The organism is Serratia sp. NPDC078593, from assembly GCF_050268245.1.
In the GTDB taxonomy this organism is placed as follows: Bacteria; Pseudomonadota; Gammaproteobacteria; order Enterobacterales; family Enterobacteriaceae; genus JBNNGK01.
The window spans coordinates 57,672-115,342 of record NZ_JBNNGK010000003.1 but is presented as its reverse complement, the minus strand read 5'-3'; the positions used below and the strand labels follow the sequence as shown (position 1 = coordinate 115,342).

Annotated in this window: 47 protein-coding genes, 2 tRNA genes and 1 pseudogene (2 of these 50 cut by a window edge); 16 read left to right on the top strand and 34 right to left on the bottom strand. The window is 50.7% G+C overall.

Features of this window, described 5'->3' with window-relative positions; genetic code table 11:
- Positions 1-694: the 5' portion of a colicin E3/pyocin S6 family cytotoxin gene (locus ACQKDS_RS04615; RefSeq protein WP_399666801.1), read on the bottom strand. 878 nt of this gene lie to the left of the window's left edge; only the first 694 of its 1,572 coding nucleotides appear in the window; its start codon is at positions 692-694; its stop codon lies beyond the left edge, outside the window.
- 536 nt (positions 695-1,230) lie between these two features.
- Here ACQKDS_RS04615 and ACQKDS_RS04610 point away from each other — a divergent pair.
- Positions 1,231-2,061, top strand: coding sequence for an undecaprenyl-diphosphate phosphatase (locus ACQKDS_RS04610; RefSeq protein ID WP_399666804.1), 831 nt, complete (start codon positions 1,231-1,233; stop codon positions 2,059-2,061).
- 212 nt (positions 2,062-2,273) lie between these two features.
- On the opposite strand, the gene ACQKDS_RS04605 is transcribed toward ACQKDS_RS04610, so the two are convergent.
- Entirely contained in the window at positions 2,274-2,903 is a 630-nt protein-coding gene (locus tag ACQKDS_RS04605) for an alanyl-tRNA editing protein (protein WP_399666806.1), read from the bottom strand.
- Positions 2,904-3,028: 125 nt separating this feature from the next.
- Between ACQKDS_RS04605 and ACQKDS_RS04600 the strand changes: the two genes are divergently transcribed.
- The gene (locus ACQKDS_RS04600) at positions 3,029-3,928 is read left to right on the top strand and encodes a LysR family transcriptional regulator (protein ID WP_427673874.1); all 900 of its coding nucleotides are present in this window, start codon (positions 3,029-3,031) and stop codon (positions 3,926-3,928) included.
- Here the strand turns inward: ACQKDS_RS04600 and alkB are convergent.
- The 10 genes from alkB to citC form a co-directional block, all read right to left on the bottom strand.
- Positions 3,911-4,558 carry a DNA oxidative demethylase AlkB gene (gene alkB, locus ACQKDS_RS04595; RefSeq protein WP_399666811.1) on the bottom strand — a complete coding sequence of 216 codons (648 nt, stop codon included), beginning with the start codon at positions 4,556-4,558 and terminating at the stop codon, positions 3,911-3,913. The two genes, ACQKDS_RS04600 and alkB, sit on opposite strands and share 18 nt — an antisense overlap.
- A 100-nt stretch (positions 4,559-4,658) precedes the next feature.
- Complete coding sequence (locus ACQKDS_RS04590) at positions 4,659-5,354, bottom strand: 4'-phosphopantetheinyl transferase (RefSeq protein ID WP_399666814.1); 696 nt, start codon at positions 5,352-5,354, stop codon at positions 4,659-4,661.
- A gap of 75 nt (positions 5,355-5,429) precedes the next feature.
- Positions 5,430-6,659, bottom strand: coding sequence for a bifunctional glucose-1-phosphatase/inositol phosphatase (agp, locus tag ACQKDS_RS04585; RefSeq protein ID WP_399666817.1), 1,230 nt, complete (start codon positions 6,657-6,659; stop codon positions 5,430-5,432).
- A 285-nt stretch (positions 6,660-6,944) separates the two neighbouring features.
- The gene (locus ACQKDS_RS04580; RefSeq protein WP_399666820.1) at positions 6,945-8,408 is read right to left on the bottom strand and encodes an anion permease; all 1,464 of its coding nucleotides are present in this window, start codon (positions 8,406-8,408) and stop codon (positions 6,945-6,947) included.
- A gap of 26 nt (positions 8,409-8,434) precedes the next feature.
- Complete coding sequence (gene citG / locus ACQKDS_RS04575; protein ID WP_399666823.1) at positions 8,435-9,337, bottom strand: triphosphoribosyl-dephospho-CoA synthase CitG; 903 nt, start codon at positions 9,335-9,337, stop codon at positions 8,435-8,437.
- Positions 9,315-9,863, bottom strand: a complete 549-nt coding sequence (citX, locus tag ACQKDS_RS04570) for a citrate lyase holo-[acyl-carrier protein] synthase (RefSeq protein ID WP_399666826.1) — start codon at positions 9,861-9,863, stop codon at positions 9,315-9,317. Before citX ends, citG begins: the two co-directional genes overlap by 23 nt.
- 4 nt (positions 9,864-9,867) lie before the next feature.
- A complete protein-coding gene (gene citF, locus ACQKDS_RS04565) occupies positions 9,868-11,373 on the bottom strand; it encodes a citrate lyase subunit alpha (protein ID WP_399666829.1) in 1,506 nt (501 codons plus the stop codon).
- Entirely contained in the window at positions 11,370-12,293 is a 924-nt protein-coding gene (locus tag ACQKDS_RS04560; protein WP_399666831.1) for an aldolase/citrate lyase family protein, read from the bottom strand. Before ACQKDS_RS04560 ends, citF begins: the two co-directional genes overlap by 4 nt.
- Positions 12,277-12,585, bottom strand: coding sequence for a citrate lyase acyl carrier protein (gene citD / locus ACQKDS_RS04555; RefSeq protein ID WP_399667092.1), 309 nt, complete (start codon positions 12,583-12,585; stop codon positions 12,277-12,279). Before citD ends, ACQKDS_RS04560 begins: the two co-directional genes overlap by 17 nt.
- Positions 12,585-13,655, bottom strand: a complete 1,071-nt coding sequence (gene citC, locus ACQKDS_RS04550; protein ID WP_399666834.1) for a [citrate (pro-3S)-lyase] ligase — start codon at positions 13,653-13,655, stop codon at positions 12,585-12,587. The genes citD and citC overlap by 1 nt, the downstream gene beginning before the upstream one ends.
- Before the next feature lie 323 nt (positions 13,656-13,978).
- On the opposite strand from citC, the gene dpiA reads away from it, so the two are divergent.
- Both dpiA and ACQKDS_RS04540 read left to right on the top strand, forming a co-directional pair.
- A complete protein-coding gene (dpiA, locus tag ACQKDS_RS04545) occupies positions 13,979-14,665 on the top strand; it encodes a two-component response regulator DpiA (RefSeq protein WP_399666837.1) in 687 nt (228 codons plus the stop codon).
- Positions 14,666-15,148: 483 nt separating this feature from the next.
- Positions 15,149-15,224 (top strand) — tRNA-Asn (locus ACQKDS_RS04540).
- A gap of 346 nt (positions 15,225-15,570) precedes the next feature.
- On the opposite strand, the gene ACQKDS_RS04535 is transcribed toward ACQKDS_RS04540, so the two are convergent.
- From ACQKDS_RS04535 to ACQKDS_RS04515, 5 genes are all read right to left on the bottom strand, one after another.
- Complete coding sequence (locus tag ACQKDS_RS04535; RefSeq protein WP_399666840.1) at positions 15,571-15,816, bottom strand: colicin E3-like toxin immunity protein; 246 nt, start codon at positions 15,814-15,816, stop codon at positions 15,571-15,573.
- A gap of 8 nt (positions 15,817-15,824) precedes the next feature.
- Positions 15,825-17,429 carry an S-type pyocin domain-containing protein gene (locus ACQKDS_RS04530; RefSeq protein WP_399666843.1) on the bottom strand — a complete coding sequence of 535 codons (1,605 nt, stop codon included), beginning with the start codon at positions 17,427-17,429 and terminating at the stop codon, positions 15,825-15,827.
- Complete coding sequence (locus ACQKDS_RS04525; protein ID WP_427673873.1) at positions 17,429-17,605, bottom strand: hypothetical protein; 177 nt, start codon at positions 17,603-17,605, stop codon at positions 17,429-17,431. Before ACQKDS_RS04525 ends, ACQKDS_RS04530 begins: the two co-directional genes overlap by 1 nt.
- Positions 17,606-17,646: 41 nt before the next feature.
- Entirely contained in the window at positions 17,647-17,916 is a 270-nt protein-coding gene (locus ACQKDS_RS04520) for a hypothetical protein (protein WP_399666846.1), read from the bottom strand.
- Between the two features lie 126 nt (positions 17,917-18,042).
- Complete coding sequence (locus ACQKDS_RS04515) at positions 18,043-18,258, bottom strand: hypothetical protein (RefSeq protein WP_399666849.1); 216 nt, start codon at positions 18,256-18,258, stop codon at positions 18,043-18,045.
- Positions 18,259-18,963: 705 nt separating this feature from the next.
- Between ACQKDS_RS04515 and ACQKDS_RS04510 the strand changes: the two are divergent.
- Positions 18,964-19,662: pseudogene (locus ACQKDS_RS04510) on the top strand (hypothetical protein).
- A gap of 577 nt (positions 19,663-20,239) precedes the next feature.
- On the opposite strand, the gene ACQKDS_RS04505 reads toward ACQKDS_RS04510, so the two are convergent.
- The 6 genes from ACQKDS_RS04505 to ACQKDS_RS04480 form a co-directional block, all read right to left on the bottom strand.
- On the bottom strand, positions 20,240-20,725 hold the full coding sequence (locus tag ACQKDS_RS04505) for a MarR family transcriptional regulator (RefSeq protein ID WP_399666852.1): 486 nt from the start codon (positions 20,723-20,725) through the stop codon (positions 20,240-20,242).
- A gap of 191 nt (positions 20,726-20,916) precedes the next feature.
- Positions 20,917-21,294, bottom strand: a complete 378-nt coding sequence (locus ACQKDS_RS04500) for a nuclear transport factor 2 family protein (protein WP_399666854.1) — start codon at positions 21,292-21,294, stop codon at positions 20,917-20,919.
- Positions 21,295-21,371: 77 nt separating this feature from the next.
- Entirely contained in the window at positions 21,372-23,624 is a 2,253-nt protein-coding gene (locus tag ACQKDS_RS04495) for an ATP-binding cassette domain-containing protein (protein WP_399667098.1), read from the bottom strand.
- On the bottom strand, positions 23,617-24,867 hold the full coding sequence (locus ACQKDS_RS04490; protein WP_399666857.1) for a multidrug effflux MFS transporter: 1,251 nt from the start codon (positions 24,865-24,867) through the stop codon (positions 23,617-23,619). Before ACQKDS_RS04490 ends, ACQKDS_RS04495 begins: the two co-directional genes overlap by 8 nt.
- A gap of 751 nt (positions 24,868-25,618) precedes the next feature.
- Entirely contained in the window at positions 25,619-26,881 is a 1,263-nt protein-coding gene (locus ACQKDS_RS04485) for a DUF2254 domain-containing protein (protein ID WP_399667101.1), read from the bottom strand.
- Positions 26,882-27,016: 135 nt separating this feature from the next.
- A complete protein-coding gene (locus tag ACQKDS_RS04480; RefSeq protein WP_399666860.1) occupies positions 27,017-27,619 on the bottom strand; it encodes a hypothetical protein in 603 nt (200 codons plus the stop codon).
- Between the two features lie 132 nt (positions 27,620-27,751).
- On the opposite strand from ACQKDS_RS04480, the gene ACQKDS_RS04475 reads away from it, so the two are divergent.
- Positions 27,752-28,645, top strand: coding sequence for a LysR substrate-binding domain-containing protein (locus tag ACQKDS_RS04475; RefSeq protein WP_399666863.1), 894 nt, complete (start codon positions 27,752-27,754; stop codon positions 28,643-28,645).
- Between the two features lie 248 nt (positions 28,646-28,893).
- Positions 28,894-30,354 carry an AMP nucleosidase gene (locus tag ACQKDS_RS04470; RefSeq protein ID WP_399666866.1) on the top strand — a complete coding sequence of 487 codons (1,461 nt, stop codon included), beginning with the start codon at positions 28,894-28,896 and terminating at the stop codon, positions 30,352-30,354.
- A gap of 62 nt (positions 30,355-30,416) precedes the next feature.
- Here ACQKDS_RS04470 and ACQKDS_RS04465 read toward each other — a convergent pair whose 3' ends face one another.
- Together ACQKDS_RS04465 and ACQKDS_RS04460 are read right to left on the bottom strand one after the other, a co-directional pair.
- Positions 30,417-31,604: a sugar transporter gene (locus tag ACQKDS_RS04465; protein ID WP_399666869.1), complete on the bottom strand. Its 1,188-nt coding sequence runs from the start codon at positions 31,602-31,604 to the stop codon at positions 30,417-30,419.
- Between the two features lie 313 nt (positions 31,605-31,917).
- The gene (locus ACQKDS_RS04460) at positions 31,918-32,325 is read right to left on the bottom strand and encodes a hypothetical protein (protein WP_399666872.1); all 408 of its coding nucleotides are present in this window, start codon (positions 32,323-32,325) and stop codon (positions 31,918-31,920) included.
- A gap of 415 nt (positions 32,326-32,740) precedes the next feature.
- On the opposite strand from ACQKDS_RS04460, the gene ACQKDS_RS04455 reads away from it, so the two are divergent.
- Positions 32,741-32,816 (top strand) — tRNA-Asn (locus ACQKDS_RS04455).
- Between the two features lie 104 nt (positions 32,817-32,920).
- On the opposite strand, the gene tmaR is transcribed toward ACQKDS_RS04455, so the two are convergent.
- Together tmaR and ACQKDS_RS04445 are read right to left on the bottom strand one after the other, a co-directional pair.
- Positions 32,921-33,238, bottom strand: coding sequence for a PTS system regulator TmaR (gene tmaR / locus ACQKDS_RS04450; RefSeq protein WP_399666875.1), 318 nt, complete (start codon positions 33,236-33,238; stop codon positions 32,921-32,923).
- A 173-nt stretch (positions 33,239-33,411) separates the two neighbouring features.
- Entirely contained in the window at positions 33,412-34,179 is a 768-nt protein-coding gene (locus ACQKDS_RS04445) for an N-acetylmuramoyl-L-alanine amidase (protein ID WP_399666878.1), read from the bottom strand.
- 176 nt (positions 34,180-34,355) lie between these two features.
- Here ACQKDS_RS04445 and ACQKDS_RS04440 point away from each other — a divergent pair, with 176 nt between their 5' ends.
- On the top strand, positions 34,356-35,102 hold the full coding sequence (locus ACQKDS_RS04440; protein WP_399666881.1) for a helix-turn-helix transcriptional regulator: 747 nt from the start codon (positions 34,356-34,358) through the stop codon (positions 35,100-35,102).
- 5 nt (positions 35,103-35,107) lie between these two features.
- On the opposite strand, the gene ACQKDS_RS04435 is transcribed toward ACQKDS_RS04440, so the two are convergent.
- The gene (locus ACQKDS_RS04435; RefSeq protein WP_399666884.1) at positions 35,108-36,217 is read right to left on the bottom strand and encodes an SDR family oxidoreductase; all 1,110 of its coding nucleotides are present in this window, start codon (positions 36,215-36,217) and stop codon (positions 35,108-35,110) included.
- Positions 36,218-36,464: 247 nt separating this feature from the next.
- On the opposite strand from ACQKDS_RS04435, the gene ACQKDS_RS04430 reads away from it, so the two are divergent.
- A complete protein-coding gene (locus tag ACQKDS_RS04430; protein ID WP_399666887.1) occupies positions 36,465-36,635 on the top strand; it encodes a hypothetical protein in 171 nt (56 codons plus the stop codon).
- A gap of 106 nt (positions 36,636-36,741) precedes the next feature.
- On the top strand, positions 36,742-38,169 hold the full coding sequence (gene sbcB, locus ACQKDS_RS04425) for an exodeoxyribonuclease I (protein ID WP_399666890.1): 1,428 nt from the start codon (positions 36,742-36,744) through the stop codon (positions 38,167-38,169).
- A 1,519-nt stretch (positions 38,170-39,688) separates the two neighbouring features.
- Here sbcB and ACQKDS_RS04420 read toward each other — a convergent pair.
- Complete coding sequence (locus tag ACQKDS_RS04420) at positions 39,689-41,065, bottom strand: APC family permease (protein ID WP_399666893.1); 1,377 nt, start codon at positions 41,063-41,065, stop codon at positions 39,689-39,691.
- Between the two features lie 958 nt (positions 41,066-42,023).
- Here ACQKDS_RS04420 and puuR point away from each other — a divergent pair.
- The 4 genes from puuR (at position 42,024) to nifJ (ending at position 50,907) form a co-directional block, all read left to right on the top strand.
- Positions 42,024-42,581 (top strand): HTH-type transcriptional regulator PuuR, encoded by a 558-nt coding sequence (gene puuR / locus ACQKDS_RS04415; protein WP_399666896.1) that lies wholly within the window; start codon positions 42,024-42,026, stop codon positions 42,579-42,581.
- A 496-nt stretch (positions 42,582-43,077) separates the two neighbouring features.
- Positions 43,078-45,075 (top strand): ligand-gated channel protein, encoded by a 1,998-nt coding sequence (locus tag ACQKDS_RS04410; RefSeq protein ID WP_399666899.1) that lies wholly within the window; start codon positions 43,078-43,080, stop codon positions 45,073-45,075.
- 595 nt (positions 45,076-45,670) lie between these two features.
- Positions 45,671-47,323 carry an NAD(P)-binding protein gene (locus ACQKDS_RS04405; RefSeq protein ID WP_399667104.1) on the top strand — a complete coding sequence of 551 codons (1,653 nt, stop codon included), beginning with the start codon at positions 45,671-45,673 and terminating at the stop codon, positions 47,321-47,323.
- Positions 47,324-47,340: 17 nt separating this feature from the next.
- Positions 47,341-50,907, top strand: a complete 3,567-nt coding sequence (nifJ, locus tag ACQKDS_RS04400; protein ID WP_399667107.1) for a pyruvate:ferredoxin (flavodoxin) oxidoreductase — start codon at positions 47,341-47,343, stop codon at positions 50,905-50,907.
- 201 nt (positions 50,908-51,108) lie between these two features.
- Here the strand turns inward: nifJ and ACQKDS_RS04395 are convergent, their stop codons facing one another.
- The 5 genes from ACQKDS_RS04395 to yieE form a co-directional block, all read right to left on the bottom strand.
- Positions 51,109-52,281 carry a M20 family metallopeptidase gene (locus tag ACQKDS_RS04395; RefSeq protein WP_399666902.1) on the bottom strand — a complete coding sequence of 391 codons (1,173 nt, stop codon included), beginning with the start codon at positions 52,279-52,281 and terminating at the stop codon, positions 51,109-51,111.
- 178 nt (positions 52,282-52,459) lie between these two features.
- Complete coding sequence (locus ACQKDS_RS04390) at positions 52,460-53,248, bottom strand: ABC transporter ATP-binding protein (RefSeq protein ID WP_399666905.1); 789 nt, start codon at positions 53,246-53,248, stop codon at positions 52,460-52,462.
- On the bottom strand, positions 53,248-54,330 hold the full coding sequence (locus ACQKDS_RS04385) for a FecCD family ABC transporter permease (protein WP_399666908.1): 1,083 nt from the start codon (positions 54,328-54,330) through the stop codon (positions 53,248-53,250). The genes ACQKDS_RS04390 and ACQKDS_RS04385 overlap by 1 nt, the downstream gene beginning before the upstream one ends.
- A gap of 346 nt (positions 54,331-54,676) precedes the next feature.
- Positions 54,677-56,155 (bottom strand): amino acid permease, encoded by a 1,479-nt coding sequence (locus ACQKDS_RS04380; RefSeq protein WP_399666911.1) that lies wholly within the window; start codon positions 56,153-56,155, stop codon positions 54,677-54,679.
- Positions 56,156-56,329: 174 nt separating this feature from the next.
- Positions 56,330-57,202, bottom strand: coding sequence for a DNA-binding transcriptional regulator YeiE (gene yieE, locus ACQKDS_RS04375; protein ID WP_399666914.1), 873 nt, complete (start codon positions 57,200-57,202; stop codon positions 56,330-56,332).
- Positions 57,203-57,471: 269 nt separating this feature from the next.
- Here yieE and ACQKDS_RS04370 point away from each other — a divergent pair, with 269 nt between their 5' ends.
- On the top strand, positions 57,472-57,671 hold the 5' portion of the coding sequence (locus tag ACQKDS_RS04370; RefSeq protein WP_399666917.1) for a YeiH family protein. Its footprint extends 877 nt past the window's final position; the window shows 200 of its 1,077 coding nt (coding positions 1-200); its start codon is at positions 57,472-57,474; the stop codon falls past the right edge of the window.

The window sequence follows — 57,671 nt, the reverse complement described above, 5'->3', positions numbered from 1 at the left end:
CCGTCTGGGCGTTAGCAGCACTTGTAGCTGCGGCTTTTGCCCGCTGGTATTCGACTTCCTCATGATTACCAAACCACCATTTATACAGAGCGCTTCGTTTTTTCGGCTTAGGGAGCGCTTCTGCAGGTTTCTTCTTTTTGGCGGCTTGCGCGTGTTGGGGAACGTCATTATCTGATGCCGGATCGGCTGGAGGTACGGCCTGATAAAATGCCATCTCCGCAAAATTGGTGTGCGGTTCCGGCTGTTCCCCCGCCTCGTTACAACCCTCACCACGCAGGCAGGATTTGGCGAATACCCGGTTTCGCTCCCGCTCTTCAGCCAGCCATTTTTCCTCAGCTTTCTGCAGCTCCTGCCTTTCTCGCTGAGTGACAAGAGCAAGCAATCGCGTCTTTTCTGCCTGCTCTTCGGCCGTATCATTCCTGATATAGCTATCCGGAATAGACGGGATAAATTTTGCGCTACAGGGACAAGAACTTACACTCTCCAACGTTCCCGCCAATCTTCGCCCCTCGTCCCAGGTATCGGACGTCCCACCCAGTATTTTATATACGCCCGGATGCTGACCACAGGTTACTTCATCACCTTCCCGTGCCCCCGCAACACCATACCAACTTAGCGTTTCATCCCCGGTCAGTATCTTGCCCCCGCAGGTCGTCTGATCGCCTACCCGCAGATAAAACCCCATCGCGCCCATTAGTCTACTCCTTTGTCCTTAAAGGCGTTACCTACCAAAATTTTCGATGCCAGTTCATTAGTGTATTGACGATCCATTCCATTTCCCTCGTCATCTTTATGGGTAAGCTGGTGCAATACTAACCGATTATGATTTAACTTTGATGTGGGGTTTGTCATGTATGAAGACGAAATGAACATAAAGTGGGGGATTCAATCTGGGGTAATAATGGCTTTATCGTTTCTTCATTCATATAACTATGTCATCACGTACCACCATTTTGTGCCGCACGCCCAAGGCCTCCATACGCTCTGATAAATGATCGCTGCTATGCCCTGGCGTCAGGAGCGGCACAAGGTTACCGGTAAGTTTAACGCAGCATTAGAGTAACTTAAGGCAAATACTGTATCATGCCCAATCTTGCCCGCACTCTGGCATATGCCGAGATGGGTATCCGTGTGGCTGGGTCAATACTGCAGATAGCGGCAGCCATTGCTGAGTCATAGACCTTGTAAATCGAGCCAAATGCAGGCTCAAATTGAATACAGAGGTAGACGTTGTCGCTTTACTACGTTCTTTTTCTTGCGATTGTTCAAGGTATTACTGAGTTTTTACCGGTAAGTTCTTCTGCCCACCTCATTCTGGGGCGCGATTTGGCAACAGCGATTGGCTTACCGCTGAGTGAACAAGATGCTGCGGATCAACTCGCTTTTGATATCGCATTGCACGTCGGTTCGCTGGGCGCGGTGGTGCTCTATTTCCGGCGGGATATCGGCGAAATGATGATGGGTGCCTTGGATTGTCTTCGGGGACGCAAAGGACCGCGCTTTCATCTGTTTCTGATCACCGTTGTCGCCACTCTGCCGATTATTATCATCGGCTTTCTCGCGAAAGATGTGGTGACCAACCTGCTGCGCTCAACTGAGATTATCGCATGGATGACCATCCTATTTGGTATTGCACTTTGGTGGGCCGACCGAAGCAACGTCACACGCCGTGAGCCCACCGAAATTACGACGAAGCAAGCCTGCCTGGTTGGCTTAATGCAATGTCTGGCGATCATCCCGGGGGTTAGCCGCTCGGGGATCACCATGACAGCAGGCCGATTACTGGGTTTCGATCGCCCATTATCTGCGCGTTTCGCTCTGCTTTTATCATTACCTACCATTCTGGGCGCAGGCCTGATGGCGACGTATGATCTCTATCAAAGTGGCGACGCGCGCCTGACTGCCGACGCGATATTGGGCGGTGGCTTTGCCTTTCTGGCCGCTTGGGCGGCGGTGGTATTGATGATGCGTTGGCTCAACCGCGCCAGCTATCTCCCCTTCGTAATTTACCGTATCGCCTTGGGATTACTGTTACTTGGGCTGATTTACGGTACCTCATAAACCACCAACGCCCACCTGTTAGCATTACGCCGGTTCATCATCATTTTGGCTGATGAACCGGTTAAAAAGGGGATGTTGAGTCCCAATGCCAACTGCGGTTACGATGCCACCGAGACACCCCACCTAGCCCATACCGCAACGGCGACAGTTCCCCACCCCGATTCTGCACCCTACTGCGCAATGCCGAACCAACCCGATAATACGCGGGTGTTTCAGAGCACCTCATACTGCACGATCAACTGGCCCTTCTTCATTTTCACCGCATTTATTTGCACCTGGCCCACTTCAGCCAGCGAACCGACGTGAGTACCGCCGCAACCATAGGCGGGTAAGTCGCCAAAACCGACTTTACGCAGGCCATTATCAAGGTGTTGCACGCGGGGTAAGTCTGCGGCAATCAACTTCATCAACTCGGTTTGTAACCCGCTTGGATCCAGGGTTTTTGCTTCAGCCCCCGCAACAAAGGTAATACGCCCTTCCCCCGGCCAGTGATGCGCCTTAACCGGTTGCCATCCTTGTCGTTCACCGAGATAACCGATCATATGTCCGGCAGAGTGCCAGCGGGCATGTAGCGCACGCACCGCGGGATCGATCACGACGTTAACGGCGCCCAGCGGCAGCGGCTCAGCGACAATATGCTGTATCGCATTATCCTGTTGTAGCACTCGCATTACCGGCACACCATTCAGGCTCCCCTTATCCGCCGGTTGCCCGCCCCCTTGCGGATGAAAAATCGTCGTATTAAGCTCGACGGCGTAAAGAGCGTCGTCAAATGGCGTACACGCCACCACCTCAGCACTGAGTTGCAGATCATCATTGTCGTAATAACGTCGCTCGGTCATCAGATATTCCTCCTTACTCTCGAAGTACTGATTATATTCGTGTCATAATGAACTGATAATCCGTTGCTAACAGAATGGACTTGTGCGCTGTGATCACAAATCAAGCTTCTTCACTCTTGGCCGAAATGGCGATCTTTGTCCAGGTCGTGGAAAGTGGCAGCTTCTCCGCCACCGCACGTCAACTGGGCGCGTCGCCCTCAGCCATTAGCCGTAATATCAGTAAATTGGAACACGCGTTGTCTGTGCGTTTACTGCATCGCACTACGCGAAAATTACGTCTCAGCGAACAAGGTGAAGCGGTTTATCAACATTGTCGCCAAATGTTGGACGCCGCCAATGCCGCGATGGTGGTGAGCGGGCAAGGCAACGCCGAGCCGCAAGGATTGGTCAGTGTCAGCGTACCCAAGGCAATCGGTCACTTGGTGCTGCACCCGCACATCCCCGCTTTTTTGCAGCGCTATCCCAAGGTTGACGTACGCCTTCGGCTGGAAGATCGCTATATGGATCTCATTGACGATCACATTGATTTAGCACTACGTATTACCGAACGCCCCGCGCCGGGATTGATTGGTCGTCAACTGATGACCATCGATCACCTGCTGTGCGCCACTCCGCACTATTTATCACGCCACGGCGTGCCGCAGCACCCACAGGATTTAATCCAGCATAGCTGTATTTATTTAGGGGAGACGCCAAACGATGCACGCTGGAAGTTCCGTCAGGCGGGCAAAACGGTCACGGTGAACGTACGCGGCCGCTATGCCGCTAACCATACCGGCGTACGATTAGATGCCGTGCGCCAGCATATCGGCATCGGCAGTTTGCCGTACTTTACCGCACGCCAGGCGTTGGAGAATGGCGAGATAGTACCAGTGCTGCCTGAGTGGGATTTCATCAGTAATTATCACGGCGGACTTTGGTTACTGTATGCCCCGAGCCAGCATCTGCCCGCCAGGCTGCGGGTATTTATCGATTACCTCGTCACTTGTCTCGGACAAGCCCCTCACTCAAAGCGCCTTGCGTAAGGTGATATTGATACGGTGTGGCCCCACCAGCGAATGATACCCCTCTTTGACGGGCATAATGCCATGAAAGCGCAGGCGTGAAGGCCCGCCCCACACCACCACATCGCCGTGCACCAATGGAATACGCTGCGTTTTATCGCTGCGCTGCATACCGCCAAACTGGAACACCGCCGGTAAGCCTAACGAAACAGAGACAATCGGTGCGGTAAAGTCTCGTTCATCTTTATCTTGATGTAACGACAGTTTACTGCCGGGATCGTAACGATTTATCAGGCAAGAATCCGGTACATAGTGACCAAAACCCGCCTGCACGGCAGCCTCATCGGCCAGTGCCAGCAATATGTCAGGAATTGGCGGCCAGCGTTTGCCACTGCCTGCGTCGCGGGCGGAATAGCGATAACCTCGGCCATCACTGCCCCAACCGTTACCGCACCAACTCATCGCTACCGACATGGTAAAGCCACCGGGGGTGGTCAAATGCCGCCACGGCACCTGTGCCAACACGCTGTACACCGCGGCCAGCAGTTCGCGCCCGTGCTCACGGACAAAACCGTGCAAGACCACTGCACCGGGTGCGATTTCTTCACGCCAAGGTGGCGGGAGTTCATCTTCAAAAAGATCGAGCGTCATCGAACAAGCCTGTTGATATATACAGTAAATATTTTAACCACAAATACCGGCTTGTCCAGTGCGCTCACTCCGGGAAGCAAATAATCACTATTTATCTGAACTATAAGTGAATTATAGTTGTGACATTGTCACCATCACGCAGAAACTGTCCGCGAAAACGCCGACCGGCCGGGCAATCGGCAGTCAGCGCGTTGAGTAACTCAAGTTCGAAAGTTTGCGCTTGCCAATCAATCGCTATGGCGCGCGCATCGAGAAAATCAAAATAGCGTTGTACCTGAGGATACAGCGCCTTAAATAAACTTTCTTTGGCGGAAAAAGCCAGCGTCAGCAACAGATTAAAAGCGCCCGATTGCTGCTGTAGCCAAACATATTCATCGGCCGTGACAATCGCTTCCCACAGTTGCGCGGCGCGCTCCTCCGCCATTATCGTTTCTACATCCAGCCCAACGCCCCCCGCCTGCGTTGTGTGCTGTACCGCACACAGCACCGTATCCGCATTGTGACTCAATGCACCCGCGACCCCTGTAGGCCAGATGGGCGCGCGATCCTCTCCCCGTTGTACAATAAATCCTGGGTGCCCTAACGACGCCAATGCCTGCCGCGCCACTATTCGCCCTGCCAAATACTCCGCCCGTCGCTTCGGCACCGACGGGGTTAAATGCGGCGGAAACGGGATTTCAGCTTGGCTGAATAAGGCATCATGATAATGGACGGTGTGAAATCGGCTACGAATCACTCGGCCGGAAAAACCGCCGAAGGTCAGCCATTGCGTATCGATGAGAAAAGCGGCAAGCACGTGCGTTCCATAATGAAGTGAGTGATAAAACCAGTGTAAAGCCCCCCTCACACCGGCGAAAGGGGCAGCGTACGATTACAGCATTTCTTTCATCGCTTTTTCAAAATCACGCCAGGCGCAGAACCCCTGTTTATCGATCGGGCAATCTTGCAACGCCAGCGTGACGCGCTGCGGCGGATTGTCTAGCGTCAGTTTATCGGCATTACGCAACTGCGCGGTAGATTGGTACACATACTCGATTTTTAACCAATCACGATCTTGTTTCGCGTCATGCCAACGCTGAAACACCAATTTGCCGCCGATCGGCGTTTTCTCATATTGATTTGGTAACTGATAAGGTTTGAACTTCATCGCCGAAAGCAAAGAGGCAATGTTGGAATCGTGCCCCACCAATACGGTTAACTTAGGCGACGTGGCATTATTTGCGCCATTGAGTGCCGAATTGATATACGTCAGCAACGGTTTAGCGACGTTCTGCGCCACCACGGTCGAGGTAAACAGTGAATCTTGATAACCGTCTTTCAACTGCGCGAGTTGCTGCCACTGCGCCGGCGTGGTGACCTTGCCCCATGCCACCTTTTGCAGCGGGAAACCTTCGTAATACTGCAACATGAAGGCATCAACCAGCGAGTTGCCCACTTTTAATGGCCCGGTAACCCCCGGCTCTTTACCCGCTACTGCGCTCATTTTGCTCGGTTCAGCGGTGAGATCGCACTGTTTGTCGGCCTTGCAGGCGCGAGAATCCGCATAATCGGTGATGGCGGCCAGCTGTTGATACGCCGCATTCAACGACAATGAATCCAACTTGGCATTCATCGCTGCAAGTGCCTGCTGTTTAAAGTGTTCGCTGTTGTCGGTGATAATCGGGTTAAAGGTCGGATCCATCTCCCCCATTTTCTCTTGATGATGCACCGTCACATCGCAGCCGGGAAATGCGCCATTGGTAAAGAACTGCGCGGTTGCCACCGTGCGTTGTAGGCTATTCGCGTAAACATATACGCTGTCGTTGGCCGGACACCCTGCCTGCGGTAACAAACCCGCTTGCTTAAGCCACGCATTAAAATAATGGCCCATGTACACTTCCAGCACGCCGCCTTTCGTGGTCAGCAAACCACCCGGCGTATCCCATTGCGGCCATGCATGCGGCGTCGCATTCGCCAGCACGCTGCCGTTATCGGCCAACGGCGCGCGCAGGTTATGACGGCTCATCACCAAAACTTGCTCCAACTGATAATCGTGGGTTTCAGCCAGCGCAGAGGCAGTCAACAGCATGGGTAAACACAGCAATAACGCTTTTCTTTTCATTCGCAAATTTCCCTATCACCTATTTATTCATGCGTTAGCATCAGCGGGGTATCATGGCGGGGAAGAGAAAGGAAAGGTGTGATAACCATCACGATGAGGGAAAAGCACGCGGATAAATAGCGCAAATGCCGCACAGACAGCTGACACCGCGTGTTATCCGGAAAAACGAGCCAGAGGGGGCGTAGTGGCTTGCCGTCGAAGCGACTGCCCCGAATATTTCGGGCTCAAAGGCAACGTTGTCATCTACTTCAGCGGCTCCCGCAGGAGCCGCAATCATTGATATTATCAGTACCAAAGGTTGAGGATTGGCCAACCAATCAATAACAAGGCGCTAATGTACACCACGCCCAAAATCCCCCCCAGACGCCAGTAATCTTTTGATTTCACATAACCACAGCCGTAAATGATGACGCCAGGGCCGGTCGCATACGGCGTCAGCACGCCCATCAAACCAATCGACAACACCAGCAGTATAGACAGTTGCTCCATCGGCACGCCGGGTAAGCCTTTACCCACCGCCAAAATAACGGGCAGCATGGTGGCGGTATGCGCCGACAGGCTGGCAAACAGGTAATGGGCAAAATAGAACACCAACACGAGCGCGATCACCGTCGCATTAGGCGAAAAACCATCAAGATGAGTGCTCATAGTGGTGGCGAACCAGTCGATAAAGCCTGAGCGCGTCAATCCATTCGCCATTACCACTAACGTTGCCAGGTTTACCAAGGTATTCCACGCGCTGGAATACTTGGTGATCTCTTTCCACGACACCACGTGGAAGGCTAACATCAATGATACCGCCAACAGACAGACCGCCGTTGCATTCACCACTTTTCCGCCGAATACCCACAGGCACAGGCTCAGCAACACTAAGCCAATCAGCGTCATCTCTTTGCGTGTCAGTTTCCCCATCTCTACCAGCGCGGTGTTAGCCCAACTCGCGACTTCACTACTGTGGGTGACCCCCGGCTTATACAGATAATAAGAAATCAGCGGAGCAATGATTAATAACAACAAGCCTACCGGCAGAAATGCCAGGAACCACTGCATCCAACTGATATGCACACCGGCAATTTTACTGACAAACTCAATGCCCAAGACGTTAGGGGCCGCGCCGGTAACAAACATCGAAGAACTAATGCTGGTACCGACCACCATCATCCACATCAGATAACCGCCGATTCGGCGTGATGAGGGATCGTTCGGGAATGAATCGAACAGCGGCGGGAGGTTTTTCACCACCGGGAATACTGTGCCACCGGTTCGCGCGGTGTTGGACGGAGTAAACGGTGCCAGCAGAATATCGATGATCACCACCGCATAGCCCAGCGTTAAGGTACGCTTACCCATAAACTTGACTAAAAACAGCGCAATACGCCGCCCCAAGCCGGTGGCTTCGTAACCCAGTGCAAAGATAAATGCGCCAAATACTAACCAAACGGTGGTGCTGGAGAACCCGGCCAGCCCCCACCTCAACGCCTCTTTACTGGCTTTGAATCCCGGCTCGGCCATTTCTTGCGCACCAAACAGCACCCAAGGCGCGCTCAACACACTGACGGTCACGGCGATAAAGCTGATGGCCGTTGCTGGAATGGGTTCCAAAATCATGCCGACGATCATCGCCACAAAAATGGCGAAGTAGTGCCAAGCCTGCGGCGGCATTCCGTCGGGTACCGGTATCAACAACAGGATTGCCAACACCGCTAATGGCGCGATTGCTTTCCCTATTTTCTCTCGAGCTTCAGACATAAGACTCTCCTAAAATCACTGCGTTATTATTCTTGGCCATCCGATGGCGATAACTGAGCCAACAACCAGGTGACAATCAATAAATCGGCACTCCCGCCGGGGCTAAGATGACGCGCGATACACTCAGCATCAAACTGCTGCAATCGCGCTATGCCCGCCGCGCCCTGTGCCCCCCCTTGCTTGAGCAGTTGCGCCGCCCGGCGTTGTAACCACTGCAATCCCTCAATGCCGCCGCGTGAGGCGACGTTGGTATCGCCGTTGTGAGCCATTAACCACAACAGGCAATCCGACAATGCGCTCTGTTGATCGCCCCCATGCCGTAAGCGCTGCTGATACAGCGGCAATGCGCCATGCAAGACCAACGGAAAACCGCCCTCGGCCTCCCCGCGCGCACCGCTCAAACCGTAAGCCGTAAACAGCCGCTGCCCGGCGGTCTGCCCTAAGTTGTTGCGGCATAGCTCACGCGCGACCAATCCGTGACACATCGCCGCGACCTCACCGCATAGCGTGGCAGGGGTAATCCGCCGCCGCTGCTGTTGCAAACGACCAAAACTGCTGCACAGTAAAGCGAGGGTAAACACGCTGCCTTTATGGGTATTAACGCCGCCGGTAGCGCGGAACATGTGGTTTTCGCAGGCCATGCCCAAAGGGCGCAGCCGAGCCAACAACGATGCTGTCGGTTGCCCCGCCTGCTCAATGCCATGACGGATGAATCGCGGTAGCCAAACGCCGATTGCACGTGAGCTCCGGTAAAAATGACCGATATGCATATCATGATGTGCGCCACTATTGTGGCGATCGACTAACCCAGGCTTCGGCGTCAGATTGACTTCGCTCAGCAAAGCGCGATAGGCATCACGCGCAAAAGCCTGACTGGCACTGACAGGCCGCCCCGGTTGCGGCAACTTAGTGGACGTGACATGCCGCATTCAGCACTCTCTCCATTTCAGCCAGCAGTTGTTCTGGGCTATGGCGACGCAATCGTGCGCAAACGTTAGCCGCTTGCGCACACAGCAGGCAGCGACGCGGCGGCAGGCCAACGTCACTGCGTGATAAAATGCGGCCTTGCGCATCCAACACATCGATGTCCCACAGCCGACCAATCGACTGTTTTACCTCCAACTGCATGGCAAAGTCTTTCACCAAGCGGGCATCGGCATGCAATGCCAGATACCCTTCGCAGCCCGTCGGTAATGCCAACACTTCGTTTTGCAGACACTGCCAGCCCGGCTCAACCATCAAGGGCTGCAACGCCTGCCAACCGAGGTTAAAAATACGGCGCGTCAGTGGGCTGTCTTTCACCGCACCGGGCACCACCAGCGTCAGCACCAGCAACGTGGTGTGATGGCGAGCCAGCCACGCTTGCTGCCGAGCCTGACGGCTTTCACGGCTGGTAAGCAGCTCCGGTAGCGTAACCGCACGATTGGCCGCTAATTCTGGGACGACGGCATGCATGGCGTTACTCCGCAACCTGATGTACGACATCAATCACCGTGCCGTCGCGATAACGCACCACCGCCACCACGTTGTCGGTATAGGCGATCGGCTGTGGTTCACCGGTGAGGGTTAACGCACGCTCACGCAACCACTCAATAGTCACGACTTGTAAACCAGCGTCACGCAAGCGTTGCGCCAACTCCGGGCGTGCCGGATTGACAGCAATGCCGTGATCGGTAACCAAAATATCGATGCTGGAGCCCGGCGTGACGCACGTGGTCACCTGCTCCACCAGCGTCGGAATACGCCCGCGCACCAACGGTGCGACGATGATCGCCAACCGCGCCGCCGCGGCGGTATCACAGTGACCACCGGACGCCCCGCGGATCACGCCGTCTGAACCGGTCAACACGTTCACGTTGAAACCGGCATCAATTTCCAGCGCGCTGAGCACCACCACATCCAACCGATCGACCGATGCACCTTTTGAGCTAAAATTGGCGTATTGGTTAGCACTAATTTCGATATGGTTCGGGTTACGCCCCAGCGATGTCGCCGCCGCACGGTCAAAACTCTGCACATCGAGCAATTTGCCGATCAGCCCTTTTTCATGCAGTTCCACCATGGTTGACGTGATGCCCCCCAACGCGAAACTGGCACGAATACCACGCGCGCGCATTTTATCTTCCAAGAAACGCGTCACCGCCAGCGAAGCCCCGCCGGTGCCGGTTTGCAGTGAAAAACCTTCGGTGAAATAACCGGAAGCGGCGATCACCTCGGCCGCACGACGCGCGATCAGCAATTCTCGTGGATTTGACGTCATTCGGGTGGCATCTGCGCCAATTTTGTCGGCATCGCCTACCCTCTCCAACTCAACAATCAGATCGACCTGATCCTGTGCCAGGCTGGCCGGATGGTGCGGATAGGGCACTACTGCCTCGGTGAGCAACACCACGGTTTTTGCGCTTTGCGCATCCACCTTGGCGTAGCCAAGTGAACCGCAGCACGCTTCGCCGCTGTAACCATTGGCGTTGCCGAACTCATCACACGACGGCACGCCAAGAAACGCCACATCAATACTCAGCTCACCGGATTCGATCAGATTGACCCGGCCACCGTGTGAATGAATCTGCACCGGCTCTTTTAGCTCCCCGCGGGAGATGGCATCAGCCAACGGGCCACGCAGACCAGAGGTATAAATACGACTGACCACTCCGTGGCGGATATGGCCGACCAATGGGGCATGGCAATCGCTCAGTGAACTGGATGCCAGCGTCAAATTGCGATAGCCCATCGCCGCTAACGTTTCCATTACCTGATTCAGCGTCAAGTCACCACCGCGAAAAGCGTGGTGGAAAGAGATGGTCATGCCGTCTTGCAAACCACTGCGGCGCACGGCTTCTTGTAATGAGTCACAACGTTTCATATCGCGCGGCTTACGCGCCTGCTGATTCGCCTTTGAGACATCCTGATAAGGTGCCAGGCCAGCGTGATTGTTCCAGTTCATCAAGCGTTGTTGACGTTTCATTGAGCTGCCTCGCTAGGGTTAACTTCTTCACGAATGCCGGATAACGCGGCACGTGCTAACACCAAACGCGCACGCTCTATCACCGGGCTATCAACCATTTTGCCGTTAAGCGACACCACACCGCGCCCTTCCCGCTCCGCTGCCTGCGCGGCATCCACCACCCGTTCGGCGTGTGCGACTTCTTTCGCGGTAGGCGCATAAAGGTTGTGCAGCAGCTCGATTTGCCTCGGGTTAATCAAGGATTTACCGTCAAAGCCTAATTGTTTAATCAGTGCCGCTTCCCGCAGGAACCCCGCCTCGTTATTGGCGTCGGAATACACTGTATCAAAGGCCTGAATGCCTGCGGCACGTGCCGCCTGTAAAATAGAACAACGGGCAAACAACAGTTCGATCCCCTCTGGCGAACGCTCGGTACGCAGGTTACGCACGTAGTCTTCTGCCCCCAGCGCGATACCGATCAACCGTGGCGAGGCCTGCGCGATCGCCACGGCGTTAGTGATACCGGTGGCGGATTCAATAGCCGCCAGCAGACCCGTACTGCCAACCGGGCGACCACATGCTTGCTCGATCGCACTGATTTCACGATCCATATCGAGGACGTCTTGGGCGTTATCCGTTTTCGGCAAGCGCACAATATCCGCCCCGCCGCGCACCACCGCTTGCAGATCCGCCAATCCATAGGCGGAGTCCAAGGCGTTAACCCGCACGATGGTTTCTACTTCTTCCTGATACAGCGGGTGTTGCAGCGCGTGGAATACCAGCCGTCGCGCCGCATCCTTTTCCCGCAAAATCACCGAATCTTCCAAATCGAACATCAACGCATCGGCTTGATAGATAAAAGCATTACTGACCATCGCCGCGTTGGCACCCGGCACGAACAGCATGCTGCGGCGCATACGTTGTTTATTCAGCGTTTTCATCGGTTCCCCCCCACGGCAGCGTCTGACCGTCACTGGCGCGCATCAGCGCGGTTTCTAGGCGGGCGCGCAACACGCAGTCCAATGCCCCTTTGTCATCAACGATCACCTGTACCGGTTCGACGTGATAATCGGCCAACACCTGCAATAACGTGCTACGAATAGCAGCACCGAACTGTTTTTCTACGCTGCTGGCGATCAGCAGATCGTGTTCCGGGCCATCGGTTGGCGCGACACGCACCATGACATCGCTGGATTCCAGCGTACCGGCCATTGCTTCTCGGAGTATTTTCATCATTCACCTGATTGTGCGGACTCAAATTCTTGCGTGACCGGTTTACTCCGGCGCTGCGCCTGCATATCTTGCAGGTAGTAGAGGGTATCTTTCGGCACCAGCGGGGCAGCGGCGTGAAAATCCCCCGCGGCCAGTAGCTTGCGTACCCAAGAGGCGGAGATGGCCGTGCCCTGATATTGCAGCCGCTCGATCTCCACCAAGTGGATTGGCGGGCTAGGCAGCGCTGGCGTTTCCAGCCAGTAACGCATATCGCGATTGTATTTCGCCGTGACGGCGCAAAAGGGTTCATTGCCGACAAAGCGGTGGGTGACACCCAACGCCGGAGCCAAATATTGACGGAAGATTTTCAGATCGATTTCGGTGTAACAGTCGTCGGCAATCCCTTGATCTTTAATGAAGTAACATGGGAAGGTGGCGCGTGAAATGACATACTGCGATCCTTCGTGAACGGTTAAGTTAGTGATGTCATGCGTACCCTGCATCACTAATTGACGACGATCCTCGTAGGGAAAACGTGACGTGTTCTCGCGCACCAAAAACAGATGTAACCAATCGCATTGGGCGGCAGCCTGCCGTATCAAATACTGATGACCACGGGTAAATGGATTGGCATTCATCACGATACTGCCTATTTTGTCGCCGGGTTGGCGGCTGCTTGCCAATTGCGCCGCGTAACGCTTCAGACGACATGGGCTGTTCTCCATCAGCACAACGATGCCCGGCACGGTGGCTATCGGATAAAAACCGCACTGGCGAAACAGGTGTTCATTCTGCACCTTGGTGTAAATGAACAATTGGGTGTGATGCCGCTCATAGGCCAAATTAACCAGCTCAGTAGCCAACGACAGCGCCAGCCCTGCCCCGCGCATCTGCGGGCTAATAGCGACACATTTGATAATATTGCCCGCGATCCCTCCGCATGCGACCAGTTTTTCGTTTTGCGTAACGGTAATAAATATTTCGACGGTGGTATCAATATTTAAGTCGTTAGATCGTAAAAACGATTTAATTTCCGAAATATTCTTATGGTCCGATCGTTTCACCCGGTTAAATACGGCATCGCCCAACATAAATTTCTCTCTGGAATTACAATAAAACAACAATCAATACACAAACCAACCTTCACAATTAACATTGAGCTACAAACAATCCAATACAAAACATTACGTTACAATCAATCTAACAATAAAGGAGTAGTCAATGGCGATAGAGTAAACAGAAAAAAGTCGATGATTATTGACCTATTTCACAAACACTATGCAGTTAATAAGTTATTTAATGGTTTTTATTTACTTAATTATTTTTATCGTGTTTATTAACGTCATGATATTTATTTAAACTGATAATTAAATTACATTGCGTTAATCGGTCGTTTTTTCCCACGGGAGGAACAATGGAATGGCTTAATATCTTAATTGTTGAAGATGAAACACCGCTGGCAGAGATGCATGCCGAGTTCATTAAGCAAAACGGCGGTTGCCGCCAGATTTGGCTGGCGGGGGATCTCTCACAGGCGCGGATGATGACCACACGCTTTAAACCCGACCTGATCCTGCTGGATAACTTTTTGCCTGACGGCCGCGGTATTGAACTGTTGCGTGAACTGACGCTGCAAGGTTATCCCGGTGGGATTGTCTTTATTACCGCTGCCAGCGACATGGACACCGTGGCCGAAGCGCTACGCTATGGCGTATTCGACTACTTAATTAAACCGCTAGCCTATGATCGCCTGACACAAACTCTCCAACGTTTCAGCCAACGCCGCAAAGCGTTAAAAGATAATGCCCGCGTAAACCAGCGTCGCATTGATGAGATGTTCAATACCTATGCACGTAGTGAACAACAGGCTTCGTTACCCGTCGGTATTGATGAGTTAACCTTGCGTAAAGTGCGTGAGCTGTTTAGCGATGCTGGCGCACGCCATACCGCCGAAAGCGTGGCGCAACAGATTGGCCTAAGCCGCACCACCGCACGCCGCTATTTGGAGTTCTGTACTACGCATCAGCAATTGATCGCCGAGATTATTTACGGCAAAGTCGGCCGGCCGCAGCGAACCTATCGCGCACCGATCGAGGAATAACCCCTCATTTGATCGATTCTGCATCGTGGCACGCAAGTACTTACGTTTCGTGATTGTGGTCAGCTGATTATATTCATCCGGCTTGCGGCGATACCTTGGTGGCATGCTTCCCTTCGCCACATTAAAAATGAGTGATGGCCGCACTCGGGCACATCGGGTGATGTTCCTCACCATGCCATATGACAACAGGTAAGTTGATATTGACATGGGCTGGTATCCCCCAAGCGCGTAAGAAAAGCTTGGTTGTGTACATCTGGCCAATTGCCAATAGGAAAAGGACGCACGCAGACTGGGCATCTATCACGGATATTTATTGCATGCCGGGCAATATCGTTGTCGACCGCACTTAAAGTGTACAAAACACAGATAAATCTGTAAAAAACTCAAGCAATTGCACATTCTATAAGCAAACAATCACAGAATGCATAAACGCCCTTTGACATGCCAACGACAGGCCGTTATGATTCTTCCCGTTCACACGATTCCTCTGTAGTTCAGTCGGTAGAACGGTGGACTGTTAATCCGTATGTCACTGGTTCGAGTCCAGTCAGAGGAGCCAAATTTAGAAAACCCGCTTAAGGCAACTTAAGCGGGTTTTTGCATTCAGTCTGTTTTGACGGCCGATTGTGTGGAAGAGGCTGTTTGTGATGTTATCCACGCGAGGGGTAGCTTAGGCAAGGCTCTGGTTTTCATACTGCCCTGAATTACTGATCCACTACAGTGCGAAAAGTGATTTATCTGGCGATCGAGTCGGCATCGAAGAGGTGGTGTATTGCCAATTCAGAATTGGCGGCGAGACTGTAATTTAAATTATGTAATTGCCTGTCCCTGTTGTTGGAGTGAACACATCAAAAAAAAGCAATTACACAATCTCGTTTACAGTCTCGAAAACGTATATTGTTTTATTAATCTCGTTTAAATACTAGCTGGTAGTCATATTTATCGAAATCAATGTGGTGTGAAAATAATGGTTGTAAATCTTTCTTCCACGAACTTAATACATCGAATCCACCGTCATATATTCTTCCATCAAATGGCAAATTAAATTTTTTGATTAGAGTTCCATCCTGACCTAAATCTGCAGAGGTCTCTTTATTGATCAAGATTTCATCTATTTTATCAAACCATTCTAATGTTAATTTCAGTCCCATCTTTCACCTCAAAGGTATCTTTTAATATTTCGGCCTTTAACTGCAGGTTTTAACTGCTCACCTGTTTTATAATCTACAGACCCTAAATGCTCACCATCACTTGCCCTGTATTCCTCAAGCTCACCGTGCTGAGAATCCCATTCGTAAATCCTCCTACCTTTAGCATCAACCCAGCGCTCTCTAAGTCCACCGCCACCTTGCTTAGGTGTTTTTTTCTTAGCCTGTCTGAGACCTGAAATACCAATTTCACTAGTTTCCGGGGCTGGATGATAATCATGATCTTTATCAGGAATACCTGAACGTCCCTGACTAAGATATACATAAATCGGCGGAATATCCGATATTGGCAGAACAAGAATATAATCCGCAAAATTTTTTTCTTCCGGTGCCGGAGTGGTTGTAGCCTCAATACTGGTATCTTCCGGCAACGGATCAACAACTACCGGGTTCGGTATCCTTACAGGATTCTGGTTACCTGTATTTGAAGGAACATTGACACCTGAACTGTCGGGCGTCCAGATAATGGTAATACGCGGATCTTCCTCTGTAGTGAACGTATACGCTTTTCGGCTGCTGTCCCACTCCATTTTGCGCACACGCACCATATCTTTACCCGGTGGAGTGTGCCAGCCATGAGCAACCGGATTACCCTTATCGTCCTGCTCCCATGTATAACGCACACGGCTTGGCGCTTCACGCATCTGTTCCAGACGCATCCGGTCAATAAAGTCCTGCTCACCGTCATTGAGTCTTCCGGGCATCATTCCCATTACGACTGCGGCGATGGGAGCACCGGGACCGCTGGCGGCTATTCTTCCGAGTCCGGTTGCCATTTCCCCAAGTTTTACCGCCCATGTTCCTGATGTGATGGCACTTCCACCTACCAACCCAAGAACGCTGGCACCTTCAACAGCCGTCTGGGCGTTAGCAGCACTTGTAGCTGCGGCTGTTGCCCGCTGGTATTCGACTTCCTCATGATTACCAAACCACCATTTATACAGGACGCTTCGTTTTTTCGGTTTTGGGATCGCTTCTGCAGGTTTCTTTTTCTTGGCAGTCTGAGCGTACTGGACCACATCATTATCCGATGCAGGGTCGGCAGGTTGAACGGCATGATAAAATGCCATTGAAGCAAAATTGGTGTGGGGTTCCTGCTCTTCCCCGGCATCATTACAGCCCTCACCACGAAGGCAGGATTTGGCAAAGACACGATTACGATCACGTTCTTCAGCCAGTTGTTTAGTTCTTACTTCTTCTGCGACCTTACGTTCAGCAACCAATGCCGCAAGGGCTGCAATAGAAGGATCCGGGCCTCTGCCAACCCATTGTCCTGCTGGCGCAATAATCCAGTTAGACCATGACGGACAGGCACAGCGCACGATTGAACCATCAACCGCCGCTATTTTTCCATTATTAGTATCACGGGGTTCACCGGATACGATAACCCCTGCCTCACCACATTTAGGGCATGGGGTTGTTTTATCCCCAACACGAACAACTCTTCGCCCATGTTCAGTATCATTAGACATTGAGGCGATACATTCAGCACCCGTGGTTGTTTTATCACCCTTCAGTGCTGTCCCTCGTCCATAACAATCAGATCGATGACCCATTACCCCACCTCACAGGATGACAGGAAATCCTCCGGCATCTTTTCTCCTTCACGACCTACAATCATCGGACCATTGCACAGAGTGCTAATAATCTCATCTCCGTTATCCAGACGACTGTTGACCAGCGCTACACCGCGACCATTTACCTCACTCATTTTACCCGTACCTGTTACAATTTTCGACGTTCTCCCATCAGGGTAAACAACGTCATCACCGACTAAAGCAACATTAACTTTCCTGCCGTCTGAAAGTTCGATTTCTTTCCGTTGTATGCTGCACGAACTGTTCCACCCTCTCTGGTAAAGCTGCCATCCACTACAATACGGTATATGGCATTAACAGGATGCTGGCGGCAATATTCCTGCTGGTCAGAGATGAGCGATCGCGTTTCATCATTCATTCCTACCAGTTGTTCCGCCGTAAACGGTGATTGATCCATTGTTGCCAGCAGTTCCGGGGTCAGTTCATTGTTGTATTGACGATACATTTCCTTTTCCTTGTCATTTTTGTGGTTAAGTTGATGCAATACTAACCGATTTGTAATTTGACTTAAAAGAGATGTTTATCATTCGGTTACAAAAACAAGCCCCGGAACAATGATGGCGTATTCTGATCAGGGCAGTAATGATTTTACTGTTTCTTCGCTCAGTTGTCCGAGTTCGGAAGCTAACCTTCTGTAGCTGTTTACCATTCGTTCCCTGTCCAAATCGTCTGTGGTCTCGTGCAGGAAATAATAGCCGTAATCTTTAATACAGATATTTTCACCATTTTCAAGAATAAGTTTTATTCCATTTTCATTTTCTTCCATATTGGTGATTAAACAAGCCATAAAGGGAATGTTTTCTTTTGCTTTAAAGATTATTATTTTTTTATAGTTTTCATTGCATGTTTCTCCTTGTTTTTATATAGATAAATACCATTTCCTGTTTAAGAAAATAAAATTTAACTTACTTTTCAGAACCGGTTTATTTTCTGTTTATCATTATTTTTTGAATAATACTTTTATCTTATGAGCTAACGCTCATGTGCTGCCGCATGGCTACGCCCTGACGCTGATCTCAAATGGGATTTAATGACTAACGCATTTTCCATTACTTAATTATAAATGCGAAAATAATCTTTTCTCTGATTACAATATCCTTCTTTCTACATATAGCATTTATTCTTAAATTTATAGGAAAACAATATCTACAGCAGCACTTAGTGATTGTCGAAAACAATCACTTGCTGTCTATAATATAAAGTAAAAATACAACAGGAAATCAAACAGTGTCATTTAATCAGCACATTCCCCGTTAAGGTTATTAAACATACTATAGCATACAGGAAGCGTAACTTTTTATATTTAAAATAGATTTCACGGAAAAAATTCCCTGTACAGAAATTAAAATTTCTTCTATGGAGACTTTTGACAGTTAAAACCATCGCTAAGAAGTGGACACTATTTCGCAAAAATTTATTATTTCTCTTTTTCATATTTATTTTCATACTGCATTAAATATAAGGAAAGCAACAATAATAAAAAGGAAAAACCATAAGCATTGATTACAATACAATAATAACCTCCAGCAGTGAAGAAGTGGGGTTATATAAACAGAAATCATTTCACAGATAAACGGAAACTGGAAATTTACAGTTTTTATAACAGAAACCAAAAAGGTAAAATAACAGTAAATATTAAAAAAGAACGTAGTTCTGACATACAGCCGGGTATCGCCTATGTTCATGCCTTTGTCGATAATCTTGAAAAGCTCGGAAAGAATATGTCTGGTGCTGAATACACAATAATGATCCGTTTATGTAAACTCATGCAGCATGGGAATCTGATAGCCAGTATATCTCAATCGGCTCTCGCCGAAGAGCTTGGTATGAGTAAATCTAACGTATGTAAATGCTGGAAGAAATTTATCAATAAAAGTATTCTGATTCAAGAAGGGAAACATACCATGATAAACGCCAATCTTTTCCCGAAAGGCCAGTACAGAACATTAAATGAAACACGGAAGGAATATGTTAAAAAGTCACTAAGGACTTCCAGCGAGGGCACAGAGGACATATTTGTCACCGTTTATAAAGATACGATATGTACAAACAACAAGGAAAAAACAATCGATAAGAAGATGACAAATCTTTCCTTTCTGCGCCCAATAAAGATATTGACTGGGGCTCTGTTTCAGAAGACAGCTTGTTTATTGATTATCCTGAAGAAATTGATGAAGAAAAAAGCATTTAGTTTTCACCCACAGATTACTATTTTTAATACCTTACCCTGTTTACAATTACGCTATATCTCGCAATATAAATATCTCCACTATTTTATTTATAAGGTATATATGAGGAAAGTAAAAACAGATAACAGTGATTTGGTTTGTGATATTATCCGCACGTGGCACAGCTTAGGAAAAGTGGTCCCAGCCCCCTAATTTTGCGATCCATTAAACAGCTGACTCACTGCGCAAAGTGATTTATCTGGCGATCCAGACTACGTCGAAAAAATAGAATACACCAATCCAGCACTGGCAGTTAGAATGAGTCGTTTTATTATCGAATTCGATGACAGTCTAAACGATGGTCTTTAATAGGTTGGCAGTTACACAGAATAATTTACAAGCTCTTGGGTGCTGTTAATCCTATGCATTACATTACCTAATCTTGGTTTCCAAAACCAGATACTTGCACTATAAAATTATATTAATCTTGGAAAAAAAACAGCAACTGCAATGTAAAACCACGCATTACCAGACTCTTAATAAGGTTTAACTTATTGTGAGTATCGCTGATACACTATTGTTCATTAAATGCTCTATGGATTATTTCTCTTTACCATCCTTAATGTCTTGGTCCAGGACGTGAGCCGCTTTCATGCATAACTCGGTAAATATCGCAATTTCCCCTGGTGACATACACGAAGCAACCTGCCTAGCCATTGAGTGCCGAGCAGACTCAGCTTCATTCAAAAAATTAACGCCTTTTTCTGTCAGCTTTGTCAGCATCTCACGCTTATCGTTTTCGCCAGACATTTGTTCAACGAACCCGGTATCTTTTAATGCTCTTAGAATTTTCGACATCTTACTACGAGCAAAACCCAACTTATCACCAATGGCACTAGGCGTCATTGGCTGCAACTGATGCAAGATATACAGCGTGTCGTATTGAGGCCAGGTAACCCCATCGGGGTTCATCAGTGTTCGCCGTGCGACAAGCACACACTGTAAGTTGCCTAGCGCATCTTCGAAATGCTTGTGCCATGACATTTCTTTATTTTGTGTATCTTCCGTTGTTTTATTTATTCCCATATTTTCCCCTGATGACCTCGACAACGCTAAAATAAAGATGATAATTAATAAAAATACATCAAGACAAATAATTTAATGCGTGAATAAATTACTATAAAACAAAAAATTTAGCAATAGCACCAGTATTGAATTTTATATACCCTCTAAAGCCCTGAAATTACCCATATCAAATAGATAAGAAAAGATAAGCATCAGGAAGAAAAAATCGCCTCTCTATTTAAAACATCCTCATAGTCTATTAACTCAATAATTTCACCTTTATCGCCTCTAATGACATTAATATATGATAAAACAAACTTCTTTTGTTCGGGTAATGTCTGACCATGTAACCGATACTCAACCACTGCAACATGGATGCTTTTAGTATAATGAAAACAGACCTCATCTATTGAAGTAAAACGTAATGGTGCAACGCTGAAACCGCTGGCGTAATGCTGATAAATATTTTCACGCCCTACGATAACGTCTCTACTGCGACGAAAAGGCAATACCAACTGCCCTTTTTCGTCAAACAGTGACGACAACGCTTCAGCTGACTTGTCCATCACAGCAGAAATATAACGGGACAATCCGAAAGGATAATAATGCCATGCATCACATTATTGCCAGCCCAGGCTGGCTGTCCTGCCCTCTGTTATTCCGACTGTCATTGGCAATGTTTGCGCAGCCATTCCGCCGTCAGTGAATCCTGGCAGGAAAGCATTGAGGCCGGCGTGCCGCTAAACAGCAGTTTCCCCCCATCTCGCCCCGCATAAGGACCGATATCGATAACCCAGTCGGCTTGAGCAATCAACTCCATATTGTGTTCAATAATGATCACCGAATTGCCTTGATCAACCAACCGATTGAATACCTTAAGCAGAGAGGCGACATCGCTTGGGTGCAGGCCAGTCGTTGGCTCATCGAAAATATAGACAGTGCTGCCATTATTCAGGTGTGATGCCAATTTGAGCCGTTGGCATTCACCACCAGAAAGATGATTAAGCGACTCTCCTAAGCGCAAATATCCCAAACCAACATCTACCAGACTGGTAAAAATAGGTATCAACTGCGGTTCCCCGCTGAGAAAATCGGCAGCCTCTTTGATTGGCATACATAAAACGTCGGCAATACTTTTTCCATGAAACCGATATTGCAACGCTTTAGGGTTATAGCGCAGCCCCCGACAGGCGTCGCACGGCAGTGTGACGGTATCCATAAAAGCCAGATCGGTTTGAATCACCCCCAACCCCTTGCATTCAGGACAAGCACCTTTTGCATTAGCGCTAAACCAAGAAGCGTTCACATGATTTGCATGCGCAAACAGCTCGCGAATAATAGCGAACGCACCACTCCAGGAAGCGATATGTGAACGAATTGAGGTATGTATCGGTTTTTGATCGATGACAATCGCATTGGGGAAACGTGGGGCCAAGACGCCCATCACCAAAGAGCTTTTTCCGGATCCTGCCACCCCCGTGACGGCGACCATTACATTTAGCGGTACATCAACGGATAAATCCTGCAAATTATGCAACGTGGCATGTTTAATGGAGATATGGCCTTTCGGCTTTCTCGGATGAGAATTGATCTGCGCCCGACAAGAAAAATATTTTCCCGTTACGGTGTTTGACTTCTTCAGAGCGACTAAATCACCTTGAAAAACGATATTCCCCCCTTCGGTGCCAGCACCAGGGCCTAAATCGATAACGTGCTCGGCTATCGCGATCATATCCGGATCGTGCTCCACCATCAGTATGGTATTGCCTTTGTCACGTAATTTTTTTATCAATGAATTCAGCCTAGCAATATCTGCCGGATGCAACCCAGTACTGGGTTCATCAATAATATAAGATATCCCGGTCAGGCTGCTGCCAAGGTGCCTGACCATTTTTAACCGTTGCGATTCGCCGCCGGACAAACTTGGGGTGGCGCGATTTAAGTCAAGATATCCCAATCCTACAGCACACATCGCGTCCAACCGTTCCCCCAGCGCGACAAGCAACGGCTTTACCGAAGGGAAAGAGAGTTTTTCAAGCAATACCTTCAATTCATTGATAGGCATCATTACGCATTCGCCGATGCTTTTACCCTCTATTTTACAAGAAAGTATTTTGGCATTCAGGCGCATACCATGGCACTCTGGGCAGGTTTTCATTGTGACAACCTGTTTAAATTCATCGCTCTTCAGCTCTTTACTTTCTTGTTTCAGGTAACTTCGCGTGAAACGCGTAATCACACCTTCAAATTTTGCACTCTTGGGCCAATTAGGTGAAGGCGAGCGTGGGGTGATGTTATTGGCGTAGAGCAGTAACTCTTTCTCTTTATCGGTATAGTCGGCTATTTTTTTATCGGGGTTGAAAAGTCCCGAATAAACATAACGTTTCCATCGCCAGGTTCCCGGCGAAAAGGTCGAATAACAAATAGCCCCTTCATTAAGCGAACGGTTTTGATCAATCAATTTGTCGAGATCGATTGCGCTGGCCATACCTATTCCATCGCAGCTTGGGCACATTCCCAAGGGGTGATTGAACGAAAATATATTGGAGTACCCCACGAACGGCTTTCCTACGCGTGAAAATAAAAGCCGCAGCAAAGTATAAATGTCTGACGCCGTTCCCACGGTGGAACGTGCGTTACCCCCTATCCGTTTTTGGTCAATGATAATCGCAACCGAGAGATTAGCTATTTCATCAACGTCAGGCTGACCGTAGTGAGGCAAGCGGTGGCGAATAAAAGGCGGAAAAGTATCATTTAGCTGGCGCTGGGATTCAGCCGCAATGGTGCCAAACACCAATGAGCTTTTTCCAGAGCCGGAAACACCCGTAAAAACCGTTATCTTTCTTTTAGGCACGTCGATACTGAGATTATTTTTCCGCGCACCAATAATTTTTATTTTTTCATCCCGGCCTTCACTCATCACGCACTCCTTTCTTTACGCCAGTCAATAATAACGCCAGCACCGCAAGCAAAGAGCATCCCGTTAATACCGCTGACATCGGAAATAATGACATGGAGCTCCCAAGCCCTACCAATGGAGGCGTAATAGCAGCAGCCCCGAACTGCATCGCCCCCATAACCGCAGAACCGGTTCCTCTTAAAGAAGAGGCCGACGACAATGCCAAGCTTGCCGCATTACCAAAAACAAAAGCCATGGTAAACATCAAACCAAACACTAAAACAAGTGTCATATCACGCTGAAACTGAGGAACAAAACTTGCGCAAAGCAATAGCAGCGAAATCACCAACGTTCCAATAACCCCCATTTGCACAAGGCGCTTCGCCCCAAACCTCATCACATATTTGGCACTCACTATGCTGCTAACCATCATAATGGCGGCATTAATTGAAAAGATGACTGAAAACTCTTTCGCCGAAAAACCGAAAAGCGATTGATAAATAAATGGCGATGCGGATATATAAGCAAACAGCGCGCCGAACTGTGCTGCAAATATCATTGTATAGCTAATATAAGATCGGTTTCTCATCAAGGAAGAGAACTGGTTTGTAAATCCAGATGTACTGAAAATCACTCGCTGAGCGACAGGTAGGCTCTCATCGATAAAAAAGTAACTTAACAATGTGGTTAGCAAGGCGATGATGGCCATAAAGACAAAAACCACCGGCCAAGGGAAGTAAGCGGCTCCCCCGCCCATCAGCGGAGCAACGATTGGCGCGATGCCTTGTATCGCCAGAACCAAATTAAAGTAATGCGCGGCCCGATTACCGGGACAGAGATCGGCTATTATTGTCCTCGTCAGAACAATACCTGCCGCACCGCCCAGCCCCTGGAAGAAACGGGCCACGACAAGCGCCTGAATATTCGGTGACAACGCGCACGCCATTGATGCCAACGTTAATAAAGCCATTCCGCCTAACAACAATTTACGCCGCCCATAACGATCCGAACACGGGCCGATGATCAGTTGCCCTATCGCCAATCCTCCCATGAATGCCGTGAGGCTAAGTTGCATACCAACAGGCGTGGTATTCAATGCTTTCGCGATGGCGGGAAAGAGAGGAAGGTACATATCTGTCGACAATGCCGCTATAGCGCTCAGCAGGCCAAGAATCATCACCACTTTATGGGGTAAGGAGCCAGTATGCTCGTCAATTTCAGGCAGGGCGACATCAGAATCTTGATGTGGGGTTGCTCTCATCATCGTCACAACTCTTTTGTTATTTGCGAACCTCACTCACTATACTATTGATTAATTTAATTGCAAAAAAGAAATCAATATTTCACCCACTAAAAGTGCGGATGTTATTTTTAACAATCAAATACAATAACTTAATTTAAAAAAAAGGTATTATCTCGATTTTTGATTATTTATATTTGCTAAAATGTAATATTCATCAGGTAATCAGCAATGTAAACTTACCTAATCATTTAAGATAGAAAGGGTATCGAAACGGCGCTAGCGGTGATGTGAGAGGCTTTTTCTTAACGTGTTCATAGCAAATAGACGTGCGTGCTTCCAAGTGGGCGTAATGGTAACAAAACGCCAAAAGCGATTTACAAAAGGAAACCAATAACAACGATTATGGATGTGCATTACCGTAAGGTTGAGACTGGTGGTCGAACAACAATCCATTCCGACGACCAAAGAGTCAACATTGAAGTGTTGAGAGTACATAATAACGTAATGCAAACACACACATAGCGCCAAGCTTACAGAGGCAAGTCTGTCTTCAATAACGATAAAAACGGCGCTACTGACTGTATATGAAAACTAAAATGATAATGCCGACATCGTGTTACCCGTCAAATCTATACGTTCATAGCATGGCTAAAAGATTGGGTTATGAAGACCTTTTTGAAAATACGGGCTCTGCAACACGATAGTCATCATCATTTTTTACTAGCAATCTAGCAATGAGGGTTGCAGGCATACTACCGACTAATAATACGATTCAAATACGTAACAGACCCGACTGATTTACCCACTCTTTAAGCTTGGCATGATCATGCGGCGATACCATCTGCACCTGCGCCCAGTTTTGAACGGTTGAGATATATCGCGCCACATCGGGGGCAAAAACCTCTGGGTTTATCTGATGCAGTGCCTGTAATGCTTTTAATAAGCGCAATTGCACTTCAATCAGCGCCGCGCCGTCGCGGGCGATAGGATTAAAAATATCATCGAACAGATCGGCCGTAAGAATCGGTTTCACATAGATTTGGTTATAAATAATGTCGTACTGCTCTGGCGCCTGCTCGCCCCAAATGGCTAAGAGCCTTACCGCTCGGCCAATCACATCAATGGCGGTGCCGGGGTCATTAACGGCTGGGGACAAGGCTCTGGAGGCAACTTCAGCTAATACCGCCAAACCAAAACGCGGATCTTGATCAAATGAACGCTCAGCGCTGATGGTGATGGCATCCATAACTTTAGTGCTAGCCATCTCGCTATGCGCTGCCACGATCCAAGCCACCGCCTGCGCTGAATGCACGAAAGCTCCCGTTTGGCATTGTAAGTAAATTTCACCGTTAATTTCTTGCGCATAGTCATCCAGCATTGTCATATCAATATGCTGGATATAACCAATTTTCTCGGGATACACCGGTTTGGCATCTTCAGGGGGAGTGAGATCGGTGAGCCAAGGTTTGCCGCCAAGATACGGGGTGCTGACTCTGCTAACCAAGGCGCTGCGCGTGGCTTCTTCCACCCGCGCTGTCGTTTCCCCAACCCGACCTAACAAAGAAAGATGTTGGATCCAGCGCAGCAGTGTAATGATAATCACCCCGATCACTGCCAGCGTCACCACAAACAACACGACGCGGCCGCGATCGCCATACGCCCCCATACTCAACGCGATAATACCGACCAGACTGAATAAGAAGGAGCCAATAAACGTCGCCAGCACATTCTGCGTGGTGCTGTCTTCCATGACTAAACGGGTCGCTCGCGGGGTCACACTGGTCGTTGCCGAACTGTAAGCTGAAACCATAATATTCAGAGAGAAGGTAGTCACGGCTAACATACTGGATGCCAGAATATTCAGGATATTATCGACAGCATCCGCACCGACCATGCCACCGAGACTGGGGGGAATAAACGGTTTAAAAACTATCGAGACCAAGGCTGAAAGCACGGCCAACACCGCGAATAAACAGGTGCGGAACCACAATTTGCGCGTTAACTGGCTCAATAGCCAATGCCACTTTGACATTATTCACTGTCCTTGTCCGATCATGATATGCAGAGCAGTATAGAAGATAAGACCGAATTTGTGGCATCGCCTCAAGCCGCTTTTACAGATATCTTGGGTATCGGAGGAAAATATTGAACGGATTAATGAATGTACCGCTCAATTGTCTTGATTGAAGGCTTCTCCTTGTAAATCGCACTGGGCGATTCGAATCAATAATGCGCCAAATAACGCCATATCGACCAGCAAAGCAAGCGCAAAGTCACGCCCTCCCCTCCCCGTCATCACATCCTCAATCAGCAGCACTAATACTACCGTGAACACCGCAAGCAAACTGTAAGCCACTACGCTCACTGGCTTCAACTTGCGCCGCTCACCCAGTGGATGCAGCAACGCATAATACACGATGCCCTGCCCGATGCCGCTGAGGGTGATGGCGAGGAATAACGCCCATCCATCACGCTGCGCATGTAACATCAAAATAAGCAGCAGCAGACCTGCGGCATTCAACACAAAACCCGGGCATAAGCCAGCCAACGGTGCCTGTAATCCCCTGCGTCGCCAATGCATGACACCGGCCCCCAACGCAAAGGTAACCGTGAATACCAACAGCAAACTCAGGCCGTACGGCAATGCTTCCCAGCCGAATAACTGCGCCAGCAGCCCCCCTTGTGCCGCTAACCCGCTGAAAAAAAGACCAGCAGCAATCAAGCGCGGCTGTTGTGCCGCATCATTGGGATAGAACTCAGATGATAAACGCATAATGACTCCCGCTGTACAATCACAACCAAGATGAAATAAAATCACTTTCCAGTGAGACTAAAATCAGTGTACCTATCGGGTAACAAGCAAATCAAAGTCATAGTTTTCATCCATAGATGAGAAAAACTCAGCATGAGAACATCACGATTACCGCCGCTCGGTTCACTGCGCGCCTTTCATGCCGTTGCCAGTTGTCTGAGTTTCAAGCGCGCTGCCGAACAGCTTGGCGTCAGCGCCACCGCCATTAGCCATCAAATACGGTTGTTAGAAACCCTGCTGGAATGCCCGGTTTGCCAGCGTAATGCGCAAGGGGTGAGCCTGACCGCTGCAGGCCATACGCTTTATGCTGCAACACAGCGCGCTTTTACCGCACTGGAGGAGGCGACTGCGCAAATCGCCCGTGCCAATCTGCCCCCGTCGCTCACGCTCACCACCACCTCAAATTTTCTGACTCACTGGCTGGTACCGCGTCTGGCTGATTTCAAAACGCAATTTCCGCACATTGATTTACGCCTGCACACCAGCGTTGATCGTGTCGATTTGACGCAACCCACCGTGGACGCTGCCATACGCTACCGCGAAACCCCTGAGGACGATCTCCCCTGTACCTTACTGTATCAAGACCGGTTCATTCTGGTTGCCAGCCCTGCGCTAGGCATTAGGCAGTTGGAGGATTTGCACGACGTCACGCTGTTTCACGTAGAGCATCGCCACGTCCCGGCCGATTCCCCCGATTGGCCACATTGGCAACGGTGCTACGGACCGCCAGGATTGAATGTGCATGCCGGTCTGCGTTTTAGCGATGAAACGCATGCCCTGCAAGCCGCTGTCGCCGGGCAAGGGGTTGTGGTGGCGAGCCAACTGTTGGCACGCGATTTGTTGCAACGCGGGGTGTTAGTCGCGCCGTTTGAATTCTCCCTGCCGGGCGCGAATTATTATTGGGTTACCAGCGAAAAAACCGCCGAACGTGAGGATTGCGTGATATTACGTGAATGGTTGCTACAACAGATGGCGTCGTCAGATTAGCGCCCCGTTTACCAAGGCGTATGGCCTTATTGACGAAGAGCAACCTACAGCCGTTAAAACCCGCTTCATGTGTTTCCGGCGGGCTTTAACATGGTTCGATTAACCCGTACGCAGAAACGGACTAACGAAAGCGACGAACGCCAACAATGCGGCAAGAATCGAGCACTGAAATAGTGTTGTAATATATTGATAATAGGCTATTTTTATAACATACCCAACACCGTGAATGGCCAAGCATAAGAGGCGTTATGACAAACAATGAAACAGGCACCAAACTGACCGCGGCGCAGGCGTTGGATCAACTGGACGTGATGTACAACGACGCGGTTAACGCGCTGCGCACCGCGATAGAAACATTCATTGAGCGCGGTTCGCTGCCAGACGTCAACGCGCGTGCTGAGGGGTTATTCGTTTATCCTGAACTGCGTGTCTGTTGGGACGGCACCGCCCCAAGCGAGAATAAGACCCGCGCCTATGGTCGCTTTACTCATGCTGGGTGCTACACCACCACCATCACCCGCCCTGAATTGTTCCGCCATTACCTAGCTGACCAACTGGCGCTGCTGCAAGACGAATACGGTGCAAATATTGAGGTAGTCCCCTCAGGTTTAGAAATTCCTTATCCGTATGTCATTGATGGATCGAATCTTTCATTAGATCGGTCGATGAGCGCCGGGCTGGCGCACCATTTCCCGACCACCGAACTGGCTCAGATTGGCGATGAAACCGCCGACGGCCTGTTCAACGCCACCGATAACTTCCCGCTGTCACATTTTGATGCACTGCGCGTTGATTTCTCATTGGCCCGTCTGCGCCACTACACTGGCACTCCGATCGAACATTTTCAGCCGTTTGTGTTATTTACCAACTACACCCGCTATGTTGACGAGTTTGTCAGTTGGGCCTGCCGTGAAATCGCCGATCCTGCCAGCCCCTATCAGGCTTTGTCTTGCGCTGGCGGCATCTATATCACCGCCGAAACCGAAAACCCGGAACAGGCGGTTTCCGATCTGGCGTGGAAAAACCACCAAATGCCCGCCTATCACCTGATCGGCGCCAACGGTCAGGGGATCACGCTGATCAATATTGGCGTTGGGCCTTCTAACGCCAAAACCATCTGCGATCACTTGGCGGTACTTAGACCGAACGTCTGGTTAATGATTGGTCACTGCGGTGGGCTACGTGAAAGCCAGTCAATTGGTGATTACGTGCTGGCACACGCCTATTTGCGCGATGATCACGTGCTGGATGCGGTACTACCACCGGATATCCCGATCCCCAGTATCGCTGAGGTGCAGCGCGCGCTGTATGACGCCACCAAGCAGGTGAGCGGCATGCCGGGAGAAGAAGTAAAACAGCGTTTACGCACCGGTACGGTCGTCACGACCGACGATCGAAATTGGGAATTACGTTATGCCGCCTCGGCGTTACGTTTCAATCTCAGCCGCGCCGTCGCCGTGGATATGGAAAGCGCCACCATTGCCGCGCAAGGTTACCGCTTCCGCGTCCCCTACGGCACATTATTGTGCGTCTCGGACAAACCGCTGCACGGTGAAATCAAGTTGCCCGGCCAAGCCAACCGTTTTTACGAAGGTGCCATTTCAGAGCATCTGCAAATTGGTATTCGCGCTATTGATTTACTGCGCGCCGAAGGTGAACGCCTGCACTCGCGCAAACTCCGCGCGTTCAATGAGCCCCCGTTCCGCTAACCATTGCGGTTAACCTTAAGGCGCAGCCTGCTGCTGCGCCTTAAGCTTTCCGGCTCGCCATGTTAAGCGCTGTGATGCTGTAACCGTTCTCTGCGGTAAAAGCTCAGTACACATCCGCCCAGTGCAATCATTGCCAACAGCGCGCCAACAAAGCCAATGTTCGACATGCCCAGATGTAAACTGACCTGATTCCCCAACAGGGCGCCGGCACCAATGCCTAAATTATATAAACCAGAATAAATCGACATGGCGACGTCGGTTGCGTCTGGCGCCTGGCTTAATACATTGGCCTGCATCGACAACCCAATCACCATCATCGCCATGCCCCAACATGCACACAACAAGGTCAGGGTAACTTCACCGCCCGCGACGGGCAACAGCAGTAATAGACACAAAGCCAGAATAGCAATCGCGCAGATAAACACCCCCGACGGGAATCGTTCGCTATAACGGCTGAACAACAGGCTGCCAAAAATGCCTGCCGCGCCAAACAACAACAGCATTAACGTAGTGAAGTTATTACTCAGCCCGGCAATCGTCTGAATGAAGGGCTCAATATAGCTATAAGCGGTGAAATGCGCGGTCACCACCATCACGGTCAGCATATACAAACTGACCAGCGCGGGGCGCTTAAGCAACATGGGTACGCTGGCTAAAGAGCCAGAGTGCTCGCTTTTTAGTACCGGTAACAAACGCCATAGCATCACCAGCGCCAACGTCGCGACGACAGCGATACCGATAAACGTCATTCGCCAACCCAGCCATTGCCCCACCACGCGGCCAAGCGGCAAACCCAGCACCATCGCTAATGCGGTGCCACCAGCCAACATGCTCAATGCCTGTGCTTTTTTGCCCGCAGGAGCAACGCGGATGGCTAAAGATGCGGTGATCGACCAAAACACCGAATGTGCTAATGCCACACCAATGCGTGAAACCACCAGTGTAGTGAAATCCCATGCCACGGCGGTCAGTACATGACTGGCAATAAACAAGATAAATACGCCAATCAACAACGCGCGGCGTTCAATCTTGCTGGTCAGCAGCATGCAAATCAACGACGCTGCCGCCACGATCCAAGCGTAGATGGTAATGATCAAACCAACCTGCTCGCTTTGCATCTCGAAGCTTCGGGCTATATCACTCAGCAAACCGACCGGTGCAAACTCAGTGGTATTAAAAATAAAGGCAGAAACGGCGAGCACGACAACGCGCAGCCAAGCGGTACGGCGGGAAGGTGATATGTCGTCCATGGTGAACAAATCCAAAAACAGGTGGGGGGGCAATGAAGATATTTTATCCAACGCCAAACAATAATGCGAACTACATCACATTTTTATTGGTATTCCTGCTGTGAACACGACATTGAAACGCATCGTTGCCGAACGCCAGCAATTCTTGCCCGATCGGGATGACGCCCTGCTGGCTTCAAACTAAATAGCGCAGCTGACGGGGTTACATCATCCCGCTCAATACGAGCCTACTCACCCACAGTGTGGATTCGTTGCCAGCGCATCGCTGCGGCATTGGCCAACGAAACCCGCATTACGAATAATTCGCCACCCTTTAGCTTTTTTCTACGCGCTCAACCAAAGAATTGGTTAAATCGGTACGCACTTCATTACAGATTTTGGCAATACGATATTGATAGGCTGCATCCATAATTTTACTGGTATCCGTGCTCACGCTCTCGCGCACTTTGATATACAGTTTGGCCTGCGTCACAATATGGTTTAATTGCGAACTTTTAGTTTGATATAAAGCCGGGTTAATTTGCTGCAATGCATTTAACTCTTTGATGCAAGAGTACATAACTTCATCATTGCCGATGCCAGCCGTTTCAGCTTTAACCTGTAGCGCGGCAGCGTTGTTCGCCGTAACGGCCGGTTCACTCTTGGCTTTGCTACGATTAGCAGCATTCTGACATCCCGCCAATAACAGACAAACTGTTACTACTGCGACTGTTTTTTTCATGAATTTAAAAACTCCAGGCAAATTAAGATGCACTTTATGGTCGTTGACACGCGGCGGACTGTCGTAAAGAAAAAACTTACGTCCTGCGTTTCAATACTCGGATTTATGGCTATTTATAGGAAATAGCCCATTAGGCTAGCACAGAATATTCTCATCTAAAAGGCGCAATATACCGAACAAATATCACAGCAGTGAATATATCTTGTGTACGATCAATGAAATGTTACTTTCGTATTTCGCTAAGCTCTGCCCAGAGCCAATACGCGCTCGGTTGCTCATGCGCCATGGTTCGCATTGTGCTTTACCGTGCAAAAAGCCAACAGAGTGTTCATTCCACCAGCAATCGCGCATTTTATTGATTATCGGCTTTGACAAACAACCCGCCTCTCGCTAATATGCGCCCCGTTCACACGATTCCTCTGTAGTTCAGTCGGTAGAACGGCGGACTGTTAATCCGTATGTCACTGGTTCGAGTCCAGTCAGAGGAGCCAAATTTAAAAAACCCGCTTAAGGCAACTTAAGCGGGTTTTTTGTTATGGATCCAACTACGCAGCAGCAAGCCCGGGTTACCGTTCTTGCTGCTGGTGAAAGCAGGTTACTTCACTTCACCCATGGCTTTCAGTTTTTTGGATAAATCACGACGCTCTTTAGACAGATCGGCGTTTTTGATGATGTAATCATCAACACGATCTTCGTAGTCACTGCGCATGTTGGCGATGATCGCCTGAATGTCTTCGATGCTCATACCCGGCTTAATGTATTCGCTCAGGTTGTCCAGCAATAACACGCGCTTTTGGTTGTCACGAATTTTCTTTTCGTTATCGACGATTTCACGCTGCAACTTATTTTTACGACGAAACATACGCACAAACTCCAGCACGTCCTGGAAACTCGGCTTATTTGCATTATCCATCTTCATACCCTTGCTTTAGTAATACACAGATTCATATGGTTGCGTCTAGCATAACACCAAAATACAGGCTTAGGGCCGTGTGGCACAACTCTCTATAGCGCTATCTTACCCACTTTAGCACCCCGAAAAAAACCTGAAGCGCTCGCTTCATGATCTCACCCCCTATTCACCTTCTAACTCGCGTATTTATCAACCAGCGCCTGTAACGTCGCCGCCGTTTCAGCATCCATCACGCCATCATATTGTTGCTGACGGAAATGTAACTGGAAACTCCGCACCAGTTGGCGATAGCCTTCATCCGACTCTGCCGAGGTGATGTCGTAGCCATATTTGGCGAACAGCGATAATAACGTCGAGCGTTCCGGCAAACCGTGGCAACGGTAATATTGGTGGTGACGATGCTGCGTCTCGGCGTCATACCACGCTCCAACGCCCGCCTGATAGAGCTGAAGCCACGGGAATGCGGGGCCCGGATCGCTTTTACGCCCCGGTGCAATATCCGAGTGCGCGACCACATTAACCGGGGAAATATCCGGGTAACGCTGCAAAATATTACGGGTAAGTTGGATAACCGCATCGATCTGCTGCGACTGAAACGGTGGGAAGGTGATGTCTTCGCCGTCTCCGCTCGCCAGATTAACGATTTCAATCCCAATTGCCGTGTCATTGAGGTTGGTGCGCCCTCCCCACTGGCTGACGCCGGCGTGCCAGGCTCGCTCGTTTTCATCAACCAAGTTAAAGATCCGCAGTTGCTTAAATCCGGCATCCAGATAGGTTTTCTCCGTGGGATCGGGTACTAAATAGTGCGCACTGACGCCAGATCCCGTAAGCGAGGTGACAGAGTCAGCAAAATTTTGCGCGGTATAGTGCAACACCAAAAAACGCACACGGCGGTTAAAGCTGGCTACCGAGCGGTAGCTGTTGTAATCAATAGTGAACATCGCCTACTCCCTCTGTTGCGTTGACTGTCCCATAATATTCTCTCATCGTCATGATAAGCGAAGCGAACGTGATGTATCATCTCCATCTTGTATTTTTAGCTTTTTGCTAAATTCAAAGTCAATTATTTAGCAAAAATACTATTTGCCTTATTGCTAAACAATGAGATCATTCGGCAATGGAAACGAAAGAGATAAGGCGCAATAATTTGCGCGACCTGATGGCACACTACGCGCGTAACGGCGTTAATCAAACCGAGTTTGCAACCTTGGTTGACTCTTCCGCGCCCACGTTAAGCCAAATCATCGGTGACAAATCCTCGCGCAATCTTGGTGATAATCTTGCCCGGCGGATAGAAGCCAAGCTCAACTTGCCCAAAGGCTGGTTTGACGTTTTTCATGAAAAAAAGCTAAAGAAGCCGTTCGATGACGTCGCGCCAGAATCCGATTTTCAACCCGCACGGCTGAAACCGGTAGTGTGGGAAGATACGCCCCAAGACAAAGAAGAGTTTGTGGAAATAGCCTTGCTGGATATTGATTTTTCCGCCGGCGACGGCTGCTGCGAAATGATCGATCGGGAAGAGTTTTCACTGATCTTCCGCCGCTATTATCTGCATAAAATGGGCGTACCGGTCAATGCGGCACGTATTATCCGCATTTCCGGTTCGAGCATGGAGCCCCGACTGCAAGACGGTGATGTGGTCGGTATCAATACCGACGACACACGCATCCGCGAAGGGAAAACCTACGCCATTCGTCACGGCAATCTACTGCGCGTAAAAATTTTGATCGAGCAGCCAGACGGTGGCGTCACCATTCGTTCGCTCAACCGCGATGAGTACCAAGACGAATACCTCAGCTATCAGCAGCGCAAAGACCAACTGGTGATACTTGGCCGCGTTTTCTGGTCTTCTTCGTCTTGGTAAGGCCCTTATTTAAAATCCACCACCATTTGCTGTGGAATGGACAAACCGTGGGTAGATTGTACGCAACGCGCAATATAATCGGTAAAGCGTGGTGGTTTTGGCATCCCCAGCTTAAGGAGCTTTTCGTTACTAAAGCGCACATTCAGCATGGCGAACGAACCGTACAGGCGCATTGCCTTCAACATTAAGCGCTCATTGCATGGGCCGAATATATCCTTCAACTGACGACGCATTTTCACCAGCGCATCATAACTGACCTGTGCGTAATGGTCGCCAACTGGAGCGGTATCTAACGCGTCTGCCATAGCACAGTCGATATCAGCAAAGCTGACGCTGCTCTCCTCACCGGCTGAGATATGATAGACATCATTTTCCAGCGCATCACCGTGTAACAACATCACTAACGCATCCGCACAGTAATCTACGGGAATGACATCAATATTGTCCTGCAATGAACACATGAATTTACGTAGCATTAGCGCCATGCTGAACACCCAGAAAATACTGCTCGAGGGCTGGCAGCCAAGGCGAGTATGGCCAACCACAATCGATGGCCGGGCAATAATCAACGGCAACTGGGGTAATTGCTGACGCATTAACTGCTCAATGGTCGATTTTGAACGCGTGTACTCAACCAAATGTTCTGCATCCTGCTCAAACTCACCACTTTCGGCGACTAGCGTGCCCGGCTCTGGCGCACAAGACATGGCAGTACCCACATGTAAAAAACGTTGCAAACCGTCGACCTGTGCCATTCTTTTTGCAAAGGCCAGCGTTCCTTCTACGTTGACTTTCCAAATAAGTGGGTTATTGCCAAAAGAGGCGACCGCAGCGCAGTTAATCACATGCGTCACGGTGTTAATTCTTATATCTGATAGAAAACCGTCCGGCTCAGATAAGTCTCCTAGCAATATATTTTCTTGAGTAATATTTTTCAATAAATTCGCATCAAGATTAAACTTGGACATATTCATTTGAATACGCTGCAAGCCCTGCTCTACATTATCAGCCCTGACCAGCAATAAATAATTAATCTTCTGATTTTCTATCAATAACTTCTCAAGCACTGCACCACCCAGAAAGCCGGTAGCACCCGTCAGTAGTAACGTTTTCATTATAACTTATCCACAAGGTCATCGAATGAGGTGGATTGTAGGCGGATAAAATTAAACGTTCTGTCAATAGAGCCAATGCAATAGTAAACCAAACTTAAATATACGTTAACGACATCGGCTGAGCGACTCAAACTCCCGCTAACGCAGCACAGAACAACATTAGCGTTAAATGGCTTACGTTGAACCGCGATTGATATTGTTTCTGTTTTAATTGTTGCGTTATTTCATCTCTCTTTTAGGAACGACCATGAGTTATCATCGCAAAGTCTGGTTAGGCGTATTTTTATTTTGCCTGCTCTTCTGGTCAGGGATTATCGCGACGATGAGCATGTTAAAAAAACACCCATCGCATTCAGCCCCATCCAGCGAGCAGATAAGCAAAGCAGAGGCCAACCCAACGCGTCACTCCCCAGCATGATGCGGTATTGCGCGCATTTCAGTGAGAATGCATTACCACCACTTGGCATCGCGCGGTACGTCGTTACAATAGTGGCTATTCACTATGCGACTGAAGAGATGCAATTTTGAGCAGCAAGGCACCGGCCACATTCTACATCCACGATTATGAAACCTTCGGCAAAAGCCCTTCGATGGATCGCCCAGCGCAATTCGCCGGTGTACGAACCGATATGGACTTCAACATTATTGAAGATCCGCTGGTTATCTACTGTGCCCCAGCCGACGACTATCTGCCCGATCCAGAAGCGGTAATGATTACCGGCATCACACCGCAGGAGGCACAGGCAAAAGGCGTATGTGAAGCAGAGTTTACCCGTCAGATCCACGAGGCATTCAGCGTGCCGAATACGTGTATTCTCGGTTACAACAACATTCGTTTTGATGATGAAGTCAGCCGTAATATTTTTTATCGCAGCTTTTACGATCCTTACGCCTACAGCTGGCAGCATGGGAATTCCCGTTGGGATCTGCTTGATGTCATGCGTGCCTGCTATGCTCTGCGGCCAGAAGGCATCGTTTGGCCTGAAAACGAAGACGGCTTTCCAAGTTTCCGTTTAGAACACTTGACCCGCGCCAACGGTGTAGAACACGAGCAGGCGCACGATGCGATGTCAGACGTGTACGCCACCATCGCCATGGCCAAGTTGGTGAAGCAGGCACAACCTAGGTTGTTTGATTATCTGCTGCAACACCGCAACAAACATAAACTAAACGCCTTGATCGACATCGCTGACATGACGCCTTTAGTGCACGTTTCTGGTATGTTTGGTGCAGCACGCAGCAATACCAGTTGGGTTGCTCCGCTGGCTTGGCATCCAGACAATAAAAACGCCGTGATCATGTGCGATCTAGCCGGCGATATTACCCCACTGCTGGATTTGGAAGCAGACCAACTGCGTGAGCGCCTGTATACCCGGCGCGATCAACTGGCTGCCGATCAAGCGCCTATTCCCATCAAATTGGTGCACATCAACAAGTGCCCGGTATTAGCACCGGCTAAAACTTTGCTGCCAGAGAATGCCGAACGATTAGGCATCGATCGGCAAGCATGTCTGAATAATCTGAACATCCTGCGACAACACCCAGAGGTGCGGGAAAAAGTCGTCGCGCTGTATGCCGAAGCCGAGCCGTTTATCCCAAGCGATGATGTCGATGCCAAACTGTATGACGGTTTCTTCAGCGATGCTGACAAAGCAGCGATGAAAATCATTCAGCAAACCAAACCGCAACATTTGCCCGCGCTGGATCTGACGTTTAACGATGGCAGAATGAAAGAATTGCTGTTCCGTTTCAGGGCACGTAACTACCCCAACACATTAGACGACAGCGAGCAACGACGTTGGTTACAGCACCGCCGGGAGGTGCTCAACGCCGAAAAGGTCGAGCGCTACATCTTGCAACTGGAAGCGCTCTATAACCTGCATGAAGGGGATAAAGCCAAAATGGCGCAGTTGAAAGCGCTGTTTGATTACGGCAAACAACTGGTGGGATAACCTGAAGACCGCGCCGCCTAATGCCGTTGCGTTAAGCCTGAGCGGCATTGGGCGTTGTTACGTGGCACTTGCCATAACCCGCAGCCAAACATCGCCGCTATTACCCCACCGTAGTGGCCGGGCACACCCGGCCTGCATCCCATATCCGGCATTAAACAACCGGTCGGGCGCGGCATGCCACGCCCCTACAGGCAACCTCATCACTCAGCCAAATATCGCCGTAGTGGCCGGGCATGTCCGGCCTGCATCCCATATCCGGCATTAAACAATCAATCGGGCGCGGCATGCCACGCCCCTACAGGCAACCTCATCACTCAGCCTACCCGCCGTAGTGGCCGGGCACGCCCGGCCTGCATCCCGTATCCGGCATTAAACAACCGGTCGGGCGCGGCGTGCCACGCCCCTACAGGCAACCTCATCACGCAGCCTACCCCGCCGTAGTGGCCGGGCACGCCCGGCCTGCATCCCGTATCCGGCATTAAACAACCGGTCGGGCGCGGCATGCCACGCCCCTACAGGCAACCTCATCACTCAGCCTACCCCACCGTAGTGGCCGGGCACGCCCGGCCTGCAACCCGTATCCGGCATGAAACAACCGGTCGGGCGCGGCATGCCACGCCCTTACAGGCAACCTCATCACGCAGCCTACCCCGCCGTAGTGGCCGGGCATGCCCGGCCTGCACCCCGTATCCGGCATGAAACAACCGGTCGGGCGCGGCATGCCACGCCCCTACAGACAACCTCATCACGCAGCCTACCCCGCCGTAGTGGCCGGGCACGCCCGGCCTGCATCCCATATCCGGCATTAAACAATCAATCGGGCGCGGCATGCCACGCCCCTACAGACAACCTCATCACGCAGCCTACCCCGCCGTAGTGGCCGGGCACGCCCGGCCTGCACCCCGTATCCGGCATTAAACAACCGGTCGGGCGCGGCGTGCCACGCCCCTACAGGCAACCTCATCACGCAGCCAAATATCGTCGCTATTACCCCGCCGTAGTGGCCGGGCACGCCCGGCCTGCACCCCGTATCCGGCATTAAACAATCAATCGGGCGCGGCGTGCCACGCCCCTACAGACAACCTCATCACGCAGCCAAACATCGCCGCTATTACCCCGCCGTAGTGGCCGGGCACGCCCGGCCTGCATCCCGTATCCGGCATTAAACAACCGGTCGGGCACGGCATGCCACGCCCCTACAGAAACGATGAATGACGGAAATAAGCGACGGGGAAAGCCCTAAGGACGGGTTTTAGGCGAGGCAAACGGGACGTTTACGCACCGAAGATGATACGCAGAAAGAAGGCGTGTCGTTGGCACAGCCAATCAACTGAGTTTGGGGAATGAGTGGATTGTCAGGGGGCATACCTTTACCCCCTGACTTAGTCGATTCGCAACGCTTCATCTTATGACACGCAGAGAACGACCTAAAATACCCATAGACCTGATAAAAAAGGCGTTAGCAAATGCACATTACGCTTTCACCGCCTTTCTTATCGTGACCAACACCAAGTTGGGGTTAGGCCAAATCTTCACTGGCTTGTGGCACAGGAAGACGGAAGCTACGGGTGACAAACGCCAGATAAATCAGGCCAATGGCGGCCCATACCAGACCCAGCGTCATCGAGCTGGTTTCCAGGTTCAGCCACAGCGCACCCACCGTGAGCGCCCCCATAATAGGCAAGATCAAATAGTTAATGGTGTCCTTGACGGTACGGTTCATCTTATCGCGAATATAGAATTGCGAAATCACCGACAAGTTGACAAAGGTAAAGGCCACCAATGCACCAAAGTTGATCAACGCCGTTGCGGTCACCAGATCAAACGATACGGCCGACAGGGCAATCACCCCAACCAGCAGTACGTTCAACGCTGGCGTTTGCCATTTTGGATGAACATAACCGAAGAACCGCTGCGGGAATACGCCATCACGGCCCATCACGTACATTAAGCGAGATACACCCGCGTGCGCTGCCATACCGGAAGCCAGAACCGTTACGCAAGAGAACACCAGAATCACCGACTGGAAGAACTTACCGGCCACATACAGCATGATTTCAGGTTGTGATGCATCCGGCTCCTTGAAGCGAGAGATATCCGGGAAGTACAGCTGCACGAAATAAGACACCACGATAAAGATGATGCCGCCAATCAGTGCAGTCAGGAAGATGGCTTTCGGGATCACATTTTCTGCGTTTTTGGTCTCTTCCGACAGTGAGCTAATGCCATCAAAGCCGAGGAAAGAGAAGCACAGAATAGTGGCTCCGGTGATCATTGGCACCACGTGCGCATCCTCTGACCAGAATGGTCGGCTGCTCACCAGTTGGCCTGCACCTTCACCGTGATAAACACCGTTAATCACCAAGCCCAGGAAAACGATCATAATCGCCACCTGTACCACCACAATAATGGAGTTCAGGTTAGCTACCAGTTTGATACCGCGCAGATTAAAGAGCGTCATCAGCCCGACCAACGCCGCGACGAAAATCCACGAAGGCACACCTGGGAAGATCGCTTCCAGATAGATTTTTGCCAATAAGATGTTGATCATCGGCATAAACAGATAATCCAACAGCGATGACCAACCCACCATAAAGCCAACATGTGGGCCAATGGCTTTTTGGGCATAGGTATAAGCTGAACCCGCTGAAGGGAACTTTCTGACCAACTTGCCGTAACTGAGCGCGGTGAACAACACCGCCAACAGCGCAAACGCATAGGCCGTCGCAACGTGGCCATCCGTCAGGCCTGAAACGATACCAAAGGTGTCAAAAATGGTCATTGGTTGCAGGTAAGCCAACCCCATCATGACAACAGGAATCAATGTCAGCGTTTTACGCAATTGAGCACGGGGTGCCGGAGCGGTAGCGGCAGCGCTAAGGATATTATCGGACATGGCGCAGCCCCCCCTTACCTTCAGACTTGCGGAGAGTAGACACGCTAAGACTCAAGGTTGCGGGGAAACTTCGCAACAGGCGACTGAATTCTAAAAGAGGGGTATTGATTGCGGGATAGCGCGTCAAGGCTGCCTTGGCTGCTGCTCCGTAATCGCTGCGGCCGCAGCGGAAACCGGCGGGCACCGGTACTAAAGTGAAAAATTGCCCCATCTTTCTTATCCTCATGAGTCACGACCATAAAGTTTTGGTTGATCGTGCACGAAACTGTTTATCTATCCGGCTCGAAGACCGGCCTCTCTTGGTGTATGAAACGCTCAGTTTACAAAACAAAAATGCAAAAAAAATAACCGACGCTTTAAAGCGTCGGCTATCTGCATTTGGTATATTTTGCATCAGAAATGCGCCAGATGACAAGATCCAGTAAGCGTCTTATGCAAATTCTTTTAGTAAAACGTGCTTAACGTCTGCCAACTGGCGAATAACTCCGCTAATCACCTTACTAAAAACAATTTATTTATCTTTGTATTAACATTTTTACGCATTCTTCAACATCCAGAAAATCTCAGGTTCGGTTTGCCAACGTTCACTCACATAAATTTATATGATTTACCGACGAGATAAATATGGCAAAACGCCCCACTCCCCCCAGTAACCGATCTCAACGCGACACCGTTTGTGGACGGCGGAAAACTTCATCGCTCGAAATAACATCCATTTTGCGGGGTAAAGTCCTAACATATTTGTTTTTCCACGATTACACTGCCGGTTAATCATTCAACTCGTCTGGCTAAATTGAGAACTTTTTTGACCGGAACCGTGTTCCTCCCTGCATTCTGCGTAGCGTTTGTTCTACCTTGACGGGGAGTAGTACGGGCAATATATTTTCCACAGTCATCATCCCGCTATCGTTTGGCGGCATGATCACTGCCAATCACCTTTTTATAAGGAAGTCCGATTATGAGCGAAGCCAGCTTGGCGCCAGGTAAGCGTCTGTCACAAATCCGCCAGCAATTGGGTTTGTCACAACGCCGGGTGGCCGAACTGTCCGGGTTGACCCACAGCGCGATCAGCACCATCGAACAGGATAAGGTTAGCCCTGCCATTAGTACGCTGCAAAAACTGTTAACAGCCTATGGGTTATCGCTATCGGAGTTTTTTGCTGAGCCGGAGCGGCAAGAGGAGCCTAAGGTGGTGATCAACGCCGACGATCTGATAGAAATCGGCAGCCAAGGCGTATCGATGAAGCTGGTACATAACGGGAGTCCAACGCGCAACCTGGCAATGATGCTGGAAACCTATCAGCCAGGCACCACGACCGGCGAAAAGATCAAGCACCAAGGTGAGGAAATCGGCACCCTGCTGGAGGGTGAAATTGTTTTAACCATCAATGGCCAAAGCTATACACTCAGTGCCGGACAAAGCTACGTGATCAATACCGGCATTCCTCACAGTTTCAGTAATCCCTCAACGCACGTGTGCCGCATTGTCAGCGCACATACGCCGACAACATTTTAAAGCCGATGCGATGGCGGTGCTCGGGCATCCAACCTAGCGCTGCTTTCGGCACAAATCGTGCGAGAATCACCTGCTCGCACGATTTGCCCAATAAACGTCTTGAGCAATGTCTGTCATATACCATTCCTGCCGCACAGGTGTCTCATCATCTTGTTTGAGCCAATGCCAACCGATAAATGATAGACGTTATCATCTATTGCCAATGGCGCTTGGGCTAACACTTGCCATAACGGCTTACCTTACACATCATTAACCGCATGATTAACCTATTTTAAATTAAAAAATAGTTTCGCAGACAATCTCTCTTTCTCAGATCCCCAACCAACAGAATGATATGCATTATCATTTGCGTTTACATTTGCATTAAATTCCTTACAATAGCCTTACGTTGGAACCTTGGGCTGTTGCATTCACAGTGATGCAATGGATTTTTATTAATAGTCAATACATTAACGGGCAGAGCCTGCCTGTATTTAAGGCCGGGAATCATTACCTCATGGAAAAGCCAATCTACAACAAAATCACAGCATTCATCATCGCGTCGCTTACCAGCCATGCTGCTTTTGCCGCAGGCCAAGACACCCAGCAGGACACCATGGTTGTTACCGCCTCGGGGTTCCAGCAAAAGATCCAAGACTCAGCGGCATCCATCTCGGTAATCCCCCGTAAGCAAATTGAAGATAAAGCCTACCGCGATGTCACCGACGCATTAAAAGATGTGCCCGGTGTAGTCGTGACCGGCGGAGGAAGCAGCAGCGACATCAGCATCCGCGGTATGTCGTCTAAATACACGCTGATTTTAGTGGATGGTAAACGGGTCGATACCCGTGGCACCCGACCTAACAGTGACAATGCCGGGATTGAACAAGGCTGGCTGCCCCCGCTTGAAGCCATCGAGCGCATCGAGGTGGTACGCGGGCCGATGTCTTCGTTATACGGTTCCGATGCGATGGGCGGCGTGATCAACATCATTACGCGTAAAACATCGACCACCAAAGCCTGGACCGGATCACTGCACGGTGATGCGACCTTCCAGGAAAACCGCGATTCCGGTGATATATTCCAGACTAACGCCTATGCATCCGGCCCATTGATTGAAGGATTACTCGGCCTGCGCGTTAATGGCCTGCTGTCACGCCGCGCCGAAGATAAGATTATCCATGGATATAACGAACAGCGCATGCGCAGCGGCACCGCGGTGTTCAGCCTGACCCCCAACGATCAGAATGATTTTGACTTCGAAATTGGCCGCTCATTGCAGGATCGTAACAGTACGCCGGGCAAATCGATGGCAACAGAAAACTGCCGAAACGGTAAATGTACGCCGAATAGCGCCAGCGATAGCCGCTACGAACGCACCAACTATGCCGTCACCCACAACGGTTATTACGACTTCGGCAACACCACCAGCTACGTCCAACGTGAAGAAACCAATAACCCTGGCCGCAACATGAAGATGTATAACACCATCTTCAATACCCAGACTCAGTTTGAACTCGGTGACCATATGCTCAACGTCGGCGGTCAGTACCGGTATGAGAAATTGAGCGATCAAGGTAACCAGTTAGCCGCAGCCGATGGTTTGAATAAGTTAACGCGCTGGAGCTGGGCACTGTTTGCTGAAGACGAATGGGCGCTGACCAATGATTTCAGCCTGACAACCGGTCTGCGCATGGATCAGGATCAGAACTATGGCAATCACTGGACACCGCGCATGTACGGCGTGTGGCATTTAGCCGAACAGTGGACGTTAAAAGGCGGCATATCTGCCGGTTATCGCTCACCGGATCTGCGTCAGTCTTCCGCCAACTGGGGGCAAATTACTGGCGGTGGCCGTACGTCGATCATTATCGGCAACCCCGATCTAAAACCGGAGAAGAGCCTGAGCGAAGAGATCGGCGTAATGTGGGATAACCAACGCGGATTGAATGCTGGCGTAACCCTGTTCAATACCGATTTCAAAGATAAAATCACCGAAATACGCCGCTGCGATAGTGGTGATGGCGATGCACAATGCATGATCGGTAACACCGCCTATTATTTCATCAGCGATCGTATCAACGTCGATAAAGCAAATATGCGCGGCGTCGAAGCGACAATGGGTTGGGATATAACCAAAGAGTGGGGGCTGACCGCCAACTACACCTATACCGAATCCGAACAAAAGAGCGGTGAACACCAAGGCAAACCGTTGAACAAAATGCCGAAGCATATGTTCAACACCGTGCTCGACTGGCAAGCAACGCCAGACGTCGGTCTGTGGTCACGCCTGAACTTCCGCAGTAAAACATCGGATTACCTGAGCCGCACCAGCATGGCGAAAAGCACACCGTCTTATACCTTTATCGATGCGGGTGTCAGCTATAAAGCCAGCAAGGATCTGTTGGTCACCGGCGGGGTTTATAACATTCTGGATAAAACCGTTGATTACGAAAACTACAACACCACGTTGGATGGCCGTCGTTATACCATCGGTATGACTTACAGCTTCTGATAGGAAGAGGCTCGGCGACGGGCCTCAGACTGCTGACAAACCCCGTTATTAGGGAAAGCGTGGCGGCTTGCCACCTGAGCGCACTTCGGTGCGCTAGGCCAGCCTGTCTCGGATTTAACGTCAACGTTGTCATCAACCTTAAGCTCGGCAATGTGTCTGTTCGGTGGTTAACAACGCAACACCATGGAGGGCATAGCGCAAGCTGCGCTCTCCATATGATAATTCTGTCATTGCGGATTGGCTCTATTCCCCCTTGTGAATCAGCATTTAACGCATCCGCTGCAATCACCAACCGCGACGCTCCCCCGTCAACCACAATAAAATTAAGTTATTTACCTCTCCCTTCCGGTGTGATTTTCATCACAAAAATTAAAAAATACGTTCATTAATTAACCATTTATTGATTTGCCCGAATACCGCGCTTGCCGGTTGCTGCCATGGTAACTAACGAGTTTGACGTTTTTACTTTGCCATCTCACATCAGCAGTTAAGCCCTCCTCTAGCGCCATTAAACCGTATTCAGATAAGATTAACTTCATGATTTTAATGCGTTAGGCCCTAGGGAGGATCATCTGTCACCGTTGTTAAAACAACCATAAAAATAAGCAATGTTATGAGCAAAACTAAAAATGATATGACACTTCCACCGGATCTGTTGCACGCTTCCGGCACCGGCCCTGTCCGTCGGCATAAACCGATCTATCAGGATTCTCTTCCCCCCTGTAACCACGCCTGTCCCGCGGGTGAAAACATTCAGGCCTGGCTCGCGTTAGCACAAGAAGGGCACTATGAAGAAGCCTGGCAAAGCCTAACCGCCAATAATCCCATGCCAGCCGTTCATGGCCGCGTCTGCTACCACCCGTGCGAAAATAGCTGTAACCGTACCCAGGTTGACCAAACCGTGAGTATCCATGCGGTGGAGCGTTTTCTCGGCGATCAAGCTTTACTCAATGGCTGGAAACCCAAATTCACGTCGGCCAACAGCGGTAAAAAAGTGTTGGTCATTGGTGCTGGCCCTTCCGGCCTATCCTGCGCCTGGCATTTGCGCCGTCTGGGTCACGTGGTCGAAATACACGAAGCCGGCCCCATGGCCGGCGGCATGATGCGCTTCGGTATCCCCGCCTACCGTATGCCCAGAGACATATTGGATCGTGAAATCCAGCAAGTTCTGGATACCGGCGTCACGCTAAAACTGAATCAAAAAGTGGACGACGTGATGGCGGTAAAAGAAGCCGGGGGCTTTGACGCCGTCTTCATGGCTATCGGCGCACATCTGGCGAAAAAAGTGGATATTCCCGCCCGCGAAGCTGGGAAAATTCTGGATGCCGTCAGCTATCTGTCTGCCGTTGAACGCGGTGATGCGCCCCAATTGGGGCGTCGCGTGGCTATCTACGGCGGCGGGAATACGGCGATGGATGCCTCGCGGACCGCACGACGGCTGGGCGCAGAAGAAGTGATGATCATCTATCGTCGCGACCGCGATCACATGCCCGCCCACACGTTTGAAGCAGACGAAGCGATGGAAGAAGGCGTCAAAATTAACTGGCTGCGCACCATTCGTAATATCGATAACACCACGATGACCGTCGAAAAAATGGAAGTTGATGCCGATGGGCGTCCCCAGCCTACCGGCCAGTTTGAAACCTTGCAGGCCGACAGCGTGATATTGGCGTTGGGGCAAGACGTCGACCTGTCGGTTCTGGAGCGTATCCCTGGCATCAAGCAGCACCAAGACGGCGTGGTCGACGTTGACGAACACATGATGACCTGTGTTCCTGGCATTTTTGCCGGGGGAGACATGGTGCCTTCCGAACGCACGGTGACCATCGCCACCGGCCATGGCAAGAAAGCGGCGCGTCATATTGACGGCTGGCTACGAAATTTACCCTACCACCAACCTGCGCCCGTTCCCGTGATGGCCTATCCGGGATTGCACCTGTGGTACAGCACGGATGCCAGCGCGATCCACCAGCCAATTGTCACCCCGGAAAGCCGTGAAGGATTTGATGAAATCATCGGCGGATTAACCGCAGAACAGACGCGTTATGAAGCGTCCCGCTGTTATTCCTGCGGAAATTGCTTTGAATGCGACGGCTGCTACGGTGCCTGCCCTGAGGGGGCAGTTATCAAACTCGGCAAAGGGCTGAGATACGAATTTAATTATGATTTATGCACCGGCTGCGCGGCATGCTTTAACCAATGTCCCTGCCATGCAATTGAGATGGTAGCAGAGGAGGCTCGGTCATGAGTGATAAAAACGACAACATGGTGATGATCGACGGCAGTGAGGCAGCCGCTTGGGTGGCCTACAAAGTTAGCGAGGTTTGCGCTATCTATCCGATTACCCCCTCCTCGAACATGGCCGAACTGGCCGACGAGTGGTCTGCCAAGCAGATCCCCAACCTCTGGGGCAATGTTCCCGCCATTATGGAAATGCAGCACGAAGGCGGTGCCGCCGGCACGGTACACGGCGCTCTTCAGGCGGGCGCGCTCAGTACCACATTTACGGCCTCGCAGGGGCTGATGCTGATGCTGCCAAATATGTACAAAATTGCCGGCGAACTCACTGCCGCCGTTTTTCACGTAGCGGCACGCTCGTTGGCGGCGCAGGGCTTATCCATTTTCGGCGATCATCAAGATGTGATGGCGGCAAGAACCACCGGCTTCGCGATGCTGGCTGCCGCGTCGGTGCAACAAGCACAAGATATGGCGATGATCGCCCATGCCGCCACGTTGGAGTCACGGATCCCCTTTATCCACTTCTTTGATGGTTTTCGAACCTCGCATGAGGTGAATAAGATTGCGCGGCTGAGTGACGCGCAGATACGCAGCATGATAGCCGACCGTTTGGTGCGCGAGCATCGTCAGCGTGCACTGAACCCAGACCAACCGATCATGCGGGGCACAGCACAAAACCCGGATACCTACTTTCAGGGGCGAGAAAGCGTTAACGCCTACTACGATCGCGTTCCCGCCATCGTTTCACGCACAATGGATAAGTTCGCGCAACTCACTGGCCGCCGCTATCAGCTGGTCGATTACTACGGTGCCGCCAATGCAGAGCACGTGATCGTTATCATGGGATCCGCTGCGGCAACCGTGCGCCAGACCATTGACGTACTGAATGCCGAGGGCGGCAAGTATGGTGTCATTACCGTTCATCTCTATCGCCCTTTCCCGGCAGACGCCTTGGTGAACGCCCTGCCCGTAAGCGCCAAATTCGTTACGGTGTTGGATAGAACCAAAGAGCCGGGCGCCAACGGCGAGCCGCTGTATCTTGATACGCTGGCGGCATTGGTCCGCGCGCTACAACACGGTAAACGAAAACACCTGCCAAAATTAAGCGGTGGTCGCTACGGTCTCTCTTCGAAAGAATTTACCCCCGCGATGGCCAAAGCCGTACTGGAGGCGCAACATCGGCCAGATGCCAAGGATTTCTTCACCATCGGTATCCACGATGATGTCACTCACCTTAGCCTGGCTTGGGACGAAAACTGGCATATCGAACCGGAAAATCAAGTCCGCGCGCTGTTCTTTGGGCTGGGATCTGACGGCACCGTCGGCGCGAACAAAAACAGCATTAAGATTATTGGTGAACTACCGGCGTATCATGCGCAGGGCTATTTTGTCTATGACTCAAAAAAATCGGGCTCCCGCACCACATCTCACCTCAGGTTTGGCGCAGATCCGATTGATTCACCTTATCTGATCAGCTCGGCAAACTTTATCGGCTGCCATCAGTTCAACTTTGTTGAAACGCTCGATCTACTGAGCGCGGCTGCACCGGGGGCCACGTTCTTATTGAACAGCCCTTATTCCGCAGACGACATTTGGGCTCATCTGCCCGCGCAAATTCAGCGCCAGATCCAGCAGAAAAAGCTCTCTTTTTACGTGATCGACGCCGCCAACGTAGCACGCAATACCGGCATGGGCACTCGCATCAATACCATTATGCAAACCTGTTTCTTTGCCCTGTCTCACGTGATGCCAAAACAACAGGCGATCGCCCTGATTAAACACAGCATTGAAAAAACATATGCCAAGAAAGGCCGCGCCATCGTTGAGCGTAACTTTGTTGCGGTTGACGCTACGCTGGCTAATTTGCATCAGGTGTCCGTTCCATCACAGGCCACAGAGGCCGCAGACAGCGGTTGGTCAATTTCGCCTGATGCACCACGTTTCGTACGCGAAGTCACCGCAGAAATGTTACAGGATCGTGGTGACCGAATCCCGGTATCCATGTTGCCTGCGGACGGGACTTACCCCACCGCCACCACACAATGGGAAAAACGCGATATTGCTTTGGCGATCCCAGAATGGCGCGAAGATCTGTGCATCCAATGCGGTAACTGCTCGTTTGTTTGCCCTCATGCCGCCATCCGCGCGAAGTTTTATCATCACAGCCTGGCCGAAGGTGCGCCAAACGGCTTTAAACGGGCGCCGATCAGCGCGCGCGGCTTCCCCGATACGCTGTATAGCCTACAGGTTTACCCTCAGGATTGTACCGGCTGCAACCTGTGCATTGATGCCTGCCCAGTGCGGGCAAAAGATGCAGAGGGCAACGAAATCCGCGCCATCAATCTGGTCGATAAACTGCCCATTCTGGAGCGAGAAAAAACCTCGCTCGACTGGTTCAATACCCTACCGTGGCCCGAACGCGCCGCTATCGATTTCTCCACCGTGCGCGGTGTGCAATATCTGGAACCGCTATTCGAGTTTTCTGGTGCCTGTTCCGGTTGTGGCGAAACGCCTTATCTGAAAGCGCTCACGCAACTTTTTGGTGACCGCATGATGGTCGCCAATGCAACGGGTTGCTCATCCATCTACGGCGGTAACTTGCCGACCACGCCATGGGCGAAAAATCACCAAGGTAAAGGCCCGGCCTGGTCTAATTCGTTATTTGAAGATAATGCCGAGTTTGGCTTGGGCTTTCGTTTGACCGCCGATCAACACCGGCAGCAAGCCGCGCAGGCACTGCAAGCTTTTGTTCCGCAACTCGGTCAGGCGTTAGTGGATGAGATAGTCAATGCGCCACAGCAGGTTGAATCAGAGATCAACCAACAGCGTCAGCGGCTAGCTAGGGTTCGTGAGCGACTGGCCGGAGAAACCTCAGAAGCAGTGCTAAATCTGTATAGTTTGCTGGATCATCTGGTTCGCCGCTCCATCTGGATCGTCGGCGGTGATGGCTGGGCCTATGATATTGGTTCGTCCGGTCTGGACCACGCGTTAGCCTCGGGGCGCGATATTAATATTCTGGTCATGGACACCGAGGTCTACTCCAATACCGGCGGGCAAATGTCTAAATCAACGCCTTTAGGCGCAACCGCTAAATTTGCCGCCGGGGGGAAAACCATGGCGAAAAAAGATATGGCACTGCAAGCCATCTCATACGGTAACGTCTACGTCGCCCGTATCGCTTTTGGCGCGAGCCCGCAACAGGCGCTGCAAGCCATGCGGGAGGCAGAAGCATATCCCGGGCCATCGTTGATTATTGCCTATAGCCACTGTATCGCCCACGGTATCGATATGACGCTGGGGCTTCAGCAGCAAAAACGTGCGGTGGATGCGGGCCACTGGCCGCTGATGCGTTATAACCCGGTGCTGCGCGAAGAGGGGCATAATCCGTTCACGTTAGACAGCCTGCGGCCAACGCTGCCGTTATATGAATACCGGAAGCACGAAACTCGCTTCCTGGCACTAATGCGGCAAAACCCACAAGAAGCTGAACGGCTGATGACCATCGCACAAAACGTGGCGCGGCAAAAATGGGCAACCTATGAAAATATGGCGACTCGCCCGGCCAGTGCGTTTCATCCAGACGCTCGACGTTAGGTAACTTAAGCAAAGGATGACAAAACCAGTAGGCTATCTGGTTGTCATCCGCTTGGAGGGGCTGGCGTTTGGCCCCTTCGGTTTGTCTTTTCACCCGATTCGGCACACCGCTTTTCGATGTTACGCCTGCTGAAAAGATGAGTGATGTAACAAACACATATTCTTACCCGTCTCATAACTACCGGTTATCCAGCCTGGACGTCACATCACCAGCTCTTGTGCCAACCCCAAAAAATATTTTGCCCCCTGTAACAGGGCGCGTTCATCAGGATTAAAATAAGAGTTATGCAGCGGTGGCGGTGCCTCCTGCCCATCGCCAACGCCCAGCCAGACAAAGCAAATCGGCGCCTGTGCCCGATACTCCGAAAAATCCTCACCGATAAACATCGGCTCATGCTGCTCAAGAAAACGGGAGTGATTCCCCAAGGAGCGCACAACGCGTTCGGCAATGTCACATAATGCGTCATCATTCACGATGGCAGAGTAGTCCCAATCATCAAACCTTATTTCCGCTTCGCAACGGTGAGCCTGAGCAAGACCATGAACCATACGTGTCATGGCATTTTTGATTTGTTGCCGTACCTCTGCCGTGAATGTGCGATTGGTTCCACAGATATGCGCGTCATTAGGGATTGCTGAGGTGGTGCCATCACCGCATACCAAACTGCATACGGAGAGCACGGCTGACGCTTGCGGATTGAGCTCCCGCGCAACAATCGTTTGTAATGCCAGAACGGTTTCCGCAGCGGCGATGCAAGGATCTACCGTCAAATGTGGCATCGAGCTGTGCCCGCCCTTGCCATGCAACCAGATATTGAACGTATCACGGTTGGCGCTGGCAATTCCGCGCTTTAACGCGAGGGTGCCACACGGCAATGCTGGCAATACATGTAAGGCAAAGAACATCTCTACGTCTTTTAACGTGCCTGAATCAATCAGTTCTTTCGCGCCACCGGGCGACATTTCCTCGCCACGCTGGAAAATAAATACCACTTCACCTTTAAGCGTTTGCCAGCGCTCAGCCAGTGTACTGGCAACGCCCATTAAGATTGCGGTGTGAATATCATGGCCGCAGGCATGCATCATCCCTGGCCTTGTCGAGCAACACGGCAAACCGGTTTTCTCTTCAACGGGCAGAGCATCAATATCCGCCCGAAATGCAATGGTTCGTCCCGGTAATGCGCCTTTCAGCCGCACCACCGCGCCCGTTGCCGCCGGACGGCTGATGTGTAACGCTGGAAATGCGGATAACTGCTGGCAAATATACTCGGTGGTCAAGCGCTCTTGGTGGGATAACTCTGGGTAACGATGGATCGCCGCACGCCAGTCGGCGATATGTTGGGCAAGTTGTTGCCACTCCTGTTCCTGCATCATGCGAATGTCCTGGTTGGTGGAAAGCAATCACCGCCGCGTCACAGCACGACTGTACCTTCCACCATTGCAGACCCGCGCTTAACGCGTTGTGGCACTATTCACAAAATCACACAATAGCCATTAAAAGCGCATGGTTATTGGGTTCGGGTTATCCGCAGCGCAGAACGCTGAAGGTTTGTCACACCACCGGCTCGTTGACTAACCCATCGATTAATACCTGCGGCATTCCCTGCGAGCAACGCTCAATACGCCCACGTACGCCATATACCTGCGCCAAACTCTGCGGAGTGATAACCTGTTCTGGCACCCCATCGGCGATCATATTGCCGTCTTGCAGCATCAAGACATGATCGCCATGGCGCAGTGCGATATTGATATCATGCACCACCACCACCGTCACGATGTTGCGTTTACGGGTTTCACGGCGCACCAAATCCATCACATGGAATTGGTAATTCAGGTCAAGCGCGCTGAGCGGCTCATCCAATAACAGCAATGATGGCTGACGAATCAATGACTGCGCCAAGCCCACCAACTGCTTTTGACCGCCGGACAGTTGATCTAAATAGCTTAGCGCCAGATGGGCAATGCCAAGCTGCTCCAGCAATGCCATCACTTCACCTTCACTACTGGCATTGCTGCGGCCACCAGAGGCACGCTGAGCCACAATGATCGATTCCAGCACGTGCAAATGCACGCCGGCAGGCAACGATTGCGGTAGATACACCACCCGCTCCGCACGGCGCGCGAACGGCATTTGCATCAAATCGCTGTCGTCTAGCCACAGTTGCCCTTCTGCTGCATTCAACCCGGCCAACGAGCGTAATAACGTCGATTTACCGCTGCCGTTCGGCCCTAATAGCACGGTAATTTTCCCACGCGGGAGTAACGGCACCGACAGATTGGTAATCACCGGGCGTTTCGGATAACCGGCAGTGAACTGCTCAATACGTAAGCCCTGATTCATCAGACATTCCCCCGGTGGCGCAAGATAATACTCAGGAAGAAGGGCACGCCGACCAGCGAGGTCACAATACCCACCGGAATAATGATGCCTGGCACCAAGTTTTTCGACGCGACCGACGCCATCGACAGCACTAATGCCCCAATCAGCGCACTGGCTGGCAGATAAAAACGGTGATCTTCACCAAACATCATGCGCGCAATATGCGGGGCAACCAGACCGATAAATCCAATCGGCCCGACGAACGCTACCGCCAACGCAGAAAGAATACTGATGCGCAATAGGGTCGCCAAACGCAAACGACGCACGTCAATACCGAAGCTGACGGCACGATCTTCCCCTAAGCGGAGCGCTGTCAATTTCCAACTGCTCATCATCGACAACGGCAGCAACACCGCGAAGACCGCCAGCAGAATACCGAGCTTCTCCCACGATGCGCGCGCCAGGCTGCCCATCGTCCAGAAGACCAAGCCTTGCAAGGTATCTTCACTGGCGATAAATTGCATCATCGATACCAATGCATTAAAGGTAAAGACCAGCGCAATACCGAACAGCACGACGCCGGACGTAGCAACCCGCGTCCAGCGGGTAATGCCATCCAACATCAATGCGGCAAACAGCGCAAACACAAAGGCATTGGCGGAGATAAACCACTGCGCAGGAATCCCCGGCAAGCCAATGCCCAAGACAATCGCCAACGCCGCGCCAAACGCGGCGGCAGATGACACGCCCAGCGTAAAGGGACTGGCGAGCGGGTTATTCAAAATCGTTTGCATCTCAGCGCCGGCCAAGCCTAACGCCATGCCCACCACCACCGCCATGAGCGCATAGGGCAAACGGATATCCCAAACAATCACGCGGGTACCCGCATCTGCCGTGGCAGGATGAACCAGTGTTTCCCACAGCGTAGACAGCGATAATCCGGCTGGACCCATGGTGAAATCCAACAGCAGCGAACCGGCGATCGCCAGCGCTAACACGCCCATTATCATCAGGCGATGGCGAAGAATATGTTGATAGTGCCCCATCACCTGGACGCGAGATTGTCCTTTTACCGGTGGCAAAGGATCGGTGGTTACACTCATTATTTGGCTACCTATTACGACGACGATGTTAACGTCTACCAAAGAGACGATATTACCGAGAAAGTACGTGGCATCAGGGATGCAGCAGATTCTAACAGTAAAGCAAACGATAATACTTATCAATCACGCAAATAACCATTATCTCAAATAATTATCTATAAGGTTTTATTTGCGAAGAATGTGGGCATACGGCGATTAGTGACATTTTTTCGAGGTATTAAGGTGACGCCAGTGACGTGCCAAAACAGCAAAAAGGGCTAATCACCGCGCAGTGAGGACTTTCAGAGATAAAACGTCGAAGGAAATAACGCGGCGGCGCACCGCCGCGTTCAAAGCAATGTGAGGGTTACTTCACATCCATCTTGGGGAATTCCATTTCGCTGTACTTCACCACGCGGGTGCCGCGCGTCAGCTTATAACCGAACCAGATAATCAGGAATAGAGGAATACCAATATAGGTTGCGGTGACACCGTACCAGTCAATTTTGTCTTCCAGGAAAGCCTGGTAGTTTTGACCAAGGGTGATAATCAGGCACAGCACAAAGGCAAAGATCGGCCCTACCGGGAAGAAACCGGAACGGTACGGCAATTCACCCAAATCGCGCCCCTGTAGCATGTAACCACGGCGGAAACGATAATGACTGATGGCGATCCCCAACCACGCGATAAACCCGGTCATACCGGAGGTGTTCAACAACCACAAATACACGGATTGGTTACCAAACATCGAGCTCAGGAAGCACAGCCCTGCCACTACGGTTGTGGCATATAAGGCATTGCGCGGCACGCCACCTTTTGACAACTTGGCAAAGATGCGCGGTGCTTTACCTTCAGAGGCCAGGGTAAACAGCATACGGGTCGATGCATACATGCCAGAGTTACCGGCTGACAGCACCGCCGTCAGAATGACCGCATTCATCACCGCCGCCGCTGATAGCAGGCCTGCATGTTGGAATACCAACGTGAACGGGCTGACGCTGATATCTTTCACGTCGTTACGCAACAGGCTTGGATCGGTATAAGGAATGATCAGGCTGATAATCAAGATGGCAAAAATATAGAACAACAGAATACGCCAAAATACCTGACGAACCGCACGCGGAATATTTTTACCTGGGTTTTCAGACTCACCGGCAGCGATGCCAATCAGCTCGGTGCCTTGGAACGAGAAGCCGACGATCATCGCTACGCCGATCATCGCGGAGAAACCGCCCGCAAACGGCGCATCACCGATGGTCCAGTTTTCCCAACCCGCGTGCTCACCCCCTTTTAAAATGCCAACAATCATCAGCACGCCGATAGCGATAAAGATAATCACCGTGGTCACTTTAATCAGTGAGAACCAATATTCCGCTTCGCCAAAGCCCTTCACTGATATGTAGTTGAGCAAGAACATCAAGCCGAGGAACAAGGCGCTCCAAATCCAGCCTGGCGTATCCGGGAACCAATAGCTCATCACCAGTTGCGCCGCAACCAAGTCGACAGCAATGGTGACCGCCCAGTTATACCAATAGTTCCAACCCAGCGCGAAACCAAAACCTTCTTCGACGTATTTAGCACCGTAGGTGGAGAATGAACCAGAAACCGGCATAAACGCCGCCAATTCACCCAAGCTGGTCATTAAGAAATAAACCATTAAGCCAATCAGCGCGTAAGACAGCAGTGCCCCGCCAGGGCCTGCCTGCGAAACCGTTGCGCCAGAGGCGACAAACAGGCCGGTACCGATGGAACCACCAATGGCAATCATGGTTAAGTGTCGCGCTTTTAACTCGCGGCGAAGTCCGGGTGCTTGCTGCCCCGATGTTTTTATATCCTGCTGAGCCATTCTTACCCTATCTGCTCGTCAAAAAATTGAGGGCGGATTGTAGCAAATACCCACCTATGCACTAGTAACATTACGATGATATAAGATAGCTTCATAATTCAGTGATAATTATTAGCAATACCTCTCATCACCCAACTTAATATCATTAATGTGAAGCAGATCGGGGTTTTATACTTATACTGACAGCGTGCAATAGCTGAGGAAACGCTGTAACGCGTTAGAGATGTGTTTTTGCCGATGATGGATCAAATACAGCGTGCGCATTAAGGGTGGCAATGGCACTTTCAACTCCACCAGCGTTCCGGCTGCCAACTGATCGCTTATCACCCGACGCGACAGACAACTGATGCCAATCCCGTGACGCACCGCATGTTTGATGGCCTCTGAGTTACCTAACTCCATCACCAACTGAAAATGTGGCAAATGGGCAAGTAATAAATGGTCTAATATTTCACGCGTACCAGAACCCCGCTCGCGCAGGATCCACGGCGATTTAGCCAACACCGCCAGCGTCAACGGTTGTTGTGTTAATGGGCTGTCCGGCGCAGCAAACACCACCAGTTCGTCGTCCAACCATGGCTGAGTCACCAGTTCCGGCATGTGACATGGCCCCTCAATCAACCCCAAGTCAACGCGAAAATCGGCTACGGCACCGATCACATCCTGGCTATTGCCCACGTTCAATTCTAACGGCGTCGCGGGGAAATCGTTACGGTAACGCGCAATCATTTCCGGCAGCATATAATTGCCAATGGTACTGCTGGCCGCAATGCGCAGTGCCCCACCATCGTAACGGAACAACTGCTCGATCTCGCTGGCCTGTTCAAGTAACGCCAGCGCTTTCGGATACAGTAAACGGCCGTGTTCGTTGATCACTAGCCGTTTACCGACGCGATCAAACAACTGTACGCCTAACTGCCCCTCAAGATCCGCTAACGCCGCACTCACCGCCGACTGCGACAGCGCCAACACCACGGATGCCTGAGTCGTTGAGCCACTCTTTAGCACTTCGGTAAACACCTGCAGTTGACGTAAAGTGATATGCATACTCATCTCAGAATTGACAAGTGGCCGGGCAAGGTTCTCCCGCGCACACGCGTGAAATTAACAGGCGACCCTCCCTAATTGGTAAGCCGCTTACCACAAATCATTGCATTCAGATTATCACGTTTGCCCGCTACGGTCTGAGCCAGCACGCATAACCAGAGGCTTCTTATACCAGTTATTTAGATTGGTTATAAATATATAACTAATTTCTCTTTTATATCATAACCCTCTAACCTTGTCCGTAGAATCACAGACAAAGGACTCAACGCATGGCAACCGATACTTCATCCCCTTTCCCTGAACGGCGCTTCCCGCTGTTTGGTCTTCCACGTTTGGTGCCCGGATTGGTGCTGACGGGCGGGCTTACGGCCATCGCCATTTGGGCTGGCGACATCCCCTGGATCGCCAATTTGGGGTTAGGTGCGCTGACGCTGGCGATTATTTTCGGCATTGTCATCGGCAATACCGT

What these genes read in the sequence shown, in the direction of transcription:
- ACQKDS_RS04460 (WP_399666872.1), bottom strand. Translation starts at nt 32,325, where the DNA reads ATGAAAAAAACAGTCGCAGTAGTAACAGTTTGTCTGTTATTGGCGGGA.
- ACQKDS_RS04390 (WP_399666905.1), bottom strand. Translation starts at nt 53,248, where the DNA reads ATGAATCAGGGCTTACGTATTGAGCAGTTCACTGCCGGTTATCCGAAA.
- ACQKDS_RS04430 (WP_399666887.1), top strand. Translation starts at nt 36,465, where the DNA reads ATGAGTTATCATCGCAAAGTCTGGTTAGGCGTATTTTTATTTTGCCTG.
- puuR (WP_399666896.1), top strand. Translation starts at nt 42,024, where the DNA reads ATGAGCGAAGCCAGCTTGGCGCCAGGTAAGCGTCTGTCACAAATCCGC.
- ACQKDS_RS04410 (WP_399666899.1), top strand. Translation starts at nt 43,078, where the DNA reads ATGGAAAAGCCAATCTACAACAAAATCACAGCATTCATCATCGCGTCG.
- dpiA (WP_399666837.1), top strand. Translation starts at nt 13,979, where the DNA reads ATGGAATGGCTTAATATCTTAATTGTTGAAGATGAAACACCGCTGGCA.
- ACQKDS_RS04420 (WP_399666893.1), bottom strand. Translation starts at nt 41,065, where the DNA reads ATGTCCGATAATATCCTTAGCGCTGCCGCTACCGCTCCGGCACCCCGT.
- ACQKDS_RS04560 (WP_399666831.1), bottom strand. Translation starts at nt 12,293, where the DNA reads ATGAAAACGCTGAATAAACAACGTATGCGCCGCAGCATGCTGTTCGTG.
- alkB (WP_399666811.1), bottom strand. Translation starts at nt 4,558, where the DNA reads ATGACGCTCGATCTTTTTGAAGATGAACTCCCGCCACCTTGGCGTGAA.
- ACQKDS_RS04520 (WP_399666846.1), bottom strand. Translation starts at nt 17,916, where the DNA reads ATGTATCGTCAATACAACAATGAACTGACCCCGGAACTGCTGGCAACA.
- agp (WP_399666817.1), bottom strand. Translation starts at nt 6,659, where the DNA reads ATGAAAAGAAAAGCGTTATTGCTGTGTTTACCCATGCTGTTGACTGCC.
- ACQKDS_RS04435 (WP_399666884.1), bottom strand. Translation starts at nt 36,217, where the DNA reads ATGAAAACGTTACTACTGACGGGTGCTACCGGCTTTCTGGGTGGTGCA.
- citX (WP_399666826.1), bottom strand. Translation starts at nt 9,863, where the DNA reads ATGCATGCCGTCGTCCCAGAATTAGCGGCCAATCGTGCGGTTACGCTA.
- ACQKDS_RS04605 (WP_399666806.1), bottom strand. Translation starts at nt 2,903, where the DNA reads ATGACCGAGCGACGTTATTACGACAATGATGATCTGCAACTCAGTGCT.
- ACQKDS_RS04505 (WP_399666852.1), bottom strand. Translation starts at nt 20,725, where the DNA reads ATGGGAATAAATAAAACAACGGAAGATACACAAAATAAAGAAATGTCA.
- ACQKDS_RS04530 (WP_399666843.1), bottom strand. Translation starts at nt 17,429, where the DNA reads ATGGGTCATCGATCTGATTGTTATGGACGAGGGACAGCACTGAAGGGT.
- ACQKDS_RS04395 (WP_399666902.1), bottom strand. Translation starts at nt 52,281, where the DNA reads ATGATGCAGGAACAGGAGTGGCAACAACTTGCCCAACATATCGCCGAC.
- ACQKDS_RS04580 (WP_399666820.1), bottom strand. Translation starts at nt 8,408, where the DNA reads ATGTCTGAAGCTCGAGAGAAAATAGGGAAAGCAATCGCGCCATTAGCG.
- tmaR (WP_399666875.1), bottom strand. Translation starts at nt 33,238, where the DNA reads ATGGATAATGCAAATAAGCCGAGTTTCCAGGACGTGCTGGAGTTTGTG.
- citF (WP_399666829.1), bottom strand. Translation starts at nt 11,373, where the DNA reads ATGAAACGTCAACAACGCTTGATGAACTGGAACAATCACGCTGGCCTG.
- ACQKDS_RS04470 (WP_399666866.1), top strand. Translation starts at nt 28,894, where the DNA reads ATGACAAACAATGAAACAGGCACCAAACTGACCGCGGCGCAGGCGTTG.
- yieE (WP_399666914.1), bottom strand. Translation starts at nt 57,202, where the DNA reads ATGCATATCACTTTACGTCAACTGCAGGTGTTTACCGAAGTGCTAAAG.
- nifJ (WP_399667107.1), top strand. Translation starts at nt 47,341, where the DNA reads ATGGTGATGATCGACGGCAGTGAGGCAGCCGCTTGGGTGGCCTACAAA.
- ACQKDS_RS04380 (WP_399666911.1), bottom strand. Translation starts at nt 56,155, where the DNA reads ATGGCTCAGCAGGATATAAAAACATCGGGGCAGCAAGCACCCGGACTT.
- ACQKDS_RS04480 (WP_399666860.1), bottom strand. Translation starts at nt 27,619, where the DNA reads ATGCGTTTATCATCTGAGTTCTATCCCAATGATGCGGCACAACAGCCG.
- ACQKDS_RS04535 (WP_399666840.1), bottom strand. Translation starts at nt 15,816, where the DNA reads ATGGGACTGAAATTAACATTAGAATGGTTTGATAAAATAGATGAAATC.
- ACQKDS_RS04490 (WP_399666857.1), bottom strand. Translation starts at nt 24,867, where the DNA reads ATGATGAGAGCAACCCCACATCAAGATTCTGATGTCGCCCTGCCTGAA.
- ACQKDS_RS04465 (WP_399666869.1), bottom strand. Translation starts at nt 31,604, where the DNA reads ATGGACGACATATCACCTTCCCGCCGTACCGCTTGGCTGCGCGTTGTC.
- ACQKDS_RS04600 (WP_427673874.1), top strand. Translation starts at nt 3,029, where the DNA reads ATGGCGATCTTTGTCCAGGTCGTGGAAAGTGGCAGCTTCTCCGCCACC.
- ACQKDS_RS04475 (WP_399666863.1), top strand. Translation starts at nt 27,752, where the DNA reads ATGAGAACATCACGATTACCGCCGCTCGGTTCACTGCGCGCCTTTCAT.
- ACQKDS_RS04515 (WP_399666849.1), bottom strand. Translation starts at nt 18,258, where the DNA reads ATGGCTTGTTTAATCACCAATATGGAAGAAAATGAAAATGGAATAAAA.
- ACQKDS_RS04440 (WP_399666881.1), top strand. Translation starts at nt 34,356, where the DNA reads ATGGAAACGAAAGAGATAAGGCGCAATAATTTGCGCGACCTGATGGCA.
- ACQKDS_RS04385 (WP_399666908.1), bottom strand. Translation starts at nt 54,330, where the DNA reads ATGAGTGTAACCACCGATCCTTTGCCACCGGTAAAAGGACAATCTCGC.
- citC (WP_399666834.1), bottom strand. Translation starts at nt 13,655, where the DNA reads ATGTTGGGCGATGCCGTATTTAACCGGGTGAAACGATCGGACCATAAG.
- citG (WP_399666823.1), bottom strand. Translation starts at nt 9,337, where the DNA reads ATGCGGCATGTCACGTCCACTAAGTTGCCGCAACCGGGGCGGCCTGTC.
- ACQKDS_RS04495 (WP_399667098.1), bottom strand. Translation starts at nt 23,624, where the DNA reads ATGAGTGAAGGCCGGGATGAAAAAATAAAAATTATTGGTGCGCGGAAA.
- citD (WP_399667092.1), bottom strand. Translation starts at nt 12,585, where the DNA reads ATGAAAATACTCCGAGAAGCAATGGCCGGTACGCTGGAATCCAGCGAT.
- ACQKDS_RS04445 (WP_399666878.1), bottom strand. Translation starts at nt 34,179, where the DNA reads ATGTTCACTATTGATTACAACAGCTACCGCTCGGTAGCCAGCTTTAAC.